Genomic DNA, 55,632 nt, shown 5'->3' on the forward strand with positions numbered 1-55,632 from the left:
TAAGTGGCCGTTACCGCAGCAACGGATATGTACACAACACAACACAACACAACGAAACCCAACCTACTCAATCCCCACCTGATTCCGCCCATTATGCTTGGCAGTGTAAAGCCCCTTATCCGCCGCCAATATCAGCTGCCGACAATCCGTCCCCTGCTGCGGCGTCACCGTAGACAAACCGATACTGATCGTCAGGCTAGCCCCCTCAGCCGGCGCAATATGCGGAATCTTCAACGCCGCCACCGCCATACGCAGCTTCTCCGCCACCAACCGCGCCCCACCCGGCGACGTATTCGGCAACACCAGCGCAAACTCCTCACCCCCATAACGCGCCGGCAAATCCGAAGGCCGGCTACTGGCGTCACGGATAGTCGCCGCCACCTTGCGCAGAGCTTCGTCCCCTTCAACGTGACCAAAGCTATCGTTGTAGGTCTTGAAGAAATCCACATCAATCATCAGCAACGACAACTGCGTCTGATCACGCATGGCCCGGCGCCATTCCAGCTCCAGGTATTCGTCAAAGTGACGACGATTGGACAGCCCGGTAAGCCCATCGGAGTTCATCAGGCGTTGCAGCACCAGGTTAGTGTCCAGCAGCTGCTGCTGACTGACCCGCAGCGCGCGATACGCCGCATCCCGCTGCAACAGCGTCATATAGGAGCGCGAGTGATAGCGAATACGCGCCACCAGTTCGATATTGTCCGGCAGCTTGACCAGGTAATCGTTGGCCCCAGCCGAGAACGCCGCGCTCTTGATCAGCGGGTCCTCTTTGGTGGAAAGCACGATGATCGGGATATTCGCCGTGGCCGGGTGGTTGCGGTATTCGCGCACCAGGGTCAGGCCGTCAAGGCCGGGCATGACCAGGTCTTGCAGGATCACCGTCGGCTTGATGCGGATCGCCTGGGCAATCGCCTGGTGCGGGTCGGCGCAGAAATGGAAGTCGATATTCTCTTCATGGGACAGGCCACGCCGTACGGCTTCGCCGATCATGGCCTGGTCATCGACCAGCAACACCATGGCAGCGTTTTCGTCGGTCTTGATGTCGTCGATCTGTAAATCATTCATGTGCAGTCACCTGAATTACTACCTGCAAGCCAGCACCGCCGGGGGTCTTGATCATTTTGCAAAGACCTCCAGCAATCGGGGCGCAATTCTATCCAATGGGCGAATTTCAACAGCAGCATCAATCGCCGCCGCCGCTTTGGGCATGCCATACACCGCGCAGCTCTGCTGATCCTGGGCGATGGTCAAATATCCTTGTTCACGCATGAGCTTGAGCCCCTGGGCGCCGTCGCGCCCCATGCCGGTCAGCAATACACCGACCGCGTCGCCATTCCAGTGGCTGGCGACGCTCTCGAAAAACACGTCGATGGACGGCCGGTAAATCTCGTTCACCGGCTCGGCGGTGTAGGCCAGGGTGCCATTTTTCAGCAGCCGGATATGGTGGTTGGTGCCGGCCAGCAACACCACGCCACTTTGCGGCGGCTCGCCTTCGCGGGCCAGGCGCACCGGCAGGCCAGAGGCGCTGCTCAGCCATTCGGCCATGCCGGCGGCAAACACCTGGTCCACATGCTGCACCAGTACGATGGCGGCGGAAAAGTCCCGGGGCAAGCCCTTGAGCAGGATTTCCAGGGCGGCCGGGCCGCCCGCCGACGAACCGATCGCCACCAGGCTCTCGCGTTTGCCGGTCGCGCGCTGGGGCGCTGCCTCGGCACGCACCCGGCTGCCGCGCTGGCCGATCAGCCAGCCAATATTGAGGATCTTGCGCAGCAACGGCGCCGCCGCGTCCTTGGGGTTGCCCACGCCGAGCGCCGGGGTGTCCACCACATCCAGGGCACCGTGGCCCATGGCTTCGAAGACGCGGCTGACGTTAGCCTGACGGTCTACGGTAACAATCACGATAGCGCACGGCGTCTCAGCCATGATCTGGCGAGTCGCCTCCACGCCGTCCATCACTGGCATGATCAGGTCCATCAGGATCAGGTCCGGGGTCACTTCAGCGCAACGCTGCACCGCTTCCAAGCCATTGCTCGCCACCCACACAACCTGATGGGCCGGCTCGAAACTCAAGGCACGGCGCAGGGCTTCAACAGCCAGGGGCATGTCATTGACGATCGCAATCCTCATCCCCGTGCCCCTCCGATCAGTTCCATCACCGCGTCGAGCAAGGCATCGTCGTGGAAACTGGCCTTGGCTAAATAATAGTCGGCGCCGGCATCGAGGCCACGACGTCGGTCTTCTTCGCGATCCTTGTACGACACCACCATCACCGGCAGCGATTGCAGGCGACTATCACGACGCAACAGTGTGACCAATTCAATACCGTCCATGCGAGGCATATCAATATCAGTGATCAACAGGTCGAAATCCTCGGAGCGCAAGGCATTCCAACCATCCATGCCATCCACTGCCACCGCGACTTCATAGCCACGATTGAGCAGCAATTTGCGTTGCAGTTCACGCACGGTGAGCGAGTCATCCACCACCAGCACGCGTTTGCGCGGCACTTCGGTGGCCTGCTGGCTGCGCCGGGCGATACGCTCCAGGCGGCCGGTGTTGAGCAGCTTGTCCACCGAACGCAGCATGTCTTCGACATCAACGATCAACACCACCGAGCCGTCGTCGAGCAAGGCGCCGGCGGAAATATCCTGGACCTTGCCCAGGCGGTCATCCAGCGGCAACACCACCAACGTGCGCTCGCCGATGAAGCGCTCGACGGCAATCCCGTACACCGCATCGCGCTCGCGGATGACCACCACTTTCAAGGTGTCCGACGGGCTCTGGCCGGCCGGGCGCTGCAACAACTGGCTGGCGGCGACCAGGCCGACATGCCGGCCCTCGTGCCAGAAATGCTGGCGGCCTTCCAGTTGCACGATGTCGTCGGGCGCCAGGTCGCACATGCGTTCGATATGCGCCAGCGGGAATGCATAGGCTTCTTCGCCGACTTCCACCACCAGGCTGCGCACCACCGACAAGGTCAGCGGCACTTCCAGGTGGAAACGACTGCCCTGCCCCGCCGTCTGCTCCAGCACCACCGCACCACGCAGTTGGCGCACCATGTGTTGCACTGCATCCAGGCCGACGCCGCGCCCGGACACCTCGGTGACCTTGTCGCGCAGGCTGAAACCCGGCAGGAACAGGAAGGTCAGCAGCTCTTCTTCGCTCAGGCGCAGGGCAGTTTCCAGCGGCGACAAGTGCCGATCGACGATGGTGCCGCGCAGGCGTTCCAGGTCCACGCCATTGCCGTCATCGCTCAATTCCAGCACCAGCAAACCGGCCTGGTGGGACGCGCGCAGGCGGATCAAACCTTCCGCCGGTTTGCCCGCCAGCAGGCGCTGCTCGGGCATTTCGATGTCGTGATCGACGGCATTGCGCAATAAATGAGTGAGCGGCGCTTCAAGCTTTTCCAGCACGTCGCGGTCAACCTGGGTCTTTTCGCCCTCGATCTCCAGGCGCACCTGCTTGCCCAGGCTGCGGCCAAGGTCGCGGACCATGCGCACTTGCCCGGCCAGTACGTCGGCAAACGGGCGCATGCGACAGGCCAGTGCGGTGTCGTAGAGCACTTGGGCGCGCTGCCCGGCCTGCCAGCCGAACTCGTCCAGCTCGGCGGTTTTTTCCGCCAGCAGGGCCTGAGCTTCGCTGAGCAGGCGGCGGGTATCGGCCAGGGCTTCCTGGGCTTCGAGGTTCAGGTCCAGGGTCTTGAGTTGCCCGTCCAGCGTGTCCAGGGCGCGCGCGCTCTGGCTTTGGATACGCTTGAGACGTTGCATGCTGGACAGGTAAGGCTTGAGCCGCTGGGTTTCCACCAGGGACTTGCTGGACAGATCCAGCAGGCTGTTCAAGCGCTCGGCGGTCACGCGCAAGACGCGCTCGCCGCCTTCGGTCATGCGTCGGTTCTGGCGTGGCGGCTCAGCGGTGACGGGCGGCGCAGGCTCGGACTCCGCTGACAGCTCTTCAACCAGCGGCGCAGGTGCGGGCTCGGGCGCTGGTGGCACTGGCGGTGGCACGGCGTTGACCGGCGCCTGGGACGGATCGAGCAAGCGCTCCATCAACGCCACATAGGCTTCGATATCCGCCGGGCCCACGGTGTTGCCCGGCGTGGCGATGCGCATCAGCAGGTCGGTGCCTTGCAGCAACGCGTCGATATGTTCGGGTTGCAGGTACAGCCGGCTTTCCTGGGCGCTGACCAGGCAATCCTCCATCACGTGGGACACACTGACCCCGGCATCCACCCCGACAATCCGCGCCGCGCCCTTGAGCGAGTGGGCCGCGCGCATACAGGCTTCGAGCTGGTCGGCCTGGGTCGGGTTGCGTTCCAGGGCCAGCAGGCCGGCGCTGAGCACCTGGGTCTGGGCGTCGGCTTCCAGGCTGAACAGTTCCAGCAGCGAGGCGTCGCGCATCTGGTCGGGGGTCATGTGAGGCTCCGGGTCACGGCAGACAACAATTGCGCCTCGTCCAGCCAACGCAGGCTGCGGCCTTTCCACTGCAACACGCCCTGGGTGAAGCGCGCGCTGGCCTGGGTGCCGGAGGCCGACGCAGCCTTCAAGGTGCGCTCGTCGATGGCGTGAATGCCATCCACTTCATCCACCGGCACCACCACCGGGCCATCCTGCGCGGCGATGATCAGCATGCGCGGCATGATCCGCCCGCCGCTGGCGCCATTGCTCGTGGTGTCCAGGCCCAATAGCTCCACCAGCGACAGGCACGCCACCAGCGCGCCGCGCACATTCGCCACGCCGAGCAAGGCACGGGAGCGTTGGTGCGGCAGGGAATGAATCGGCTGCAACGGCGCCACTTCCACCAGGCAACGGGTGGCGATGCCCAGCCATTCCTCGCCGAGACGGAACATCAACAGCGAACGTGTGACCACGTCTTCGTCGATTTCGACGGCGGCTTGCGGGCGCTGGTCGTCCTGCTGCAACGCGTAGCGGTCCAGCAGCCGCGTGGCGGCGGCGGAGTACACCGCGCAGTTGCGGCAATGAATATGGTCCGCCAGCAACGGGCAGGACTTGTCGCCATGGATGCCGATGCGGTTCCAGCAATCGTCGATGGCTTGGGTGTCGGCCAGGGTCAGGTCCAGGCCGGCGGTGTCGAGCGCGTGTGGGCTACTCATCGTTTGGACTCACTGTCAGCTCGCTCGCTACGCGCGGCACGCGCCTGCAAACGGCGCGCCCCCGCACTGTCGCCCTGGGATTCAAGCAACGCGGCCAGGTGCATCAAGGCCTGCGGATGCTGGGGTTCCAGGTACAAGGCTTTGCGGTAAAACCCCTGGGCTTCCAGGGCACTGCCCGCCACATCGCTGAGCAGCCCCAGCCAGTAAAACACCTGGGCGGCCGGCGGGTGGTTGCTCAAATAGCGCTCACACGCGGCACGGGCCTCGGCGCTTTTGCCTTCGTTGGCCAGGGTGGCGATCTGGCTGAGCAGATCCGCCGCGTCGGACGGCGGCGCCTTGATCGGCACCACCTGGGCACTGAACGTGCTGAACGGGCGCGGCTTGACCGGCAACGCCGCCGCACTGCGCGGCGGTGGCGGCGGCGCGGGAATTGGCGCAAACACCGGCTCCGGCTTGACCGGCTCGACATGCCGGCTGAACGCAAACGACTGCGGCACGCCAATCGACTTCATACCGTGGCGCCCCAGCAGACTGCCCTCGGCCGGGCCGATAAACAGCACGCCGTCCTCGTGGGTCAGGCCCTTGAGCACATCAAACACTTGTTTCTGGGTCGGCTGGTCGAAGTAGATCAGCAGGTTGCGACAGAATACAAAGTCATAGCTCGCCTCGTTCGCCAACAGCGTCGGGTCGAGCAGGTTGCCGACTTGCAGGCGCACTTGCTCACGCACACGCTCGCTGATGTGGAAGCCGTCGGCGGACTCGCTGAAATGGCGGTCGCGAAACTCGATGTCGGCGCCGCGAAACGAATTCTTGCCATACACCCCGCGCCGCGCACGCTCCACCGACAGCGGGCTGACATCCAGGCCCAGCACCTTGAACTGGTGCGGCGCCAGGCCGGCATCGAGCAAGGCCATGGCAATCGAATAGGGTTCTTCGCCGGTAGAACACGGCAGGCTGAGGATGCGCAGCGCGCGCATCTGCTTGATCTCGGCCAGGCGTGCCTTGGCCAGGCGGGCCAGCGTGGCAAAGGATTCGGGATAACGGAAAAACCAGGTCTCGGGGACGATCACTGCTTCGATCAGCGCCTGTTGCTCGTCATGGGAGCGTTGCAGTTGCTGCCAGTAATCATCGGCCGTCTGCGCGTGCACGGCCTGGCTGCGCTGGCGCACGGCGCGCTCGATGATCGCCTCGCCGACGGAGGCGACGTCGAGGCCGATGCGCTCCTTGAGGAAGTTGAAGACGCGCGGGTCGCTGCTCATACGCTCAACTCGGCAGAGAACAGCAAGGCGCGCACGTCGTCGGTCAGCAGGTCACTCACACCAATCCATTGCATCAGGCCCCGTGCATCTTCACGCACCGGACCCAGGTATGGCGCCTGGCGGTTGTCCAGGCCGTAGGGCTGGAACTCCGCGGGGTCGCAACGCAGAGTATCGGTAGCCTGTTCGAGGACCAGCCCCAGCCAGCGCGACTCAACCTCGGCGCTTGGCTGGTAATTGACCAGCACCAGCCGCGTGCTGGTGCGCGCCTGGGCCGGGGCGCCAAAGGTCAGCGCGCTGAGGTCGATCACCGGCACCAGCGCGCCGCGATGGGCAAAGATCCCGGCGACCCACGCCGGCGCATGGGCGATGGGTTTGAGCGGCAGGCGCGGCAACACCTCGGCCACTTCCGTGGCCTTGAGGGCGTAGCGCTCGCTGCCGATGTGGAACACCAGAAACAACGCCTTTTTCGCTGCCGGGACGGCGCCGCGTTTAGCCGCGAGGTCGCTCATCAGACTTTGAAACGCGACACGCCGCTGCGCAGACCGACCGCAACCTGGCTCAGTTCATCAATCGCAAAGCTGGCCTGGCGCAGGGACTCGACGGTCTGGCTGCTGGCATCGCCCAACTGCACCAACGCATGGTTGATCTGCTCGGCGCCGGTGGCCTGGGCCTGCATGCCTTCGTTGACCATCAACACCCGCGGCGCCAGGGCCTGTACCTGATGGATGATCTGCGACAGCTGCTCGCCGACTTGTTGTACTTCAAACATGCCACGACGCACTTCTTCGGAAAACTTGTCCATGCCCATCACACCCGCCGACACCGCCGACTGGATCTCACGCACCATTTGTTCGATATCGTAGGTGGCCACGGCGGTCTGGTCGGCGAGGCGGCGCACTTCGGTGGCGACCACGGCAAAACCGCGCCCGTATTCACCGGCCTTCTCGGCCTCGATGGCAGCGTTGAGCGACAACAGGTTGGTCTGGTCGGCGACCTTGACGATGGTCACCACCACTTGGTTGATGTTGCCGGCCTTCTCATTGAGGATCGCCAGCTTGGCGTTCACCAGGTCGGCGGCGCCCATCACCGAGTGCATGGTTTCTTCCATGCGCGCCAGGCCTTGCTGGCCGGAACCGGCAGCTACCGACGCCTGGTCGGCGGCGGTAGAGACTTCGGTCATGGTGCGGACCAAATCCTTGGAAGTGGCGGCGATCTCACGCGATGTAGCGCCGATCTCGGTGGTTGTGGCCGCTGTTTCAGTGGCCGTGGCCTGTTGCTGCTTGGAGGTGGCGGCAATCTCGGTGACCGAGGTGGTCACCTGCACCGACGAGCGCTGGGCCTGGGACACCAGGGCCGTAAGCTCGGTCATCATGTCGTTGAAGCCGGTCTCGACCGCGTTGAATTCGTCCTTGCGCTCCAGGTTCAGGCGCTTGCTCAGGTCGCCGTCGCGCATGGTGCCGAGGATTTCGACGATGCGCTGCATCGGCGCCATGATCGCGCGCATCAGCAGCAGGCCGCACAGGCCAGCGGCCAGGATGGCCACGGCGAGGGACAGGAACATGCTCAGTTTTGCCGCAGAGACGGCATCATCGATGGCGTTGGTCGCACGATCGGCGACGTTCTTGTTTTCGGTGATGATGTCATTGAGCTTCATGCGGCCTGCGGTCCAGGTCGGCGTGAGCTGGGTGTCGAACTCCTTGCGCGCGGCCACAAGGTCGCCGCGTTGCAGGCTGTCGAGCACGCTGGACAGGCTCTTGTTGTAGACCTGGTGCAGCGCTTCGAATCGGTCGAACTCGGAACGGTCATCGCTGCCGGCGATGGTTTGTTCATAGTTGCTCATCTGCTGCTGGATGCGCGCTTCGAAGGATTTGAACTCGGCCTTGTCGGCGTCGCTGAGCTTCTTGTCTTCGCGCAGGCCCAGCAGTTCGAGGGTTTGCAGGTAGCTGTCGACCCAGGCGCTGCGAATCATCGAACTGAGGTAAACCCCCGGCACCGCGTCGTCGCGCACGGCGACTTCACTGTCTTCGATCTTCAATAACCGTGAATAAGAGACCACAACCATTAACAGCATGATGGCGATAATGACCGCAAAACTTGCCAAGATCCGTTGGCGCAGGGTCCAGTTCTTCACAGTAATTCCTCGCAGGGCCATTCAAATGGAGGGGAGTATAGCTGAGCAGAAGCCCTCATTAATCAACGGGTTTTGATGGAATGTTCACATAATCCAAAAACAAACCGGGCAACCATTAACAGCGGGAGCCGCCCTCCCTCGGAACAACGCCTGACGCGGTAAAAAACTGTGGGAGCGGGCTTGCTCGCGAAAGCGGTGTTTCAGTCACTGAATGTGCTGACTGATCCACCGCTTTCGCGAGCAAGCCCGCTCCCACATGTTGATCCCTGTTGTGTCAGTGATTACGAGTTCAGGCGCACCTGGTTTTCCAATTCAGCCTTCAGGCCCGGCTCAAGCTTGAGCTGGCGGGCCAACTCATCGAGGTAGGCCTTTTCCATAAAGTTTTCCTCGTCCACCAGCATCACGCTGGCGATGTACATCTCGGCGGCCATTTCCGGAGTGCCAGCCGCGCGGGCCACATCGGCCGGGTCCAGGGGTTTGTTGAGTTCGGCGTGCAGCCAGCTTTGCAGCTCTCGGTCGTTGTCCAGCTTGGTGAATTCGCCTTCGATCAACGTGCGCTCGCGCTCGTCGACATGGCCGTCAGCCTTGGCGGCGGCGACCAGCGCCTTGAGGATGGCCTGGCTGTGCTGCTCGACCTGGGCCGGTGGCAGGCGGTCGATAGTCTGCGGCTCGCCCTTGGGCGCAGTGGCCTGTTGCGCCTGCCAGTTGCCATAGGCTTTGTAGGCAATCACGCCCAACGCGGCCAGGCCGCCGTAGGTCAGGGCCTTGCCGCCGAACTTGCGCGCCTTTTTATTGCCCAGCAGCAGGCCCATGGCCCCCGCCGCGAGTGCGCCACCGCCCGCGCCGCCGAGCAGGCTGCCCAGGCCGCCGCCGCCGAGCAAGCCGCCCAAGGCGCCTTTATCGTCCTGTTTACGCTGGCCGCCAGCCTTGTTTTGCAGCATGTCCTGGCCAGATTTGAGCAGTTGATCGAGCAATCCACGGGTATTCATTCGTAGCCTCCTGACACTTGGGTTCATAGGACCAATAGGCCCCCAGCGTAAAACTAAGTGCCAAAAAGCCCCGATCTAGAGTGCTTCCAGATGTAACGCGACGACCCTTCGCTAAAACCGATATACACTCGAGCAAATCTATAAAAACACCCCACTGGTAATCCCAGCATGATGACCTTGCGTCAAATCCGGCACTTTATCGCCGTGGCCGAGACCGGCTCGATCTCGGCCGCCGCGCAGACCGCGTTTATTTCCCAATCGACCCTGACCCTGGCGATCCAGCAACTGGAGCAGGAAATCGGCGTCAACCTGTTCAATCGCCACGCCAAGGGCATGACCCTGACCCACCAGGGTCATCAATTCCTGCGCCAGGCCCACCTGATTCTCGCCACCGTCGATAACGCCAAACGCAGCCTGCAACAAAGCACCGACCAAGTGGCCGGGCAGTTGATCATCGGCGTGACCAGCCTGGTGGCTGGCTACTACCTGGCGGATCTGCTCACGCGTTTCCAGCGCGCCTACCCCAATGTGGAAATCCGCGTGATGGAAGACGAGCGCCCATACATCGAGCATTTGCTGGTCAGCGGCGAAATCGACGTAGGCGTGCTGATCCTCTCCAACCTCGAAGACCGCCACGCCCTGCAAACCGAAGTGCTCACCCACTCCCCGCACCGCCTGTGGCTGCCGGCGCAACACCCGCTGCTGGAGCACGACAGCATCAACCTCGCCGACGTGGCGCGCGAGCCGCTGATCCAACTGAACGTTGATGAAATGGGCCACAACGCCCAGCGCCTGTGGGCCGGCGCCGGCCTACAGCCACGCGTAACCTTACGCACAGCTTCCACCGAAGCCGTCCGAAGCCTGGTGGCGGCAGGCCTGGGTGTGTCGATCCAGCCGGACATGACCTACCGCCCCTGGTCGCTGGAGGGCGACATTATTGAAGCGCGGCCGATTGCCGACCTCAGCCAGACCCTGGACGTCGGCCTGGCCTGGCGCCGTGGCACCGCGCGGCCGGCGTTGGTCGACCCATTCCTGACGGTCGCTCGTGAACAGCCGCACCCGCGCAAGCCATCTATTTAATCGAATGCTGCATTCAGTATTTAGTATTTGTTGACCTCGCGCCTGACCTCTAGTCTCTGTGCATCCATAAGAGAAAGGTCAGGCCCTCGCAAGAGAACGCCCATGGCCACACAAGAAAAGAGATCGCGAAAAATGTCCGGCGCGCCCACCCCGCTGCTCACTGCGTTGCTGATCGACGGCGAACTGGTCCAGGGCCAGGGTTTTGTCGAGCCGATCCTCAACCCGGCCACCGGTGAAGTGCTCACCCAGATCGCCGAAGCCAGCACCGAGCAAGTCGAAAGCGCGATCCTCGCCGCCCACCGCGCCTTTGCCGGTTGGTCGCGAACCACGCCGCAGCAACGCTCGAACATCTTGCTCGGCATCGCTGACGCCATCGAAAAACAAGCCGATTACCTGGCCCGCCTGGAATCCCTGAACTGCGGAAAGCCGTTGCACCTGGCGCGCCAGGATGACTTGAGCGCCACCATGGATGTGTTCCGCTTCTTCGCCGGTGCGGTGCGTTGCCAGACCGGCCAGCTCAGCGGCGAGTACCTGCCGGGCTACACCAGCATGGTGCGCCGCGACCCTATCGGCGTCGTTGCTTCGATTGCGCCGTGGAACTACCCGCTGATGATGGCCGCGTGGAAAATCGCCCCGGCCCTGGCCGCCGGCAATACCCTGGTGTTCAAACCCTCGGAGCACACGCCGCTGTCGATCCTGGCCCTGGCGCCAGCCCTCAGCCAACTGCTGCCGCGTGGGGTGATCAACATTCTGTGTGGCGGTGGCGAAGGCGTCGGCAGCCATTTGGTCAGCCACGCGAAAGTGCGCATGGTCTCGCTGACCGGCGATATCGTCACCGGGCAGAAAATCCTGCAAGCCGCGTCGAAAACCCTGAAACGCACGCACCTGGAACTCGGCGGCAAAGCCCCGGTGATCGTATGCAACGACGCCGACCTGCAAGCCGTGGTCGAGGGCGTGCGCGCCTATGGCTACTACAACGCCGGCCAGGATTGCACCGCCGCCTGCCGCATCTACGCCCAGGCCGGGATTCACGACAAATTGGTCGCCGAGCTGGGTGCAGCGGTCAGCAGCCTGCGCTTTGCCGGTAAACGCGACGCCGACAACGAACTCGGCCCGCTGATCAGCACGCGCCAGCGCGACCGCGTGGCCAGCTTTGTCGAACGCGCCCTTGGCCAACCGCATATCGAACGCGTGACCGGCGCCGCCGTGCATTCCGGCGCAGGCTTCTATTACCAGCCGACCCTGCTGGCCGGCTGTAAACAAAGTGATGAAATCGTCCAGCGCGAAGTGTTCGGCCCGGTGGTCACCGTGACCCGCTTCGACGAACTGGAACAAGCGGTGGACTGGGCCAACGACTCCGAATACGGCCTGGCTTCCTCGGTATGGACCCAGAATCTGGACAAGGCCATGCAGGTCGCCGCCCGCCTGCAATACGGCTGCACCTGGATCAACAGCCACTTCATGCTGGTCAGCGAAATGCCCCATGGCGGCTTGAAGCGCTCGGGGTATGGCAAGGATCTGTCCAGCGATTCGCTACAGGACTACAGCGTGGTGCGCCACATCATGGCGCGCCACGGCCAGCATCTCTAAAACAACAACTAAGCTCATGCGTCACCGGTTTGCGAAAAACTGCCCCGACCATAATTAAAGAAGAGGGAACCCCCATGTCCGCGCACAAGACCGCACTGCTCAGTGCCCTGGCCACCGCGCTGCTGGCCAGCGCCAGCCTGCAGGCCGCCGAACCGCTCAAGGCCGTTGGCGCTGGTGAAGGCCAGCTGGATATCGTCGCCTGGCCCGGCTATATCGAACGTGGCGAAAGCGACAAGGCCTACGATTGGGTCACAGGTTTCGAGAAGGAGACCGGCTGCAAGGTCAATGTGAAAACCGCCGCCACCTCTGACGAAATGGTCAGCCTGATGGCCAAGGGCGGCTATGACCTGGTCACCGCCTCGGGCGACGCTTCGCTGCGTTTGATCGGTGGCAAGCGCGTGCAGCCGATCAACACGGCGTTGATCCCGAACTGGAAGAACATCGACCCGCGCCTCAAGGATGCGCCGTGGTACGTGGTCGGCCAGCAAACCTACGGCACCCCGTACCAGTGGGGCCCGAACGTGTTGATGTACAACACAAACGTGTTCAAGACCGCGCCCACCAGTTGGAACGTGCTGTTCGAGGCGCAGAACCTGCCGGACGGCAAGCCGAACAAGGGCCGCGTGCAGGCCTATGACGGCCCGATCTACATCGCCGACGCGGCGCTGTACCTCAAGTCGACCCAGCCGGAACTGGGCATCCAGAACCCCTATGAGCTGACCGAAACCCAGTACAAGGCCGTGCTCGACCTGTTGCGCGCCCAGCAACCGTTGATCCACCGCTACTGGCACGACACCACCGTGCAAATGAGTGACTTCAAGAACGAAGGCGTGGTGGCCTCCAGCGCGTGGCCGTATCAGGTCAACGGCTTGGTCAACGAGAAGCAGCCGATTGCGTCGACCATCCCCAAGGAAGGCGCCACCGGCTGGGCCGACACCACCATGTTGCACAGCGACGCCAAGCACCCGAACTGCGCCTACAAGTGGATGGACTGGTCGCTGCAACCGAAGGTGCAGGGCGACGTGGCGGCCTGGTTCGGCTCGCTGCCGGCGGTGCCTGCGGCCTGTAAGGAAAGCGAACTGCTCGGCGCCGAGGGCTGCAAGACCAATGGTTTCGACCAGTTCGACAAGATCGCCTTCTGGAAAACCCCGCAGGCTGAGGGCGGCAAGTTCGTGCCGTATAGCCGCTGGACCCAGGATTACATTGCGATCATGGGCGGCCGCTAAGCCTTCCTGACAACACAGGACCAATGTGGAGCGGGCTTGTGTGGGAGCGGGCTTGCTCGCGAATGCGGTGTGTCAGCCAACACATCCATAACTGACCCACCGTATTCGCGAGCAAGCCCGCTCCCACATTTTTGACCGCGTTCACAGATTCCCAGATTTTTCAGAAGTCCAGGCCGGGCAGCTGCGACGACCCGCGCCTTTTCGGAGCACCGCACCATGACGCTTGCAGTCCAATTCACCCACGTTTCCCGTCAGTTCGGCGAAGTGAAGGCCGTTGACCGGGTTTCCATCGATATCCAGGACGGCGAGTTCTTTTCCATGCTCGGCCCTTCCGGCTCGGGCAAGACCACGTGCCTGCGCCTGATCGCCGGGTTCGAGCAACCGAGCGCAGGCTCGATCCGTATTCACGGTGAGGAAGCCGCGGGCTTGCCGCCGTATCAGCGCGACGTGAACACTGTGTTCCAGGATTACGCGCTGTTCCCCCATATGAATGTGCGCGACAACGTGGCCTATGGCCTCAAGGTCAAGGGCGTCGGCAAGGTCGAGCGCCTGAATCGTGCCGAGGAAGCCCTGGGCATGGTCGCCCTCGGCGGTTACGGCGAGCGCAAGCCGGTGCAACTGTCCGGCGGCCAGCGCCAGCGTGTGGCCCTGGCCCGCGCCCTGGTCAATCGCCCGCGCGTGTTGCTGTTGGATGAGCCGCTGGGCGCCCTCGACCTCAAGCTGCGCGAGCAGATGCAAAGCGAGCTGAAAAAGCTGCAACGCCAGCTCGGCATCACCTTTATCTTCGTGACCCACGACCAGACCGAAGCGCTGTCGATGTCTGACCGGGTGGCGGTGTTCAACAAAGGCCGCATCGAGCAGGTCGATACCCCACGTAACCTGTACATGAAGCCGGCCACTACGTTTGTCGCCGAGTTCGTCGGCACCTCCAACGTGATTCGCGGCGAGCTGGCCCAACGCCTGAGCGGCAACCCCCAGCCGTTTTCGATCCGCCCGGAACACGTGCGTTTTGCCGAAGGCCCACTGGCTGCCGGCGATGTGGAAGTCAGCGGCCTGCTGCACGACATCCAATACCAGGGCAGCGCCACGCGCTATGAACTGAAACTGGAAAACGGCCAGGCCTTGAACATCAGCCAGGCCAACAACCAGTGGCTGGACATCAGCAGCGGCCATCAGGTCGGCCAGTCGATCACCGCCCGCTGGGCCCGTGAAGCCATGACGCCACTGACCGACATCGCAGGCGAGGTGTGACATGAACCTGGCCCTTTCCCAACCGCCGATGCGCAGGTTTTCCAACCTGCTGTACCGCAAGCCCAACCTGTACCTGGCGATGTTGCTGATACCGCCGCTGATCTGGTTCGGCGCGATCTACCTCGGCTCGCTGCTGACCTTGCTCTGGCAAGGGTTCTACACCTTTGACGACTTCACCATGGCGGTCACGCCGGACCTGACCCTGGCCAACTTCGCCGCGCTGTTCCAGCCGTCGAACTTCGACATCATCCTGCGCACCCTGAGCATGGCGATCGTGGTGTCCATCGCCAGCGCCGTGGTGGCCTTTCCCATCGCCTACTACATGGCGCGCTATACCACCGGCAAGACCAAGGCGTTTTTCTACATCGCGGTGATGATGCCGATGTGGGCCAGCTACATCGTCAAGGCCTATGCCTGGACCCTGCTGCTGGCCAAGGTCGGCGTCGCGCAGTGGTTTGTGCAGCACCTGGGCCTGGAGCCGGTGTTGCAGTTCGTACTGGGCATTCCCGGCGTGGGCGGCAGCACCTTGAGCACCTCGCACCTGGGGCGGTTCATGGTGTTTGTCTACATCTGGCTGCCGTTCATGATCCTGCCGATCCAGGCCTCGCTGGAACGTTTGCCGCCGTCGTTGCTGCAAGCCTCGGCCGACCTGGGCGCCAAGCCGCGCCAGACGTTTATGCAGGTGATTCTGCCGCTGTCGATTCCAGGGATTGCCGCCGGTTCGATCTTCACCTTCTCGCTGACCTTGGGCGACTTCATCGTGCCGCAGCTGGTAGGGCCGCCGGGTTACTTCGTTGGCGGCATGGTCTACGCCCAGCAAGGCGCCATCGGCAATATGCCCATGGCGGCAGCGTTCACCCTGGTGCCGATCGTGCTGATCGCGGTTTACCTGTCCATCGTCAAACGCCTGGGGGCCTTCGATGCACTCTGAGAAATCATCAATAGGCTTGAAGATCGCAGCCTGGGGCGGCCTGGTGTTTTTGCACTTCCCGATCCTGATCATCTTCCTGTACGCCTTCAATACCGAAGAAGCCGCGTTCAGCTTTCCACCCCAGGGTTTTACCTTGAAGTGGTTCAGCGTGGCCTTCGCCCGACCAGACGTGCTGGAAGCGATCAAGCTGTCCTTGCAGATCGCTGCCATCGCCACGCTGATCGCCATGGTGCTCGGCACGCTGGCCTCGGCGGCCTTGTATCGCCGCGAGTTCTTCGGCAAGCAGGGCGTGTCGCTGATGCTGATCCTGCCGATTGCGCTGCCGGGGATCATCACCGGTATCGCCTTGCTGGCGACGTTCAAGACCCTGGGCATCGAGCCGGGGATGTTCACCATCATCGTCGGCCACGCGACCTTCTGCGTGGTGATCGTCTACAACAACGTGATCGCCCGTTTGCGCCGCACTTCCCACAGCCTGATCGAAGCCTCGATGGACCTCGGCGCCGACGGCTGGCAGACCTTCCGCTACATCATCATGCCCAACCTCGGCTCGGCGCTGCTGGCCGGCGGCATGCTTGCGTTTGCGCTGTCGTTCGACGAAATCATCGTCACCACCTTCACCGCCGGCCACGAGCGCACCTTGCCGTTGTGGCTGCTCAACCAGTTGAGCCGCCCACGGGATGTGCCGGTGACCAACGTGGTCGCGATGCTGGTGATGCTGGTGACGATGTTCCCGATTCTCGGTGCCTATTACCTGACGCGCGGCGGTGAAAGCGTGGCGGGGAGTGGCGGTAAATAACTGACTGGAGGAATGCGGTCAACAAATGTGGGAGCGGGCTTGCTCGCGAAAGCGGTGTATCAGAAACAGATGTGCTGACTGACCCACCGCTTTCGCGAGCAAGCCCGCTCCCACATTTAGAGCCGGTTCTTTCAGGGAAATATGAATAGTTTTTGGAGGACTGAATCATGCAAACCAAACTCTTGATCAACGGCCACCTGGTCGCCGGCGAAGGCCCGGCCCAAGCCATCTTCAACCCGGCACTCGGCCGTGTGCTGGTAGAAATCAACGAAGCCAGCGAAGCCCAGGTAGACGCCGCCGTGCGCGCCGCCGATGCGGCCTTTGAAGGCTGGTCGCAAACCCCGCCGAAGGACCGTTCCCTGCTGCTGCTGAAACTCGCGGACGCCATCGAAGCCCATGGCGAAGAGCTGGCCAAGCTGGAGTCGGACAACTGCGGCAAACCCTACAGCGCCGCGCTGAACGACGAGATCCCGGCGATTGCCGACGTGTTCCGCTTCTTCGCCGGTGCCAGCCGTTGCATGAGCGGGTCGGCCGGTGGTGAGTACTTGCCCGGCCACACCTCGATGATCCGTCGCGACCCGGTCGGCGTGATTGCCTCCATCGCACCTTGGAACTACCCGCTGATGATGGTCGCCTGGAAAATCGCCCCCGCCCTCGCCGCGGGTAATACGGTGGTGCTCAAGCCGTCGGAACAAACCCCGCTGACCGCGTTGCGCATGGTCGAACTGGCGGCGGACATTTTCCCTGCTGGTGTGCTCAACCTGGTATTCGGCCGTGGGCCAACCGTGGGTAGCCCACTGGTGAACCATCCGAAAGTGCGCATGGTGTCGCTGACGGGCTCCATCGCCACCGGCGCGAACATCATCTCCAGCACCGCCGACAGCGTAAAGCGCATGCACATGGAGCTGGGTGGCAAGGCACCGGTGATCATCTTCAACGACGCGGATATCGACGCCGCCGTGGAAGGCATTCGTACCTTCGGTTTCTACAACGCCGGCCAGGATTGCACGGCCGCCTGCCGGATCTACGCCCAGGCGGATATCTACGATGCCTTTGTCGAGAAGCTCGGCGCGGCAGTCGCCAGCATCAAGCATGGTTTGCAGGATGACCCGGCCACCGAGCTGGGGCCACTGATCACCGCGCAACACCGCGACCGCGTGGCCGGGTTTGTCGAGCGCGCCGTGGCGCAGTCGCATATCCGCCTGATCACCGGTGGCAAGGCCGTGGAAGGCAATGGTTTCTTCTTTGAACCGACCGTGCTGGCCGACGCACAACAGGACGATGAAATCGTGCGCCGTGAGGTGTTCGGCCCGGTGGTGTCGGTGACCAAGTTCAGCGATGAAGCCCAGGTGCTGGGCTGGGCCAACGATTCGGACTACGGCCTGGCGTCATCCGTGTGGACCGCCGACGTAGGCCGCGCCCACCGTTTGGCCGCGCGGTTGCAGTACGGCTGCACCTGGGTGAATACCCACTTCATGTTGGTCAGCGAAATGCCCCATGGCGGTCAGAAACTGTCGGGGTATGGCAAGGACATGTCCATGTACGGGCTGGAGGACTACACCACTGTGCGGCATGTGATGTTCAAGCACTGACGCGTTTTCCCTGTAGACGCAGATCTGTGTGGGAGCAGGCTTTTTGTGGGAGCGGGCTTGCTCGCGAAAGCGCCGGATCAGACAACACATCTGTGACTGATACACCGCATTCGCGAGCAAGCCCGCTCCCACACAAGCCCGCTCCCACATGGGTCCGCCGTCACAGGGTCTCCCCATAACAATAAATAATCGTAGGTTTTCCCCATGGACATCACCCGCCGCGACTTCCTCAACGGCGTCGCCATCACCCTGGCCGCAGGCATGACCCCGCTGCAAATCCTGCAAGCCGCCCCCGACGGTCGCTACTACCCGCCCGCCCTCACCGGCTTGCGCGGCAGCCATGTCGGCTCGTTCGAAGTGGCGCACCAGATGGGCTGGGAAAAGAAGGTGTTCGACACCGAAAAGCTGCCGATCAACGAGACCTATGACCTGGTGGTGGTCGGCGGCGGCTTGAGCGGTTTGTCGGCGGCGTGGTTCTACCGCGAGAAGCATCCCAAGGCCAAGATCCTGATCCTGGAAAACCACGACGACTTCGGCGGCCACGCCAAACGAAACGAGTTCCAGGCCGGTGGCCGCATGATCATCGGTTATGGCGGCAGCGAGGCGTTCCAGTCGCCCAACCACCTCTATAGCAAAGAGGTAAACGGGCTGTTGAAGAAACTCGGGGTGAATATCAAGCGCTTCGAAACTGCCTTCGACCGCCAGTTCTACCCAGGCATGGGCCTGTCGCGCGGGGTGTTCTTCGACAAGGAAAACTTCGGCGAAGACAAACTGGTGACCGGCGACCCGACGCCGATGGTGGCAGACGATGTGGCGCCGGACCAACTGAATGCGCGCGCCATCAGCGACTTCATCAACGATTTCCCGCTGCCCCAGGCGGATCGTCTCGCCTTGATCGAATTGCACACCGCGCCCAAGGATTACCTGCCAGGCAAAACCGCCGAAGAAAAGGCCGACTACCTGGCCGCCACCAGCTACCGCGATTTCCTACTGAAGAACGTAGGTTTATCGGAAGGTGCGGTGAAGTACTTCCAGAGCCGCACCAATGACTTCATGGCGTTGAGCATTGATGCCGTGGCTTCAGCTGACGCCTATAGCGTAGGTTTCCCAGGCTTTGCCGGAATGAACCTGGCGCCGATCAGCGAAGAAGCAGCGGCAGAGATGGAAGAGCCTTACATCTATCACTTCCCCGATGGCAACGCGTCGCTGGCGCGCCTGCTGGTGCGCAGCCTGATCCCGGGCGTGGCGCCGGGGCACACCATGGACGATATCGTGCTGGCGCCGTTTGACTACGCCCGGCTCGACCAGCCGACGTCCGCCGTGCGGCTGCGCCTGAACAGCACGGCGGTCAGCGTGCGCAACGTCGGCGATGGCGTGCATATCGGCTACAGCCGTGGCGGACAACTCGCACAGGTGCGTGGCAAGCGCTGCATCCTGGCCTGCTACAACATGATGATTCCGTACCTGTTGAAAGACCTGCCGGCAACCCAAGCCCATGCCTTGAGCCAGAACGTGAAATACCCGCTGGTGTACACCAAGGTGGTGATCCGCAATTGGCAGTCGTTCCAGAAGCTGGGGGTGCATGAGATCTACGCGGCGACCCAGCCGTACAGCCGGATCAAGCTGGACTACCCGGTAAGCATGGGCGGCTACGACCACCCGCGCGACCCGACGCAGCCAATTGGCCTGCACATGGTCTACGTGCCCACCAGCCCCAACAGCGGCATGAACGCCCGCGACCAGGCGCGTGCCGGGCGCGGCAGGTTGTATGGCCAGACGTTCGAACAACTGGAAGCGCAATTGCGTGACCAGTTGCAACGCATGCTCGGCCCGGGTGGTTTCCAGCATGAAACGGATATCCTGGCGATCACTGTCAACCGCTGGTCACATGGTTATGCGAGCTTCTCCAACAGCTTGTTTGATGATGCCGATGAGAGCGAAGCGTGGATGAAGCTGGCGCGCAAGCCGGTGGGACATGTGAGCATCGCCAATTCGGATGCGGCGTGGAGTGCGTATGCGCATGCGGCGATTGATGAGGCGTATAGGGCAGTGGGTGAAGTGGGCTGAAATGTGACCTAACTGCCAACACAGAACCCAATGTGGGAGCGGGCTTGCTCGCGAATGCGGTGTGTCAGTCGACACATTTGTGTCTGATGCACCGCATTCGCGAGCAAGCCCGCTCCCACATTTGAGCTTCATCATTCTTGAGTGGGGTGATCATCCAAGCCCCCGGAAATGTCTTGTCGCACTTGCAATGCCATCACCCCGCTATCAATCATTTTTCCTACACCATCGAACCGCTTAAGCTATCCGGCGTCTGTTTATTGTCCGTTGCGTTTGGCCGAAGGCATGTCCGAACCGTAATTTCTGATCCAGCACGTGCCAGGAACGGCGCGGGATTTGCTCACGACAGGTTGTCTCTATGCACCGCAGGAATTTGCTCAAAGCGTCCATGGCCATCGCGGCCTACACCGGGTTGTCGGCCAGCGGCCTGCTCGCCGCGCAGGCCTGGGCTGGAAACCGTGCCGCCGACGGCAAGGCTGTGACATTCGATTTTGAAACACTCAAGGCCCAGGCCAAGCAACTCGCCGGCACTGCGTATAAAGACACCAAGCAGGTGCTGCCGCCGACCCTGGCGACCATGAGCCCGCAGAATTTCAACGCCATTGGCTATGACGGCAACCATTCGCTGTGGAAGGACTTGAACGGCCAACTGGACGTGCAGTTCTTCCACGTCGGCATGGGCTTCAAGACGCCGGTGCGCATGCACAGTGTCGATCCCAAGACCCGTGAGGCCCGCGAGGTGCATTTCCGCCCTTCGCTGTTCAACTACGAGAAAACCACGGTCGATACAAAACAACTGAAAGGCGACCTGGGCTTCTCCGGCTTCAAGCTGTTCAAGGCGCCGGAACTGGATCGCCATGACGTGCTGTCGTTCCTCGGCGCCAGCTACTTCCGTGCGGTGGACAACACCGGCCAATACGGACTTTCCGCACGCGGCCTGGCGATTGATACCTACGCGAAAAAGCGCGAAGAATTCCCGGATTTCACACAGTTCTGGTTCGAAACCCCGGACAAGGACGCCACGCGCTTTGTGGTCTACGCCCTGCTCGACTCGCCGAGCGCCACCGGCGCCTATCGTTTCGACATCGACTGCCAGGCCACCCAGGTGGTGATGGCCATCGACGCCCATATCAATGCGCGCACCGCCATCGACCAACTGGGCATTGCGCCGATGACCAGTATGTTCAGCTGCGGCACCCATGAACGCCGCATGTGCGACACCATCCACCCGCAGATCCACGATTCGGACCGCCTGGCGATGTGGCGCGGCAACGGCGAGTGGATCTGCCGCCCGCTGAACAACCCGGCCAAGTTGCAGTTCAATGCGTTCGCCGACAAAGACCCGAAAGGTTTCGGCCTGGTGCAGACCGACCATGAATTCGCCAGCTACCAGGACACCGTGGACTGGTACAGCAAGCGCCCAAGCCTGTGGGTCGAACCCACCACTGCGTGGGGCGAAGGCTCCATCGACCTGCTGGAAATTCCTACCACCGGCGAGACCATGGACAACATCGTGGCCTTCTGGACGCCAAAAAAACCGGTGGCCGCCGGCGACTCGCTCAACTACGACTACAAGCTGTACTGGAGCGCCTTGCCGCCGGTGAGCACGCCGTTGGCACAAGTCGACGCCACCCGCTCAGGCATGGGCGGCTTTACCGAAGGCTGGGCACCGGGCGAGCACTACCCACCGGTGTGGGCCCGTCGTTTTGCCGTGGACTTCAAGGGCGGCGGCCTGGATCGCCTGCCGGCCGGCACCGGGATCGAACCGGTGGTGACCTGCTCCCATGGCGAGGTGAAGGATTTCAGCATCCTGGTGCTCGATAACATCAAGGGCTACCGCATCCTGTTCGACTGGTACCCCACCAGCGACAGCGTGGAGCCGGTAGAGCTGCGCCTGTTTATCCGTACCCAGGACCGCACCTTGAGCGAAACCTGGCTGTACCAGTACTTCCCGCCGGCGCCGGACCAGCGTAAGTACACCTGATGCAAAATGTGGGAGCTGGCTTGCCAGCTCCCACAGGTTTCAACTGTGCTTTTAGAACCGCGACACACTCTTCATCGCCCCAATCAGATACCGCATCGCCACCTGATCGTTCTCGGTCAGGGCGCGGTACTGCGCCAGTAATTCGGCCTCATCCGAACTCAATCTTCGACCCCATAAAGACATTCTGCGGGTCAGAAAAAACGCCACTGCACCCACAACACCATAGGACTTGGCCATGGACTACTACTCCTGAATTCAATCAACTGTTCCTGATGCCCATCAACCGCCTCCCGTGAAGCGCAATGCCTCAGCGGACAAACAGACTGACTCCCCGGGCCAGAAATCAGACTTACCCTAAGCGTAGAAACGATCTTGCCAACCGTGCGATTTTTTTAGAGTAATCACTTAAATAATTGGCATTAAGCAAAAGCCTTGCAGAAGTTTCTTACCTGGCTTTTAATTGAGTGACCACTCAATTAATTAATGAGACGACGATGCGCACCGCTGATCCGCAGCAACGTGAAAGCAAACGCATGGCCCTGCTCGACGCCGCCGCCCGGTGTTTTGCCGAAGCGGGTTTCGTCGCCACCCGCACGGCCGACATCTGCACAGCCGCAGGGATGAGCGCCGGCAACCTGTTCCACTATTTCGCCAGCAAACATGAAGTGTTACTGGCGCTGGTGGCCCGCGAAGGTGAGCAGATCCAACAAGCGATGGCGCCATTGGCCGCTGCCGAAGATCCGATGGCCGCGCTGCTGGCGTTCGTGGACCACACCTGTGAATTGGCGTGTGACCGCCATTACGCGGGCCTGGCATTGGAAACTTCCGCCTTGGGCCACCGTGATGAAGCCGTCGCTTGCCTGATGAAAGCCAACGACCGCTACTTGCGCGAAGGCCTGGAGGCGCTGATCGAGGCTGCCGGCAAGGCCGGGCAATTGCACACGACCTTGACCGTGCCCGAGGCGGCCAATTGGCTGGCCACTCTGATCGACGGCATGTTCGCCCGAGTGGCGGCCGATGCGGACTTCCACCCGAACCAGCAGATTGATGTGCTGCGCGGCCTGGTGACCCACCTGCTGCAAGGCCACTGAACATGACGCCGACACGCCTGGTACATGTAGACGCGCTACGCGGCTTTGCCTTGCTGGGCATTCTGGTGGTGAACATCTGTGCATTCGCCGACCCCTACTACGCGTCCGCCCTCAGCAACCCCGACTACGCCGGCACCGGCGACCACCTGATGCGCCTGGTGATTTCGCTGCTGTTCGAAACCAAGTTCTACCTGCTGTTTTCCTTTCTGTTCGGCTACAGCTTTACCTTGCAGATAGCCGCCGCCGAACGCGCCGATGCGGCGTTTGCACCACGCATGGTTCGTAGGCAATTAGCCTTGCTGATCGTAGGGGTGGTCCATGGCGCCTTGCTGTATTACGGCGAGATACTGTCCACCTACGCCTTGCTCGGCCTGGTGCTGCTGGCAGCGCGCAGCCTGGAACCGGCCAAGGCGTGTCGCTGGGGAGTCGGCCTTGTCGTTGTTGCCTGCTCGGGCTGGATGTTGCTCGGTGTGCTGCAAATCCTCGAGGGCGATACCAGCGGCGCCGCCAGCAGCGAACCTGCGACCAAGCTCGCGGCCTTCAGCGGCAGTGCCCTGGACACGTTGCGCTTTCACAGCGGTCACCTGTGGAACACCGTACAGGCACTTTGGCTGCTGCAAGGGCCGAGCGCCTTGGCGATGTTCTTCTTTGGCTATGCCGCCGGGCGGCGCCAATGGCTGGTGGCGCCGTATCCCTGGGAACCCCACTTGCGTCGCCTGTTGTGCCTCACCCTTCCCATCGGCCTGCTGGGCGCGCTGATCTATGCGTTGAGCGCCGCCTACGCGCCCGGAGGCGGCCTGGAAACCTTCGCTTTTGGTGTCGGGCAACTCACGGCACCGTTGTTGAGCGCGGCGTATGCCCTGTTGATGCTGGCACTGTTCAGCTCTGCCGTCGGGCCCTCGCTGTGTCAGTGGCTGGCGCCCGTGGGCAAGATGGCCCTGAGTAACTACCTGTTGCAATCGGCCCTGTTGGGGCTGCTGTTCAGCGGCTATGGCGCAGGCTTGATCAACCAGCTGGAGCCCTGGCTGATGTTACCGGTAGTACTTGTGATCTTTGTCTTGCAACTGTGGCTGAGCGCGCGCTGGCTGCGCACTCATCCCTATGGGCCGATGGAGTGGCTGCTGCGGGCAGCCACGTTATGGGCGTGGCCAAGCTGGCGGCGCCCCCCATAAAAAACCCACCGTCATCGGTGGGTTCTGCCAAGGCGCGCAGGTCAGTCGCGCAGATCGGACTCGTGGATCGGCTGATCCCGATGGGTCGCCCGCTGGTACTGCGCCGGCCAGATCGCCTTGCGCCCGCCCAGGTCATCGTCGGCATGCAACGGCCAGTACGGATCGCGCAGCAGTTCGCGGGCGAGAAAGATGATATCGGCCTGGCACGTGCGCAGAATGTGCTCGGCCTGGGCCGGCTCGGTGATCATGCCAACGGTGCCGGTGGCGATGCCTGCTTCCTTGCGTACCCGTTCGGCGAAACGCGTCTGGTAACCGGGGCCGATGGGGATCTCGGCGTTGGCGGCGGTACCACCAGAGGACACGTCGATCAGGTCTACGCCGAGCGCCTTGAGGCGCTGCGCCAATTCCACGGTTTCGTCGGGGTTCCAACCGTCTTCCACCCAGTCGGTGGCCGATACCCGCACAAACAACGGCAGCTCCACGGGCCAGACTTGGCGCACGGCCTCTGTCACTTGCAGCACCAGGCGGATGCGGTTTTCAAACGAGCCGCCGTACCGGTCCTGACGCTGGTTACTGATGGGTGAGAGAAACTGGTGCAACAGGTAACCGTGGGCAGCGTGGATTTCCACCACTTCAAACCCGGCAGTCAAGGCGCGCTTGGCAGCGGCGACAAAGTCGCCGATCACTTGCTGGATCTGCCCTTCGTCCAGCTGTTTGGGCTGGGTATGCTGCGGGTCGAAGGCGATCGGCGATGGGCCTACAGGCACCCAGCCACCGTCGTCCGGCTTGACGCTGCCATGCTTGCCGATCCACGGCCGATGGGTGCTGGCCTTGCGCCCGGCGTGGGCCAGTTGAATCCCGGCCACCGCGCCTTGGGCGGCGATAAAACGCGTGATGCGTTGCAGCGGCTCGATCTGTGCGTCGTGCCACAGTCCCAGGTCCTGGGCAGTGATGCGACCGTCGGCGGTCACAGCAGTGGCTTCGGTAAAGATCAGCCCGGCGCCCCCCACGGCGCGGCTGCCGAGGTGCACCAGGTGCCAGTCATTGGCCAGGCCGTCTTCAGCGGAGTATTGGCACATCGGCGACACCGCGATGCGGTTGAGCAGGGTCAATTGACGGAGGGTATAGGGTTCGAGCAGCTGGCTCATGGCGCACCTCTTCTGGGTTCTATGGGCACTGTTCAACAGTGCTTAGAGCCTAGTCGACAACGGTGGATTGCACAGGGTTCAGAAGGAAACCGGGAGCCGATTGCCGGCTCCCGTACTGCAACAGCTTACATTTCGACTTGGGTACCCAGTTCGATCACCCGGTTTACCGGGAGCTTGAAGAAGCGCAGGTTGCCGTTGGCGTTCTTCAACATGAAGGCGAACAGGCTTTCGCGCCAGCGCGCCATGCCTTCGATCTTCGACGCGATGACCGTCTCACGGCTGAGGAAGTAGGTGGTGCGCATCGGGCTGAAATCCAGATCCTCCAGATGGCACAGCTTCAGCGCTTCGGGCACATCCGGCTCATCGGTAAAGCCGAAGTGCAGGATCACACGGAAGAAGCCGTCGCCAAAGGCGTCCACCTCGAAGCGCCGCTCTACCGGCACCCGTGGAATATCTTCGTAGACCACCGTCAGCAGCACCACTTGCTCATGCAACACCTGGTTGTGCAGCAGGTTGTGCAACAAGGCGTGGGGCACGGCGTCGGGGCGCGCGGTGAGGAACACCGCCGTGCCCTGCACGCGATGGGGCGGCTGCACGCGGATGCTGCTGATGAAGATCGGCAGCGGCAGGCCGCCTTCGTCGAGGCGTTCCACCAGCAATTGCTTGCCGCGTTTCCATGTCGTCATCAAAACAAACAACACAATCCCCGCCAGCACCGGGAAGGCGCCGCCCTGGATGATCTTCGGCACGTTGGCGGCGAAGTACAGCCCATCCACCAACAGGCAGCAGACCAGTACCGGCACCGCCAGGATCGGTGGCCACTTCCACAGCAGCAACATCACCGCCGACACCAGGATGGTGGTCATCAGCATGGTGCCGGTCACCGCCACGCCGTAGGCCGAGGCCAACGCGTTGGAGGACTCGAAGCCCAGCACCAGCAGGATCACACCGACCATCAGCGACCAGTTCACCGCGCCGATGTAGATCTGGCCTTGTTCGGCACTGGAGGTGTGCTGGATGTGCATGCGCGGGATGTAACCCAACTGGATCGCCTGACGGGTCAGGGAGAACGCGCCGGAGATCACCGCCTGAGACGCGATCACCGTGGCCAGGGTGGACAACACCACCAGCGGGATCAGCGCCCAGCTCGGCGCCAGCAAGTAGAACGGGTTGCGCGCGGCTTCCGGGTCGCCCAGCAGCATCGCGCCCTGGCCGAAATAGTTGAGCACCAGCGCCGGCAACACCAGGATGAACCAGGCACGGGCGATGGGTTTGCGGCCGAAGTGGCCCATGTCGGCGTACAGCGCTTCGGCGCCGGTCAGTGCCAGCACCACCGCGCCGAGAATCGCCACGCCGATCCCCGGGTGCGCCTCGAAGAAGCGCACGGCCCACATCGGGTTCATCGCACTGAGCACTTCCGGGTGCAGGGTGATGCCATACACACCAAGGCCGCCCAGCACGAGGAACCAGGTCACCATCACCGGGCCGAACAGCTTGCCGATGTGATCGGTACCGTGTTTCTGGATCAGGAACAGCGCCACGAGCACGACCAGAGCGATGGGCACGACCCATTTTTCCAGGCCATCGAACGCCAACTCCAGGCCTTCAACAGCCGACAACACGGAAATCGCCGGGGTGATCATGCTGTCGCCGTAAAACAGCGCCGCGCCACACAGGCCACACACCACCAGGAAACTGCGCAGTTTCTTGCGCTCCCCCGCCGCCCGCCGCGCCAGCGCAGTCAGGGCCATGATGCCGCCTTCGCCTTGGTTATCGGCGCGCAGCACAAACAGCATGTACTTGATCGACACCACCCAGATCAGCGACCAGAAGATCAGCGCCAGGATCCCCAGCACGCCGTCATGGTTGACCTGAACCCCATAACCGCCGTTGAACACCTCTTTAAGGGTGTAGAGCGGGCTGGTCCCGATATCGCCGTAAACCACCCCGACCGCCGCCACCAGCATGCCAATCGGCTTAGTGGTGGAATGCGCGGCGCCTGCCGCCGGACTACTTGCCTGACCCATCAACCACTCCTGCCCTTTGACCTGAGGTCTTTTATAAACAGCGCGTCTCAGCTGACCGTAGCATGCGCTGTTTTACTTCTCGTAACAGACGTTTTATTGACCTTGGCGTTTTACCTGTGGGCAACGGCGCGAAGCATAGCGCAGCGGTTGGGGGATTTCGCGGTTCGCGTGTGCTGGCCTAAAGAGATGAAGGCCATTTGAGTGCTATTTGCCTGCATTGAACGCTCTTATCGACAAGGCTACTTTTGCCTCCCGCTGCGGTTTCCGACGCACGGATTGCTTGAACTCGTATTCAACACAAAAAGCGTTTGATCAAGTTCGTCGGGTGACCCCATACTGAAAACGTAGCCACGATGTAGCTACATTTTTTGTAGAGGAGTCCTGATATGTCCGCATTACTGAAAACCACTGACGTGCGTTGCCGCATAGACGAGGATTTGAAAGAGCGTGCCACTGCTGTGCTCAACGCGTGCGGGCTTAGCCTCAGTGAAGCCTTGCGCCTCTTCCTCCACCAGGTCGTGACAACGCAGGGGCTCCCTTTTGAAGTGCGCGTCCCTTCGGAGAAAACCGCTCGTGCCATGGCGCAAGCGCGTGAGATTCGTCGTCAGTTCGACTCAATCGACGAAATGCTAGGGGGCGCTGATGGCGAAACCGCAGAAGAAGCAAAAACGCGCCGACCTGCCAAAACAATGCGCACAGACGCCTGAATTCAAAAAGTCCTGGGAACGCTACAAGCGGGCCGGGCGCCGAGATATGAATGAAGTACGGACAGTGATGGTGCTGCTGTTCCTGGGCGAGCAGCTTCCCGCCGAATACCGCGACCATGCACTTACCGGCAATTGGGACGGCTTCAGGGAGTGTCATATCGGTGGCGACTTTCTGATGATTTATGAAAACTCGCGGGCCGACCTGATCACCTTTGTGGACTTGGGGAGCCACGCTGAATTGTTCGCGCAGTCATTAGCGAATCCTATAGTGCCGCACTCGTCGCATTTCCCCGCATAAAGCTGGTCAAGCGCGTTGCCCATCGATAGAATTGCGCACTTTTTGACCAGAGGCGCACCAAGCGCCCGTCCGCTGCCTGCCCTTCACGGCGGCGGCGTCATTCAATACCGAGGTTAGACATGTCCACCACCATCGCAAAAGCCAACCCCAAGGTTGGCTTTGTTTCCCTGGGTTGCCCGAAGGCGCTTGTCGATTCCGAGCGCATCCTTACGCAACTGCGTATGGAAGGCTATGACGTCGTGTCCACTTACCAGGACGCCGATGTGGTGGTGGTCAACACCTGCGGTTTCATCGATTCGGCCAAGGCTGAGTCCCTGGAAGTGATCGGCGAAGCGATCAAGGAAAACGGCAAGGTCATCGTGACCGGCTGCATGGGCGTGGAAGAAGGCAATATCCGCAACGTGCACCCAAGCGTGTTGGCGGTGACCGGTCCGCAGCAGTACGAGCAGGTGGTCAACGCCGTGCACGAAGTGGTGCCGCCGCGTCAGGATCACAACCCGCTGATCGACCTGGTGCCACCGCAAGGCATCAAGCTGACCCCGCGTCACTACGCGTACCTGAAAATTTCCGAAGGCTGCAACCACAGTTGCAGCTTCTGCATCATCCCGTCGATGCGCGGCAAGTTGGTCAGCCGTCCGGTCGGTGATGTGCTGGACGAGGCGCAGCGCCTGGTCAAATCCGGCGTGAAAGAGCTGTTGGTGATCTCCCAGGACACCAGCGCCTACGGCGTCGATGTGAAATATCGCACCGGTTTCTGGAACGGCGCGCCGGTGAAAACCCGCATGACCGAACTCTGCGAAGCCTTGAGCAGCCTGGGTGTGTGGGTGCGCCTGCACTACGTTTACCCGTACCCGCACGTCGACGAGCTGATCCCGTTGATGGCCGCCGGCAAGATCCTGCCGTACCTGGACATCCCGTTCCAGCACGCCAGCCCGAAAGTCCTGAAAGCCATGAAACGCCCGGCCTTCGAAGACAAGACCCTGGCGCGCATCAAGAACTGGCGCGAGATCTGCCCGGAGCTGATCATCCGTTCGACCTTCATCGTCGGCTTCCCCGGCGAAACCGAAGAAGACTTCCAGTACCTGCTGGACTGGCTGACCGAAGCGCAGCTGGACCGCGTCGGTTGCTTCCAGTACTCGCCGGTGGAAGGCGCTCCGGCGAACCTGCTGGACCTGGCCGTGGTGCCGGACGACGTCAAGCAAGACCGTTGGGAGCGTTTCATGGCGCATCAACAGGCCATCAGCTCGGCGCGCCTGCAACTGCGCATCGGCAAGGAAATCGAAGTATTGATCGACGAAGTCGATGAGCAAGGCGCCGTAGGCCGCTGCTTCTTCGACGCGCCGGAGATCGACGGTAACGTGTTTATCGACGATGCCAGCGGTTTGAAGCCGGGCGACAAGGTCTGGTGCACCGTGACCGACGCCGACGAATACGACCTGTGGGCGGAAAAGCGCGACTAACGCTGTAAAGATTTGAAAAAGCCCTGCCTCTGGACAAGATGCGGGGCTTTTTTACGTCTATCGTTTTGCCCATCGGCGCCAATCATTTTCGGCAAGGGGCAGCGGGCATGGGTCAGCACTCGGTTATCCATACACCTAAAACCAGCGACTACGCGGAGTTGGCGCGGATTTGGGAGGCGTCGGTGCGGGCCACCCATGACTTTTTGCCAGACAGTTACATCGTGTTGCTCAAGGACCTGGTGCTGACCCGTTACCTGGACGCCGTGATGCTGATCTGCACCAGGGACGTACGCCAACGCATCACCGGGTTTGCCGGCGTGGCGGCGGGCAAGGTGGAGATGCTGTTTATCGACCCGCAGCATCGGGGCCAGGGGCTTGGCCGGCAGTTGCTGGGTTATGCCATCGAGCACATGAATGCTGATGAGCTGGACGTTAACGAACAGAATCCGCAGGCGCTGGGTTTCTACTTCAAGCAGGGGTTCGAGGTGATCGGACGGACGGAGCATGATGGTTTGGGCCAGCCTTATCCGTTGCTGCACCTGCGTTTGCGCCAGCAACAGCAAATAAGTAGCGGCTGACTCAACGCCGAACACCTGTGGGAGCGGGCTTGCTCGCGAAGGCGGTGTGTCAGTCAAATAGGTATCGACTGACACACCGTCTTCGCGAGCAAGCCCGCTCCCACACAAGCCCGCTCCCACATTTAGACCGAGTTGAGCCAAATAAGGCCATTGCCCTGAAATGGGGCCGGGATTAACCGGCGCCAGGCAGGTACAATAGCCGCCCCCTTTTGTTACGGCCCTTGTCATGACTGACCCCATACGCCTCTCCAAACGCCTTATCGAACTGGTCGGTTGCTCCCGTCGGGAGGCTGAGCTGTTTATCGAAGGCGGCTGGGTCTCGGTGGACGGTGAAGTGATCGACGAGCCGCAGTTCAAGGTCACCACCCAAAAGGTCGAGCTCGACCCGGACGCCAAGGCCACCGTGCCAGAGCCGGTGACTATCCTGCTGCACGCGCCAGCGGGTATGGACGCAGAAACGGCGATGGCCTCGATCAGCGCCGACACCCTGTCCGAAGAACACCGCTTCAGCAAGCGCCCGCTCAAGGGCCACTTCCTGCGCCTGACCGCCAGCGCCGACCTGCAAGCCAAGGCCAGCGGCCTGCTGGTGTTTACCCAGGACTGGAAGATTCTGCGCAAGTTGACCGCCGATGCCGCCAAGATCGAGCAGGAATACGTGGTGGAAGTCGAAGGCGACATGGTTGCCCACGGCCTCAACCGCCTGAACCACGGCCTGACCTACAAAGGCAAGGAGCTGCCGGCGGTCAAAGCCAGCTGGCAGAACGAAAACCGCCTGCGTTTTGCGATGAAAAACCCGCAGCCGGGCGTGATCGCGCTGTTTTGCGAAGCGGTTGGCCTCAAGGTCATCGCTATCCGTCGCATCCGCATCGGCGGCGTGTCCATCGGCAAGGTGCCGGTCGGCCAGTGGCGCTACCTGTCGGCCAAAGAGAAGTTCTAAGCCGCTACCCCTTTCTCGACACCGCCGGATTTGGGCGGTGTCCTCAGTTGAATACCAGGATTACCCACCATGATTCACAACGACGTACTGCGTAGCGTGCGCTACATGCTCGATATCAGCGACAACAAGATGGTCGAGATCATCAAGCTCGGCGGCATGGACGTGACCAAGGACGACCTGCTGACCTACCTCAAGAAAGACGAGGAAGAAGGCTTCGTGTTCTGCCCGGACGACGTCATGGCGCACTTCCTCGATGGCCTGGTGATCTTCAAGCGTGGCAAGGATGAAAGCCGTCCGCCGCAGCCGATCGAAACCCCGGTGACCAACAACATCATCCTCAAGAAGCTGCGCGTGGCCTTCGAACTGAAAGAAGACGACATGCACGCCATCCTCAAGGCCGCCGAGTTCCCGGTGTCCAAGCCTGAGCTGAGCGCGCTGTTCCGCAAGTTCGGCCACACCAACTACCGCACCTGCGGCGACCAGTTGCTGCGCAACTTCCTCAAGGGCCTGACCCTGCGGGTGCGTGCGTAAGCCATGAGCTACAACGTCTCGCCCGTCGGCTTCGTGCGCTCCTGTTTCAAGGAGAAGTTCGCCATCCCGCGCCAACCACAACTGGCGCCTGCCGCCCGTGGCGTGCTGGAGCTGGTGGCGCCGTTCGACGGCGGCGAGGCGGTGCAGGGGCTGGAGCAGGTCAGCCATGTGTGGCTGCTGTTTCTGTTCCACCAGGCCCTGGAAGACAAGCCGCGCCTGAAAGTACGCCCACCACGCCTGGGCGGCAACACTTCCATGGGCGTGTTTGCGACCCGTGCGACGCACCGGCCCAATGGCATCGGCCAGTCGGTGGTCAAACTGGACAAGGTGGAGCCGGGCCGGCTGTGGATTTCCGGGATCGACCTGCTCGACGGCACGCCGGTGCTGGATATCAAGCCGTATGTGCCCTATGCGGACATCATCGACACGGCCACCAATGACATGGCCAGCGGCGCGCCCACGTTGATTCCTGTGCAGTGGCTGAAGACCGCGCTGCACCAGGCACAAAACCACGCCCAGCGGCTGGATGAGCCGTTGGTGGCGTTGATTGAGCAGTGTTTGGCGCAAGATCCGCGGCCGGCGTATCAGACGCCTGGGCCTGAGCGCGAGTATGGTGTGCAGTTCTGGGATGTGGATGTGCGGTGGCACTATCCCGAAGCGGGCGTCATCTGTGTGCTGGAAGTGCTGCCAGCTAGTTGAATACACCGAAAACCAAATGTGGGAGCGGGCTTGCTCGCGAATGCGGTGTATCAGTCAATAACTCTGTCGACTGACACTCCGCTTTCGCGAGCAAGCCCGCTCCCACATTTTTTGGATCTATGGTGTTACTGACTCAGTATTACTTCTCGACGAACGCACGCTCGATCAAGTAATCACCCGGCTCACGCATGCGTGGCGAAACTTTCAGGCCGAAGCTGTTCAACACTTCGCTGGTCTCGTCCAACATGCTTGGGCTGCCGCACAGCATGGCGCGGTCGTCCTCGGGGTTGATCGGCGGCAGGCCGATGTCGGTGAACAGCTTGCCGCTGCGCATCAGGTCGGTCAGGCGGCCTTCGTTTTCGAACGGCTCGCGGGTCACGGTTGGGTAGTAGATCAACTTCTCACGCAGGGCCTCGCCGAAGAATTCGTTCTGCGGCAGGTGCTCGGTGATGAACTCGCGGTAAGCGACTTCGTTGACGTAACGCACGCCGTGGCACAGGATCACTTTTTCGAAACGCTCGTAGGTTTCCGGGTCCTGGATCACGCTCATGAATGGAGCGAGGCCAGTGCCGGTGCTGAGCAGGTACAGGTGTTTGCCCGGCTTCAAATCGTCAAGCACCAGGGTGCCTGTCGGTTTTTTGCTGATGATGATCTCGTCGCCTTCCTTCAAGTGCTGCAATTGGGAAGTCAGCGGGCCATCCGGCACCTTGATGCTGAAGAACTCCAGATGCTCTTCCCAGTTCGGGCTGGCAATGGAGTAAGCGCGCATGAGCGGGCGGCCGTTGGGTTGTTGCAGGCCGATCATCACGAACTGACCGTTCTCGAAGCGCAGGCCCGGGTCGCGGGTGCACTTGAAGCTGAACAGAGTGTCGTTCCAGTGATGAACACTGAGGACACGCTCGTGGTTCATGTTGCTCATGTACGGGGAACTCCTGGAAATAGGTCTGCGCCAAAGAGATAGATGCGCAATTGCACAGCATTCTAATGGCGGCGACAATATCTGTTAACTGGATTATTAAGATAAGGGTTATCGGTTATATCGATATGCGATTTACTCTCCGTCAACTGCAAGTCTTCGTCGCCGTCGCCCAGCAGGAAAGCGTCTCCCGCGCTGCTGGCCTTCTGGCCTTATCTCAATCCGCCGCCAGCACCTCGATCACCGAGCTGGAGCGCCAATCCAGCTGCCAATTATTCGACCGCGCGGGCAAGCGGCTGAGCTTGAACGCCCTAGGTCATCAGCTATTGCCCCAGGCCGTGGCGCTGCTGGACCAGGCCAAGGAGATCGAGGACCTGCTCAACGGCAAGTCCGGCTTCGGCTCCCTGGCGGTCGGCGCCACGCTGACCATCGGCAATTACCTGGCCACTTTGCTGATCGGCAGCTTTATGCAGCAACATCCAGAGAGCCAGGTGAAGCTGCATGTGCAGAACACTGCGCATATCGTGCACCAGGTCGCGCACTACGAAATTGACCTGGGTCTAATCGAAGGCGACTGCAGCCACCCGGATATCGAGGTGCAAACCTGGGTTGAGGATGAGCTGGTGGTGTTTTGCGCGCCCCAGCATCACCTGGCCAAGCGTGGGGTGGCGAGCATGGATGAGTTGACCCGTGAGGCGTGGATCTTGCGGGAGCAAGGTTCGGGCACGCGCCTGACGTTTGATCAGGCCATGCGCCATCACCGCAGCGCACTAAACATCCGCTTGGAGCTGGAGCATACCGAGGCGATCAAGCGCGCCGTGGAGTCGGGGTTGGGTATTGGCTGCATCTCCCGGCTGGCGCTTCGCGATGCATTCCGCCGTGGCAGCCTGGTGCCGGTGGAAACCCCGGACCTGGACCTGGCCCGGCAGTTCTACTTCATCTGGCATAAACAGAAGTACCAGACCTCGGCCATGCGCGAGTTCCTGGAGCTGTGCCGCGCCTTCACCGCCGGGGTTCAGCGCAGCGACGAAATCGTGCTGCCGAGCATTGCCTGAGCGTTAGATCAGGATCACGGCCCACACCAGGGTGATCATGGTCAGCGCGACGAATTGCGCGGCGCTGCCCATGTCCTTGGCGTTTTTCGACAAGGGATGACGGTCCAGGGAGATCCGGTCGATCGCCGCTTCCACCGCCGAGTTGAGCAACTCGACGATCAAGGCCAGCAGGCACACGGCGATGAGCAAGGCGCGCTCGACCCGGCTGACGTGCAGGAAGAAGCTCAACGGGATCAGGATCACGTTGAGCAACACCAACTGACGGAAAGCCGCCTCGCCGGTGAAAGCCGCACGCAGGCCATCCAGGGAGTAGCCCCCTGCATTGAAGATACGTTTGATACCGGTTTGACCCTTGAAAGGCGACATAGACGTAGGCAACTGAACCAAAGAAGTGGGGAAACTAGATCACGCCAAGTCAAAAAAGCGTGAATCGGTGACAGCTTAATGCTGCGAAATTGACTCAAGTTGTTGCAAGAGCAACGCCGCCTGGGTCCGCGTACGCACCCCCAGCTTGCGGAAGATCGCCGTGACATGGGCCTTGATGGTCGCTTCCGACACGCTCAGCTCGTAGGCAATCTGCTTGTTGAGCAACCCTTCGCAGACCATGGTCAGCACACGGAACTGCTGGGGCGTCAGGCTGGCCAGGCCATCACGGGCGGCCTTGGCTTCGTCGGACACATTGATTTCTTCAAACGCTTGCGGCGGCCAGGACACGTCGCCATCCAGCACACTGCGCACGGCGTTCTGAATGTCTTCCATGGCGCTGGATTTTGGAATGAAGCCGCTGGCGCCAAACTCCTTGGAGCGCACCACAACATCGGCTTCTTCTTGCGCCGAGACCATCACCACGGGGATCTGCGGGTATTGCCCACGCAACAGCACCAACCCCGAGAACCCGTAGGCGCCCGGCATGTTCAGGTCGAGCAGCACCAGGTCCCAGTCGGATTTTTCGGTGAGGCGGGCTTCCAGTTCGGCAATGCTGGCCACTTCGACCAGGCGTACATCCGGGCCAAGGCCCAGGGTCACTGCTTGGTGCAGGGCGCTGCGAAACAGCGGATGGTCATCGGCTATCAGGATTTCGTATGTGGCCATTGATTAAATGATCCTGTTTTTTATGGGAGCCCTGATGGGTTCAGGGTTCGCCAATACACTAGGCGACGGCCAGGCAGCCATCGCCACAGGGCAAGTTCGACGTCAAAAGCACGTGGAACGACGTCGAAAATTCACGGTTGCGCCCCAATCGGCGCTCAGCATGCCCAGCGTAGCCTGGGGGGTCAAGCACTACGCCCTTGGGCATTTTAGCGGCGGCGGGTTTACGGTGCCATCATGCAAACGTCGTCTGGCTATACCGCTGGGATATAGGGTGCAAGACGAGTATGGACGATGTCGGTGGGGTCCAGGGGTAACTGGAATTTTGCCGCCAGGTAATGGGTACTGAATACGTCGAGGTAGGCGTCCAGCACTTCACTGGCGGCGCCGTCGTCGGCCAGTTCCAGGCACAGCGCCGCGACCTCGGCAGTGCAGAAATGATCATCGCGCTTGGAACGACGCAGCTTGTAGCGCGACAGTTGCTCAGGCGCCAGGCTCAGTACCGGCAAATGCTCCAGGTACGGGCTTTTGCGAAACATCTTGCGCGCTTCGCTCCAGGTGCCGTCCAGCAGGATAAACAATGGGCGCTTGCCCTCTTCCACCTGCACTTGGCTGACAACCCGCTCGGGCACCACGAACTCACCGGGGAATACGATATACGGCTGCCACTGCGGGTCGGCCAGCAAGGTCAGCAAGTCGGGGTCAACTTCGGTGCGCGACCAGGCAAACGCGGTGGTGTCGTCGATCACATCGGCGATCAGCCAGCCGGTGTTGCTGGGTTTCATCGGTTCAACGTCATGCATCAGCAGGCACATGGCGGACGTGGCCGCGACTTTAGGCCGCCAGGCGCACAGGCAGTACTCGGGAATGACCCGGCAGCCGGGGCAACGCTCGGCGCGGGAACCACGATTCAGGAATGGCCTGACGGCGCGGGCCAGACGCTGGGTGCGCAGGCGGGAGACGGCGTGGCTCATCGGATGCGCCGTTGGGACGGGTAAATCGACACGGTGAAAACTCGTGGAGGGCTATAAGTGCCGGCAGTTTACCAGCGATACGCCTGGCTGTAGTGGCAACGGCTCACCTATAATTGCGCGCCACTGAACGCACAGCGCAGTGGCTGGTCTATGCACCAGTACCCGAATCAGGAGAGTTTCATGTTGCGTTCCATGCTGCGCCTTGCCGCCCCATCCATCGCCCTCGCGCTGGTATTGCCTGTGGGCGCCCAGGCGGCCTCGCTGCTGGAGGCACAAATGAACCGCAAGCTGCAAAGCGTCGCAGCTGAAAGCAACAAGGACCTGCCCCGGGAAATCGACGAAAAAACCCTGGAAGTGGCCTACACCGTTGAAGGCATGCAACTGATCGATCACCTCAGTGTACTGCCCGACCGTGCCGAACAGATGCGCGCCAACCCCAAGGCGGTGTATTTCCAGCTCGGCCAGAGCGTGTGCCTGAACAAGGGCTACCGCGAGCTGATGGCCAAGGGGGCGGTAATGCGCTATGAAATCACTGAGAACAAGACCAACCGCCCCGTGGCGTCGGTAAAGTTTGCCGAAGCAGATTGCCCTGCCCCGGCAAAGAAGAAAAAGTAACGACATGACCTTCGCGCACCGCCGTCCGGTGGTGCGCACTCCCCCGCTTCAAGTCCTTTCGGGCAGCTAGACTCTCTCTAGCAACCAATAAGTGGTTGCCAGCCAAGGGTTTTCCGGCTCATGATCAAGCCATCCCTACCCTTCAATCACAGCATTTCCCCTGCTGTTCTGTAACATTTTCAGGGCAAAAGAAGGTTGCCCCCAGCGGCAAGCAGCGACACATGCAGTGTCGTCGCCTCCGGCGAATGGCTCGTCGGCCACCCGGGCCCTGCAAGAAGGAGAAGTTGAATGCCTTACGAACCGAATGACCGCCTGCTCCGCCATTTTGAACAAAATGGAGCCGACCTCACGCAACAGGTCGAAGCGCAACTCCAGCTGATTGCCCCCAACAGCCCGAACATCCCTCTTTATCGCGACATGATCCTCACCGTGCTGCGCATGGCCCAGGACAACGGCGACCGCTGGAACGCGAAAATCACCTTGCAAGCCATCCGCGAGTTGGACAACGCATTCCGCGTACTGGAACAGTTCAAGGGGCGCCGCAAGGTCACGGTGTTTGGCTCGGCACGTACGCCCGTCGAAAGCCCTTTGTATGCCTTGGCCCGTGAAGTCGGTGCAATGCTCGCAAAATCGGACCTCATGGTGATCACCGGCGGCGGCGGCGGCATCATGGCCGCCGCCCATGAAGGCGCCGGCCTGGAACATAGCCTGGGTTTCAACATCACCCTGCCGTTTGAACAGCACGCCAACCCGACCATCGACGGCACCGAAAACCTGCTGTCGTTTCACTTCTTCTTCACCCGCAAGCTGTTCTTCGTCAAGGAAGCCGATGCACTGGTGTTGTGCCCAGGCGGTTTTGGCACACTGGACGAGGCGCTGGAAGTGCTGACGCTGATCCAGACCGGCAAAAGCCCATTGGTGCCCGTCGTGTTGCTGGACGCTCCCGGTGGCGGTTTCTGGCAAGGCGCGCTGGACTTTATCCGCAGCCAGCTGGAAGCCAATCGCTATATCCTGCCCACCGACCTCAAGCTGGTACGCCTGGTGTACAGCGCAGAGGAGGCGGTGGCGGAGATCAATCAGTTCTACGCCAACTTCCACTCCACACGCTGGTTGAAGCGCGAATTCGTGATGCGCATGCATCACCCTCTCAGCGATCGGGCACTGGCCCATTTGCAAAACGAATTTGCCAGCCTGCGGTTGAGCGGGGAATTCCAGCAACTCGCTTATACCGGCGAAGAACATGATGAGCCGAGGTTCAGCCATCTGACGCGACTGGTGTTCAACTTTAATGGTCGCGACCAGGGCCGCTTGCGCGAGTTGGTGGATTTCATCAACTTGCCGGAGAACTGGGCGCAGGCTCAGGGCAAAGTGCAGCAGCGGGTGGCGCCGGAGCCGGCGTGATTTTTTGAGCAAAAAAAGGCCCACTATTTTCATAGTGGGCCTTTTTGCAAGATAACAACTCAGTCGTCCATGTCTCGGCCGCTGAGTAGGCGGCTGATCATTTCCATCGAAAACCCGCGATAACTCAGGAAGCGGCCCTGTTTCGCACGCTCCCTGGCATCAATAGGCAGATGACCAGAAAACTTGCGTCGCCAGGTCTCTTCCAACTGCGACTGCCAGCTGATTCCGCACTCACGCAGGGCAAGGTCGATATCAGCACGTTGCAGGCCCCGCTGGCTCAGCTCTTCACGAATCCGCGCCGGGCCGTAGCCAGAGCGGGCTCGATAGGACACAAAACTTTCGAGGTAACGGGCTTCCGACAGCAGCCCTTCTTCCGTCAAACGGTCGAGAGCAGTGTCGATCATCTCGGGCTCCGCGCCGCGCTGACGCAACTTACGCGTCAGCTCGACTCGACCATGCTCGCGGCGAGCGAGCAGGTCCATCGCAGTGCGCCGAACGGCAACGAGTGTATCCAGTACAACTGTCATCGTTTGCTTCAGATATCAGTGTCGGCTTCTTCTACTTCTGCAACCGGCTCGCGGTTGGCGGCAGCCTTCACGTCTGGCGCGGCGGTCAGCAGCTTGTCGCGGATCTGCTTCTCAAGCGTGGCAGCGATATCCGGGTTTTCTGCAAGGAACTTGGCCGAGTTGGCCTTGCCCTGGCCGATCTTGCTGCCGTTGTAGGCATACCAGGCGCCGGACTTCTCAACAAAACCGTGCAGTACGCCCAGGTCAATCATCTCGCCGTTCAGGTAGATACCCTTGCCGTAGAGAATCTGGAACTCCGCCTGACGGAAAGGTGGGGCCACTTTGTTCTTCACGACTTTGACGCGGGTTTCGCTACCAACAACTTCGTCGCCTTCTTTCACCGCGCCAGTACGGCGGATGTCCAGACGGACCGAAGCGTAGAACTTCAGCGCGTTACCACCGGTGGTGGTTTCCGGGCTGCCGAACATCACGCCGATCTTCATGCGGATCTGGTTGATGAAGATCACCAGGCAGTTGGCGTTCTTGATGTTACCGGTGATTTTACGCAGCGCCTGGGACATCAGACGGGCTTGCAGGCCCACGTGCATGTCGCCCATTTCGCCTTCGATTTCAGCCTTGGGTACCAGGGCGGCCACGGAGTCGACCACGATCACGTCGATAGCGTTGGAACGCACCAGCATGTCGGTGATTTCCAGGGCTTGCTCACCGGTATCCGGTTGGGAAACCAGCAGGTCGTCAACGTTGACGCCCAGCTTGCCAGCGTATTCAGGGTCGAGGGCGTGCTCAGCGTCAACGAACGCGCAGGTGGCGCCCATTTTTTGTGCCTGGGCAATCACCGACAGGGTCAGGGTAGTTTTACCGGAAGATTCAGGACCGTAGATTTCAACGATACGGCCTTTTGGCAACCCGCCAATGCCGAGCGCGATGTCCAGACCCAGAGAGCCAGTGGAAATAGCCGGGATCGCCTGACGGTCGTGATCGCCCATACGCATTACGGCACCCTTGCCGAATTGACGTTCGATCTGACCCAGGGCCGCAGCCAAGGCTTTCTTCTTGTTGTCGTCCATTAAAGTCCTCACGTAATCAATAAGGCCGGGGCGGCCAACACCTGTATAAGTAGACAGTATTGTTCCACAAAGATCGGAGATCGCCTACCCCTGATTTTCTATTTCTGCTGCAGCTCGTCGCAACAAGCCCTCTAGCGCGGCCTTTACCGTTTGTCGGCGGACCTCATCGCGGTTGCCGGTGAAGTGTTCAAGCTCAGACGTGACGTCTTCACCGACACCAAAGGCAAGCCATACAGTGCCCACCGGTTTGTCCGGCGAACCGCCATCCGGCCCGGCGACACCGCTGACCGCCACGGCAAAGCGCGCCAGGCTTTTTTCCTGCGCGCCACGGACCATCGCCTCCACCACTTCCTGGCTGACGGCGCCAACTTTCGGAAACAAGGTTTCCGGCACATTCAGTTGCCGAGTCTTCTGGCGATTGGAATAGGTGACATAACCCGCCTCGAACCAGGCCGAACTCCCCGGAATCCGCGTGATCGCCTCGGCAATACCGCCGCCGGTGCAGGACTCGGCGGTGGTGACGTGGGCGTTGAGCACCTGTAAACGGCGACCCAGTTCAGCAGCCAGTTGAGTGATTTCCTTCACGGTCGTCTCCAGTCTTGAGCGGGGGTTCGCCTACCCTACAGGAGCCAATCGCACGTGCAAGTGACAGGCTGACACGCGCACATCCGCCGTCACCTAAAAAACGCACAGCACTGCCTTCGCCCGCGTCCACAACCGCAAGCGGTCCTCCAGCCCATTGAGCCCGCCATTGATACGTCGCGTAATGGTGGTGAACTGATCCTTGTCGGCCAGTTCATTCAGGCCATTGCTCTGCCAGAACCAGGCAGCCGACGCGACGGCCCAGTGCGGTTGCTCCAGCAACGCAGGTTCGCGCAACAAACGTTCATCGCCGAACAGGGCCTGACTACAGGCCAGATAATTGCGCCGGCCGGTAATCTGGATCAGGCCACGGCCCCGGTACTGCTGGCCATCGCCGTCCTTTTCCGGCGTGTTGCCCAGGCGTGCGGCCAATAACCCCGTGTCGTACTTGCTCAGATACTGCTCGCTCCCGAGCTCACGTACGTAGCGCAATTCGCCGGACTCATGGCCGATTTGCGCGATAAACGCAGCGACGCGTCGGGCACTGTCGATCCCATACCGGGCAAACGCGGCATTGAACCCAGGCAAAAAAACGCCCGCACCAAGACGGGCTCCCGGCAGGATTTGCATCAGTTGCGCCAGTGTAATCTGCATCAATCGCTCCCTGAAAAGTGCCTATTCCGACAAACCGCCGGCGGTGATCGAGCTGCGATACCCCGCCACCGGGTCGCTCGAATTCACCACCTGGGTGATCGACCACCGCCCCTGCATGTAAGCCGGCCACGTCTCATCGAGCCGCAACAGCCCTTCGGCGGCCAGTAACGGATTGCCAGGGCAATCGATCAGCAACTCCAACCCCTCGCGCCCAGCCCTGCGCAGTTCGGCTTCAGCGACGGCACGGGCTTCCGCCGCGTTTTGACAGCGCTGGCGCAGGGCCTTGAACGGCGCAATGCCCACTTCAACCACATGCTGCTTGCCCCCCGCCGCATCCCACCAGGTGACACGGCTGCCCTGGTATTTCGCGCGCGTCTTGTCGTTGAGCGTGGCGGTGATAAAGGCCGGATCACCGGGGCGATTGTCCTGGGTCACGGACAACTTCACCTCCGGCAACTGTTGCAGGGTCAATGTCCGGGTTTTGCCGGCTTCGGCGAGGACATAGAGTTCGTTGAACGGCTTGGTGATCGCGCAGTAACGCTTGGCCAGCCGGGTAATGAACGCCATGTCGCTTTCATTGGACTGGTCGATATGCGGCACCGGAACGTTTTCCAGCGACGGCGCCACACGCGGCGAAAACCCATGCCGACTGACCAGTTGGCGAAACAGCACGCCCAGCGTGGTGGGCCCATAGCTGGCGGATCGACGCTGGCGATAGCCGCTCGCGTCCTGTTCGCTGAAGGGCGCCGCTGTCGCGACAATCAGCAAGCGCATGGGAAACAGCACGGGGGTGCGCTGGCTGATCAGAAACTGGCCTTTTTCCACCAGCCCCGTCTCTTTGTATCCCACGCGCAAGCCAATCTTGCCGCTCATGCTCGGCAGACCTTCCAGCCCCTCGATATTGAGGGTCAGTTCCAGCCGGTCGGACTGGATGCCGACCCCATCGGTATGGCTCCAGCGCATGACGCGTTGGTTGAGCAAGGCCGCGTTGGCGCCGTAAAACTCCACGATAGGTGTAAATCCCTGTGTCATGCAGCCTCCTTAATCCCACGCCAGAACAGGGCGCAGCGCCGCCGGCCGCGTTTGCATTTCCGGCACGATCACCCACACACCCGCCGGCAAAACAGGGCCGTACTCGGCAAGCGTGGGGTTCATGCGCCACAGGGTTTCTTCGGCCGCATCATCGCAACGCCCCAGCTCGCGGTAGAGCAGCAGGTTGACCGAGTCACCGGCGATACTTCGTACTCTACGCATTGACGAATTCCTCCAGCTCAAGGGTCCAGGTCATCAGCATCGCCGTACCGTCATCGATCACGTTGCTCTGGGTTTCCTTAACCGAATTGATGCGCCACAGGCCCCAGTTGCGGCCGATGCCATCCACCAGCGGCAACGGTGTGCGCAAGCCTTGCAAGGCACGCAGCTCATCCAGGCGTTGCATACCAACGCCGTACATGGCCTTGCCGCTGAACGTGAGTTTTTCCAGCTTCTGGCCGCTCTGTCGCGACTGCGGCTTGCTGGCAATAATCGCCAGGTCGCTCCAGCCGCCGTCGCTGTTGCGGACCAGCGAGGCATAGGCAAAGCCTCGGGACAAACCAAAAATGAAATCGCCCAAAACCATCTGTTGTCGCATCAATCACCTCCTGAGTCGGCGAGCGCCGCATTGCGGCGAACCCCCAGCGCGTCCGTGACCATCGGCATGCATTGAAATTGCAGGGCGTGGATCACCTGGCTGACCACCTGTTGGGCATCGGCAGGGTTCACACCGGTGATCTGGATACTTGGCGCAATGGACACCTGCACGTTATCCGCGCGGGCGCTGTTGAGCTCTTTGCTCACGGCATCGGGCGCCGGCAGGCGATCACTGGGGCCGAACAGTTTGTCGCCCAGCCAGGCGCCCGCTTCGCTGCCCAGCAAACCACCGATGGCGCCGCCGACAGCTGTCCCTATACCGGGAAACACCAGGGTACCGATGGCTGCCCCCGCAGAGGCGCCCGCCCACGCGCCACCCGCCGTGCTCAGGCCGGAGCCGACGGCGCTGGCGTCGCCGTTGCGTACGCCCTGGATCACATCCACGGCAGCTGCGGCGGTTCTCAATGGCCCAAGCCGGCGAATGCCGACGGATTGCAGTGTGCCGACAGCATCGGCCAAGGCACCTGCGCTTAGGTTGGGTGCGCTAGCTGCAACGCTGGCCCCGGCAAAGGACTGAAAACGTTGCGAGCCCGCCCCCGGTTGAAAGCCGTTTGACAAGCCCCCCAAGGCCTGGCGGGCTCGCTCGTACAGAGCGCGCCACCCTGCGCTGTGCCCACCGTTTTTTTTGAGCTCTTTGACTTGATTGACGGCCGCGTCCATGACCAGATCAACCGCTTTTTCTATGACCTTGTCTTTGATCGTGTCCAACAAGCCAGCGCCGGCAGCCTCGGGCTGATCCTGCGGCGAGCTCGCGGCCACATCGGCAGCCTTGGGCACCAGCGCATCGCCGTTGATGAACAGCGTGCTGTTGAGCGTCTCCAACGTCTCGCGCAGCCGCACTTGCTCCTGGGTCAAGGCGTTGATGTCCACACTGAGCGTGACCAGCGCAGAGCGCAGTTCCAACTGCGGCTGCGCGGCCCCATCCAGGCTTACGGGGGCCGCCGCACTGGCGGAAAACGGCGCCAGCACATTGCCAAGGTCGGCATCGCCGATCATCCAGCGCAAGTCCTCCTGGGCGAGCCTCATCCCATATTTAGTGTCTTGCATCCCGCTCTACTCCTGTTTGACGCCAAGGCGAACGATCGCGATGTCGTAGCGGCGCATGGCTTTGGCGGCGTCCCATTCCAGGATCTCCGCTTCATTGACCGAGTAAACCAGCGGCACCACATCGAGGATTACGTCAATGTCCCGTTGCGAAAGAAGGCCGCCGGTTGATTTAAAAAATCGTCAATGCGCTCCTGCAACCCCGTCCAGTCGGGCACGGTCAGGCCGGCGAGATCGGGGATCATCAGCCCGGTGCAATGGGCGGTAATGAATTCGGCGCGGTCCTTGGCGGTGGCGAGTTTTTTCATCACCTTGGTCGCGCGCAGGGCGGGCATTTCCAGGTCGAGTGCGGTGTGGGTGCGACCGGCGGCATCCACCGGCAGCAGCAGTTGCACCGGTTGTTCGTGGCTCGATGACACCGGCTCGCCGAGGAAGAACGACGCAGGACGAGTCGACATCTCATGCACGAATTGGGCGATGGTCACGTAGTCCGGGCGCTTGAGTTGGTCGAGCTCTTTTTCCGACAGGCCGGTGGCGAGTTTCGCCAGTTCGAAGAACTGATCGTCCTCATCATCACCGGCCCGGGCCAGCGCGTCTTTTTGCGCGGCGTAATACAGCGGTTTGAGTTGTACCTGCTCGATCGACGCGCCGGTGTCGGCGGTGATCGGCGAAAGCAGGCGGTGCAGCGGTGGCATCCAGGCCATGGGGCAAACTCCTTGGGTAACGTTGTAAAAAAGGGCGAGCGCCGATCCCTGTGGGAGCTGGCTTGCCTGCGATGCAGGTGACTCGGTCATTCAGCTAGACCGAGGTGATGCTATCGCGGGCAAGCCCGGCTCCCACAGGGAACTCGATCGGCCTTAAGGCATCAGCACGGCGCGGCGTGCATCGCCGAGGATATCGACGCCGTTGAGCACGAACTTCTGGGTGCGTACGTCGATGTCGATCACCGGGATGCCGTTTTCCAGGCGGTTGTAGGTGCGGCAGGACAGCTCCAGGGTGGTGGTGGCCTTGTCGCCCATTTTCAGCTTGGCTTCCGCCAGGGATTTGAGCTTGCCGCCGACCGTGTGGTAGGTGAAATAGGTCTTGCCGTCCTGGTCCTGGCCGGCTTCGCGCACGTTCAGCAGGATGTCGTCACCCAGGCGCACACCCAGGGCCAGCATGATTTCCGGGCCGGCGCCTTGCAGGATCAACGTGGCATTGAGCACCTTGCCGCTCTTGGCCATTTCCTCGGCGATAAAGCGCCCGCCGGACATGGGCTCCATCTCGAACTCGATCGTCGGCGGGGTGAATTCCTCCACCGTCGCGGACAACGGCAGGCCTTGAAGGGTGGCCGCAATGGCCTGTCTGACTCGGTTGGTAAACATTAGAGAACGTCCTCCAGGAACTGCTCGATGATTTCATCGCGGGCATTGAGTTGATAAATCATGTGTTCGTTCGGCGCGTAGCGGCCGTAGTCGATGACGATGAACCAGGTGCCGTTCTTGTACTTCTCGACACTGTTCAGTTCCGGGTGCAGGTACACGCTGCCGCCGGGGATGGTTTCGTCGGCGACCAGGGTTTGCAGCCAGTCGTTGATGCGCTTGACCTCCTGGTCCATGAAGGACTTGGTGAGGTTCTTGGCCATGGCTTTCTGGCCGGCTTTGACCAGCTTGCGGCTGATGGCATCTTCCAGGCCGACATAGCTGATGAACTTGCCGGTGATGGAGCGGTTACCCAGCAGCGAAAAACCGCCAAGGATGGTGCGCGCGTAGTAGCTCACGCCGTAGCGGTTGAGCAGGTCGCCTTCGGTGGAGGTGTCGAGGATGTTGTACTCGACCACGCGGGAAACATCCTCGGCGAACGTCACTTGATTGCCCGGGCTTTCCCACTGCTTGACCTTGGCCAATGCGGCAATCGCCAGGGACGACGGCGCGAGGAACACATTCTTCTTCGCTGCCTTGGAGTACACCGACGGCATGTTGTGCACCAGCAGGCAACGGTCGAAGCCAAGGTCGGCACCGCCCAGTTCGCCGCTGTAGGTCACTTGGCCGGCGACCGCCACGTCCTTGCCATCCAGCACCACACGGGCCTTGATACGCTTGCCGAAGGCCGCGAACTCACCGGCCACCGCCTTGACGCCGGTGAAGCCTGGGGCACCGATGATGGTCAGGTCTTCCGGCACGCTGGCCAATGCCGCCAGGCCCAGCTTGCGACCGGTGACCGGCTCGTCGCCGCCGATCACATTGTTCTGGGTATCGGCCGGGGTGGCGCCCTCCTCCACAATCACCACGTAGACCGGCACCTTCACCACCTTGAGGATCTGGTACACCGCATGAAACAAGGTGCCCGACTCGCTGCCGGTAGGATCCAGCAACGCCTGGGTGGTGAAACTGTTGATACGGAACGGCGAATTTTTCGGGATCGACGCGTGGGCTTTCGGCGCGGTGCCGACCAGGCCGATCACGTTATCGCCCAGGCCACCCATGGCCTCGGGGGATTCAGTCGCGTTGACGGTGATGCCGTTGTGCTCGAAGTTCAAAACCTCAGCCATGATTAGTCAGCCTTCTGGGTGGTGGCCTTTGGGGCCGGGGTGGCGTTGAGGACGCTGGTCAGTTCCAGACGGCCAGCGGTGCGCAGGGCGGTTGCTTCGACGTCCAGCAGGTCCAGTTCCTCGCCGACGACAGACCAATGGCCGGCGTGGGTGGGGAATGGGATGAGGACGGTGTAGGTTTGGCGGGTGGGCATATGCACTCCATGCACAAAAAAGCCGCTCAAGGCGGCGGGGTTTAGATCAGGAAAGAAAACGCCCCGTCAGTGCGGGGCGTTATTCGGTTTGGTTGGCGATCCACGATGGTGTAACAGGCCGATGTTCACTGTTCGGAAAGTCGGATGACTGAGGCCAGTCACGCAACGCCTGCATATAAACCAGCAGTTCTTTGAACTGCGCCTCGGAGAGCGTGGGATCAACTTCAATTTCAAGCTGATCGCGATGACGTTCGCGCAGCCATTTCACTGACGACAACTCATAACCGCGCCAGGCTCGTTCCCGAGCGACAACATCTTCAACGGTTGGAGAAACACCAGGATCCGAAATTGCGAAACCCCGTTCGCTGAGATCCGCATATTCCTTTTCCGACATTTCAATCACATCGGCCGGCATGTTTTTGCCATGCAGCGACAACGAGTAAAGCCCGTGGGTGGACGGTGAATAAAACATGGAACCTCCTCAATAACCGATTGCAATGACCAGCGGAAAGACAAGCCCTTGGTTCGCGGTACCGAACCACTGAGGAAATAGTTTGACGGTCTCTTTGTTCCAGCTACTTACTTGGAACATCTGGTCAGAAAACACCGTGTCATTACCCATGGTCGAGACAGAAGAGATCAGACATGCATTGGGAAATGCGAGAGGAAAACTGACCGCGGGATAAGCGACTGATTCAAGACCGCTGACGGGCCCTTTGAACCACTGGATAACCAACCCGCCCAACCAAGAGGGAAATGCGATATGCCCAGGCAGGCCGAGTGAAATGGAAAACCCGGCGCGCAGCTTTTTGGGGGTCACAACGACTGCATCATCCGCCCCGGCACTCACTTGTGCCTGAGTTGCAACTTTCGCAGTGCCTTGATTGATTTCCGTCGCCTGAACGGCCAAAGGCAGCAACGCCGAAACATCAATATTTCCCTGATTGATCGGCGCGCTCCAGGTCTTGATGCACCACATCACCGCCAGGTTGCGCGGACGGGTTTCATTGCCGCCCGTATACCCGACGTCCTGAAGGACATCAAAAATGGTACCACCGAGAGCTTTAGCACCAGCAGGGCCGGACGCAGAGTTGATACCGGTCTGATAGGGCGGTGTATGGGTGTGGCTCTTGAACGCATCAGCCTGGAAACTGGCAATCACACGCCCAGCATCCACGCCCCGCCCATGATCCCAACCCCGAAAAAACTCCCCTCGCGACTCCGGCAATCGCGTATACCCCACCGCATCGCCAGCAACGTTGAACTTCTTCGCCAGATACGCCGCCAAGTCCGGATAAACAGAATCCCTGAACAGGCTGTTATCCACCTCCAGATACCCCGACGGCACGATTCCAAGCGGAAACGGCACCATCGCCCCGACCGGCAACGCCGACGCCTTGGCGATCAACGCCTCGACCTCTGCCTTGGTATACGACCCCTTCGCCAACTGCTGCGCGAGGTAATCCACTACCCACGCCCGAGTCGCCTTCACCACCGTGTCATCAATCAACAACGTCACATTGGCAGCATTGGTCGTCTCGAAAATCGAGCGAATGTAGAACTCTTTGCCCGCCCCCGACGTCGTCAACACCGGTTTATACGACTCCGGGTATTTGACGATGGCATACAAGATCCCGCTGTCCGTCCACAGCCCGGCTTCCCGCACATACCAGCCGCCGACATTTGACGGGATGGTGACTTCAGCCATCAGCCAGTTGGCGTTTTTTTCATCTTGAAACAGCGCGTTCAACGGCCCACGCCAGACTTCGCGTTTCAGCGCTTTTGCGCTGGCATCGGGGTTGTAGACAGCGCCGTTACCGTCGCCGACGGAGATCTGCGCCAGTTTGATCGGTACGCCAGCAGCCTTGCAGGCGGTTTCGTAGGCGAGCCCCGCGTTGGTGGGCAGGGTGTAATAGTCAGCCATTTAGTGCTCCTGTGGATAAAGGGTGGTGGTTTCGACGGTGTAGAGCCCGGCCGCCAAGCAGGCGCGGCCCGTGGCTTCAACGCCTGCCAACATGGTTGGGTAGATCGTGGTGAGTTCGCCGCACAGCGTGGCACCGCCGATGCTGTGGCGGCCCGACGCGCTCAGGCCGATGGAGACCGAGAAGATGTCGCGCTCACTTTTGGCATCGGCCAGGCGTCGATCGAGTCGCAGGTCAGTGGCTTCGCTGTAGGGCAATTCGGTCCAGACCCGGACGGCAAAGCTGTAGGGCACACCTCGCGGTTTCTGCTCGTACCAGGCACGCACTTCGGGCCGTAGTCGCAGGCCTTTGACGGCGTTTTCCAGGGCTTGGCGAGTGCCGGCCTGTCGCGCGGTGGGCCAGGCGAGTTTGACGGTCAGGCGCTTCTCGGCCTCGGGGGCGGTGGTGCTCCATTCGTTCACCGCGCGGTCAGCTGCCAGGTAGGGCAAAAACGCTGCCGGCGTACGATCCGGGTCCATCAGTTGGGGGAATGGCGGCGTGACCCGTTCCAGCAAGTAGCCGAAGCCCAGATCAAGGGCCTTTTCCAGGGGTGAACTGTTGGCGGGCAACAGGCTCGTCTTGGGCTCACTCATAGCGTGCGCACCTCCACCTCGACGCCCGTGCAGTACGGCGCCTGAAACGCCGAGCTGATGATCGGTGCCAGCGGCTCAAGGATCTGCAGTTGCGCAGCGCCGGCACTGTGGATGGCGTAGTCGATCCAGCTCGGGTCGACCCGACCTTCCAGGCGATGACAGGAATCGGCGTAGGTTTGCAGCAACTGTTGCGCGGCAACCTGGGTCAATCCCGAATCGGGGCCCGCGTTGATCTTGGCGACCACACGGATCTTGTAGCGTTGGATCTGCGCGCCCTGGACCGTGACCAGATCGGTTTCCGGTCGTACATCGGGCCGTGCGAAATGTCGCCGCACGCCGTCAAGCAAATCGGCAGAGGCGCTGCCATCGCCGTCCCGGGAGAGCACGGTGACCATCACCTCGCCAGGCGCCGTACGCCGACCATTGCCATCCTTGATCCGCGCGGCATAGCCGTCCGGGTTGAAGGTGTAGCTGACCGTCACCACGCCCGACGCGGCGCTTTGCACCTTGACCGCTGGCCGCTCGCCCAAGGTGAACACTTCACGGCGATATTGCATGCGCGAGCCTGCCGCCGGGGCGTGGGGTGCCAGGTAATAGCGCAGGCGAGCATCATCATCGCTTTCCAGCGTCGGCGGCACAGGCGGGAAAGCAGCGGGGTCACCGGGGTCAAGGACCTGGCGCTCCAGGCCCATGTCCGCGAGGCGCGCATCCAGATTGCTGCCGGTGGCCCACCACGCCAGCATCTGCTTGATGCGTGCGTTGTATTGGCGTTCGTGGGTTTGCAGGCGCACGCAAAACGCTTCCAGGGCCAGGGTCAGCAGCTCGCTTTCATTGTCGAGGCTGAGCTTGAGCTTGGCCGCACTTTGCGGCGCACGAGTGGCCACGTAGTCGACGACGAACGCCTTGAATTGCGCCAATAGCGGCTCGAAGGCGTCGACCGCGATAATCGCCGGTTCCGCCAGTTGGTTCTGGCCAGGGATCAGCATGCTCATGTGACGACCTCAAAGGATTGTTGGCGGTTTTTCCAGGTGCCGGCAAAACGCAGTAACAAGCCAGCGCCCTGACGGGTCGCGACGATGACCTGGGGTTGAAAGTCGGTGATGCCGTTCTGCGCGTTGTAGAACGCGTCGGCGGCATGGCTCTGGGCGAGGATCAACAGGTCGTCGCCGAGGTTCTGGCCGAGCAGTTGCGGGATCTTCGAGCCGTAAAACGGGCGCTTCTGGCGAGTGCCCACGGGGGTGGTCAGCGCTCGGGTGGCGCGCTGTACGAATTGCAGCCAGTCATCGACCGCTGCCCCGCTGTTCCTATCGATTCCGATCATGGCAAATCCTTATGCGCTGCTGATCACGCGGCCGTGGTGGTCCACCACTGGGCCGCTCAAATGCACGCCGGCGGCATCCAGCAGCAAGCCGCTGGCGCCGAGTTGCAGGGTGATGCTGTGCTCAGTCAGCGCCAGCGTGGCGGCGCCAACGGTCACGTTCACTTGTTCGCGGGAACCGCTGACGGTGGTCGGCCCGTTGCTCCAGTTGAACGTATGGCTGGCATCGTCGTAGTCGCTTTGGGTGCCGTCCTGATAACGGCGCCGGTTCAGCGAGGCCACGCCGGACACTGGCGGAAACAGACTACTGTTGAGGCCGAACAAGGCCACGGACTGTGCTCCGCCTTCGCCGCCGCCGTAGTTGAGCAACAGGCATTGTTCACCCACCGAGGGAATGCGAGTTTCAGTCTGCGAACCGGCGCTGGGGTTGAAAAAACGGATGGCCGGGCTGAGCAAATCCCCATGACTGACCTTGCAGGTGTTGCTGGCGGCGTCGACCTCCTGGCACACGCCAATCCGGCAGAAACTTTCTGCACGGCGATACAGGTCTTCGACCTGGGTTTCCATGTCCACCAGGCGCTCGACGATCGGCCCGAGTTGCATGCGCAGCAATGCATCGAACATGGATTACTCCTGGAGTGGGCGATATTGATCCGGGTCGTTGATGTCGGAGACTTCCCAGGTGCGGGCAAATAGTGGTTTGCCTGTGGGATCTTCGAGGAGGCGCGGGCCGAGGTAGAGGGTTTGGCTGAAGGACACGATCCAGGTGTCGTAGTCCGTTTCCACGCCGTTCAGCGCAGAAGGTGCTGCGACGATGGCCGTGGGCAAATCGCACTGATCCGGCGGCAGGCCCCAGCGGTTGTCCAGGGCCAGGTCCATCAGTTGGCTGGCCAGGTCGCACGCATCAAACGCTGCGGCCCCGCTGGCGACAGTGACCTTGAGGGAAACCGACAACACATGTGCCTTGCGCCCCTCAAGGGAACGCACGCCGGGGCCATTGCGCTCCATGCTGACAAGCACGCCGGTCTTATCGCCGGTGCCGGTGAAGTCCTGATGATTACCTACGCGCAATTGTGGGAACGCGCTCTTCAGCGCGTCCTCAATCGCCATGGGCAGTTGGGAGGTTCTTTCGATAGAGGTCATCTTGTTGCGTCCTTGCAGCGGTTACTGCTGATCCGGGCGGTTGACGCCAATACGCTTGGCCGCCCAACGTTCATAAAGGCCGATGGCCACGTCTGCGCCGGCCATGGCGGTCAGGCACCCCAGTGCGGCGGCGGTCCAGACCGACAGGCCGGCGGCGTACAACAGCATCACGGCCGAGACCCCGCAAACCATGCACGCCCCAGACCGCAAGGCCAGACGACGTACCAGCGACCAGCCCCGGGCGCCTTCCTTGTCGGCGCGCCACATTTCACCGCTGACCCCGCCGATCAGGGCCAGTACGATCACCAGCCAGATCGGCATTTCCGCTAACGCTTGCTGCTCGTTTGTCATGTCACGCCTCCTGGCTGAGCAATGCCGGCACAGTGCCGGGGTTTGGATACTTCCGTGTGTCGGTGGGCATTCCAAAAAGCCCGGCTGCCCAGGCTTTTCAGTAATGCGTCCCGCGAACTGTCGGCGCTACTGGCGCGGTACGGTTCTTCCCTCGATGTTTTTCCGACCACGATCCCTGTCTGCCGGATAACTGCTTCTGGTGCTTTACGCTGCACACCCGGGTCAGTTGCCAACCCTCTGAACCGTTGAGGCCGGTTCATCGCTGCCTGTTCTTGTCGTACGGTGTAACTAAAGAGCGTCGGCATCCTTGCCGGTGTTTCCTGGCGTCCTTGCCATCGCTGTGATGGCGTCCATGCCGATGCTGCGTGCCTTCCTTGTCTTCCTTGGCAGCATCCTTGCTGCCTCCACCTAGCCTTCTTGGCTGGCTTGAGATGGAGAATATGCATGTATGCATATACAGTCAATGCGTGAATGCATTTATTTCACCAGTGAATTGCACCAGCGCATTGAAAGCCTTGTGGGCATTGGGGATGCCGGCTTTTGACAAGCGAAAAAAAACCCGCGCATTGGCGGGTTTTGTCTTACATAAGGTTGTTAGCGAGCGTACATGCCCCACCAGAACACATGGCCGAGAATGCTGATCTGCTCATCCTGGATGTCCTGGAAGCTATAGTCTTCGTCCGGGTGCTCATCGCGATTGAAACTGCGCAGGCGAATCCCGGAAGGCAGGCGATAGAGCTGTTTCACCCGCAGTTGGCCGTTGTGATTGATGGCGTACAAATCACCATCGACGATATCGCCAATCCCGCTCTTGCCCGCATTCACCCCAACCGTCGCCCCATCACGCAGCACGGGCAGCATGCTGTTGCCACGTACGGTCACGCACTTGGCCTGGTCAAACTGCACGCCGTTATGCCGCAGGCTACGCTTGCCGAACCGCAGGCTGGCCTTTTCGCTTTCCTCGATGACGAATCTTCCTGATCCAGCAGCCAATTCAACCTCGCGCAGAAAAGGGATCGACACCTCGTCATCATTCACGGGGGTGTCGTCGTCCCACAAGCTTATGTCCTTGAGCTCCGAATGGGTTGGGTCACGCAGGTCTTCGCGCAAGGCACCAATCGCTACGCGTCCGCGCAGTTGGTCGGTGCTAACGCGAAAGTAATCGGCGATACGCGAGATGTGCTTGTCCGAGGGGTCAACGATCTTGCCGCTGAGGATCCGGGACAGCGTGGATTGAGGCACGCCAGTGCGCCGGTGAAGCTCCATGGGGGAGATCCGGTCGCGGTCCAGCAGTTCTCGTAAGACGATAGAAACGTTGCGTTTTTGCATAGCGCGGATAGTGACGGGAGTTTTTTGGGTTGGCAAATGCTAATTTGCATATTGCAGGCCTGTTCGCTGAATGTGTAACTGGCCACGACGACGCCGCGGCACGGGGCGCAAACGCTGGAAAGCGCGTCAGAATATTATTCTCCAGACGCTTCTTGCCGACAGCCGCAGCCAGTAATATCCACCCACGCAAATCCCCTCTTATCGAACCACTGAACATGCACGCGATCCAGTCGTTTCCACCCAACACAATTGGTCGAGATTTTGTAGTCGGCGACATCCACGGTCATTTCAAACTGTTCGAGTCTCTTTTGAAGAAGACCGCGTTTGATAAAGCGCTTGATCGAGTTTTTTCCGTGGGCGACCTCATTGACAGAGGCCCCGACTCCATCGACGTACTGGACTGGTTGCAACAACCGTGGTTTCACGCGGTGAGAGGTAACCACGAACAGATGCTCATCGATTGTATTTCTGGCAACGGAGACACTGCCCGGCACTCTCGCAATGGGGGCGCATGGATTTATGAGCTACCTGGCGCACTTCAACAGAACATTTCGAACGCACTGCAAACGCTTCCTCTAATAATGGAAATTGAATTACTGGACGGTCGAAAAATCGGGATTGTGCATGCGGAAACCCCTCTCATTGATGACACCCCCACTTGGCAAAATGCCAAAAACGCCATTACTGGCCGTCTTGGAGAGATACATCAACAATCAGCGTTAACAAAAGCCTTATATGCCAGAAACAAAATCGAGCATCAGGACGAAATCATCATTCAAGGCATAGATCATATTTATGTCGGGCACTCGACAGTGGCGTCTGTTACCCGCTTGGGCAATACAACCTACCTCGACACGGGCTGCTCCTTTGATGACGGCGCACTAACGCTAATTGAACTAAGCACTCAGACAGCCGTTAACGTTGCCATGCACACCCGCTAAGTAGCCTTTGCTTGAAGGGGGGCGAACGCTCCACCTCGCGTGTTAACCTTGCTGCCATCGCAAAATCAGCAGGGCCAAGCGCCCCCTTTGCCCCACTCCTTTCAACGAATTTGCCTACTATCCAATGAGTAAAAACACTTCCGACCTGTCCTCCCACACCCCGATGATGCAGCAGTACTGGCGCCTGAAAAACCAGCACCCTGATCAGTTGATGTTCTATCGCATGGGCGACTTCTACGAGATCTTCTACGAAGACGCGAAGAAGGCCGCCAAGCTGCTGGACATCACCCTGACCGCCCGTGGGCAATCGGCTGGGCAGTCGATTCCGATGTGTGGGATTCCTTACCATTCGTTGGAAGGTTATCTGGTCAAGCTGGTGAAGCTGGGCGAGTCGGTGGTGATCTGTGAGCAGATCGGCGACCCGGCTACCAGCAAAGGGCCGGTGGAACGTCAGGTGGTGCGCATTATTACGCCGGGGACGGTGAGTGATGAGGCGTTGCTGGATGAGCGTCGCGATAACCTGATTGCCGCGGTGTTGGGCGATGAGCGTTTGTTCGGTCTTTCGGTGCTGGACATCACCAGCGGCAATTTCAGCGTGCTGGAGATCAAGGGTTGGGAAAACCTGCTGGCCGAGCTGGAACGTATCAATCCAGTGGAGTTGTTGATCCCGGATGATTGGCCAAAGGACCTGCCTGCGGAAAAGCGTCGTGGGGCCAAGCGCCGTGCGCCGTGGGACTTTGAGCGTGACTCGGCGCTGAAAAGCCTTTGCCAACAATTCTCCGTGCAGGACTTGAAGGGCTTTGGTTGCGAAACCCTGACCCTGGCCATCGGCGCCGCGGGTTGCCTGCTCGGTTACGCCAAGGAAACCCAGCGCACGGCCCTGCCGCATTTGCGCGCCCTGCGTCATGAACGCCTGGACGATACCGTGGTGCTGGATGGCGCCAGCCGGCGCAACCTGGAGCTCGATACCAACCTGTCCGGCGGGCGCGACAACACCCTGCAATC

Annotated in this window: 59 protein-coding genes and 1 pseudogene (1 of these 60 running past the window's edge); 23 read left to right on the forward strand and 37 right to left on the reverse strand. The window is 61.1% G+C overall.

The genetic code is table 11. The annotated features are described in order from the left end of the window. Positions 1-63 precede the first annotated feature (63 nt). From DBR46_RS10105 to DBR46_RS10140, 8 genes are all read right to left on the reverse strand, one after another. Positions 64-1,065: a diguanylate cyclase gene (locus tag DBR46_RS10105; RefSeq protein WP_017738220.1), complete on the reverse strand. Its 1,002-nt coding sequence runs from the start codon at positions 1,063-1,065 to the stop codon at positions 64-66. 51 nt (positions 1,066-1,116) lie between these two features. After that, positions 1,117-2,127, reverse strand: a complete 1,011-nt coding sequence (locus DBR46_RS10110; RefSeq protein WP_124526063.1) for a chemotaxis response regulator protein-glutamate methylesterase — start codon at positions 2,125-2,127, stop codon at positions 1,117-1,119. Next, a complete protein-coding gene (locus DBR46_RS10115) occupies positions 2,124-4,412 on the reverse strand; it encodes a hybrid sensor histidine kinase/response regulator (RefSeq protein ID WP_124526064.1) in 2,289 nt (762 codons plus the stop codon). Before DBR46_RS10115 ends, DBR46_RS10110 begins: the two co-directional genes overlap by 4 nt. Then, the gene (locus tag DBR46_RS10120) at positions 4,409-5,110 is read right to left on the reverse strand and encodes a chemotaxis protein CheW (protein ID WP_124526065.1); all 702 of its coding nucleotides are present in this window, start codon (positions 5,108-5,110) and stop codon (positions 4,409-4,411) included. The genes DBR46_RS10115 and DBR46_RS10120 overlap by 4 nt, the downstream gene beginning before the upstream one ends. Further along, entirely contained in the window at positions 5,107-6,369 is a 1,263-nt protein-coding gene (locus DBR46_RS10125; protein ID WP_124526066.1) for a protein-glutamate O-methyltransferase CheR, read from the reverse strand. Before DBR46_RS10125 ends, DBR46_RS10120 begins: the two co-directional genes overlap by 4 nt. Beyond that, positions 6,366-6,878 (reverse strand): chemotaxis protein CheW, encoded by a 513-nt coding sequence (locus tag DBR46_RS10130; protein ID WP_124526067.1) that lies wholly within the window; start codon positions 6,876-6,878, stop codon positions 6,366-6,368. The genes DBR46_RS10125 and DBR46_RS10130 overlap by 4 nt, the downstream gene beginning before the upstream one ends. Further along, positions 6,878-8,500, reverse strand: a complete 1,623-nt coding sequence (locus tag DBR46_RS10135) for a methyl-accepting chemotaxis protein (RefSeq protein ID WP_124526068.1) — start codon at positions 8,498-8,500, stop codon at positions 6,878-6,880. Before DBR46_RS10135 ends, DBR46_RS10130 begins: the two co-directional genes overlap by 1 nt. Positions 8,501-8,781: 281 nt before the next feature. Beyond that, positions 8,782-9,489, reverse strand: a complete 708-nt coding sequence (locus tag DBR46_RS10140) for a tellurite resistance TerB family protein (protein WP_124526069.1) — start codon at positions 9,487-9,489, stop codon at positions 8,782-8,784. Positions 9,490-9,657: 168 nt separating this feature from the next. On the opposite strand from DBR46_RS10140, the gene DBR46_RS10145 reads away from it, so the two are divergent. The 9 genes from DBR46_RS10145 (at position 9,658) to DBR46_RS10185 (ending at position 22,006) form a co-directional block, all read left to right on the forward strand. After that, complete coding sequence (locus tag DBR46_RS10145) at positions 9,658-10,569, forward strand: LysR family transcriptional regulator (RefSeq protein WP_012722545.1); 912 nt, start codon at positions 9,658-9,660, stop codon at positions 10,567-10,569. Positions 10,570-10,701: 132 nt separating this feature from the next. Next, a complete protein-coding gene (locus DBR46_RS10150; RefSeq protein WP_177414030.1) occupies positions 10,702-12,159 on the forward strand; it encodes a gamma-aminobutyraldehyde dehydrogenase in 1,458 nt (485 codons plus the stop codon). A 74-nt stretch (positions 12,160-12,233) separates the two neighbouring features. Further along, complete coding sequence (ydcS, locus tag DBR46_RS10155; RefSeq protein WP_124526071.1) at positions 12,234-13,385, forward strand: putative ABC transporter substrate-binding protein YdcS; 1,152 nt, start codon at positions 12,234-12,236, stop codon at positions 13,383-13,385. 216 nt (positions 13,386-13,601) lie between these two features. Beyond that, positions 13,602-14,636, forward strand: coding sequence for an ABC transporter ATP-binding protein (locus tag DBR46_RS10160; protein WP_124526072.1), 1,035 nt, complete (start codon positions 13,602-13,604; stop codon positions 14,634-14,636). Position 14,637: 1 nt separating this feature from the next. Then, positions 14,638-15,567: an ABC transporter permease gene (locus DBR46_RS10165; RefSeq protein ID WP_124526073.1), complete on the forward strand. Its 930-nt coding sequence runs from the start codon at positions 14,638-14,640 to the stop codon at positions 15,565-15,567. Next, positions 15,557-16,366, forward strand: coding sequence for an ABC transporter permease (locus tag DBR46_RS10170; RefSeq protein WP_016977919.1), 810 nt, complete (start codon positions 15,557-15,559; stop codon positions 16,364-16,366). The genes DBR46_RS10165 and DBR46_RS10170 overlap by 11 nt, the downstream gene beginning before the upstream one ends. Before the next feature lie 167 nt (positions 16,367-16,533). Next, positions 16,534-17,958 carry a gamma-aminobutyraldehyde dehydrogenase gene (locus DBR46_RS10175; protein ID WP_124526074.1) on the forward strand — a complete coding sequence of 475 codons (1,425 nt, stop codon included), beginning with the start codon at positions 16,534-16,536 and terminating at the stop codon, positions 17,956-17,958. A gap of 204 nt (positions 17,959-18,162) precedes the next feature. Next, entirely contained in the window at positions 18,163-20,025 is a 1,863-nt protein-coding gene (locus tag DBR46_RS10180; RefSeq protein WP_124526075.1) for an FAD/NAD(P)-binding protein, read from the forward strand. Between the two features lie 355 nt (positions 20,026-20,380). After that, entirely contained in the window at positions 20,381-22,006 is a 1,626-nt protein-coding gene (locus tag DBR46_RS10185) for a glucan biosynthesis protein D (protein WP_124526076.1), read from the forward strand. 51 nt (positions 22,007-22,057) lie between these two features. Here DBR46_RS10185 and DBR46_RS10190 read toward each other — a convergent pair whose 3' ends face one another. Further along, complete coding sequence (locus DBR46_RS10190) at positions 22,058-22,243, reverse strand: hypothetical protein (RefSeq protein WP_017738236.1); 186 nt, start codon at positions 22,241-22,243, stop codon at positions 22,058-22,060. A gap of 257 nt (positions 22,244-22,500) precedes the next feature. On the opposite strand from DBR46_RS10190, the gene DBR46_RS10195 reads away from it, so the two are divergent. Both DBR46_RS10195 and DBR46_RS10200 read left to right on the forward strand, forming a co-directional pair. After that, entirely contained in the window at positions 22,501-23,097 is a 597-nt protein-coding gene (locus DBR46_RS10195) for a TetR/AcrR family transcriptional regulator (protein ID WP_124526077.1), read from the forward strand. A gap of 2 nt (positions 23,098-23,099) precedes the next feature. Continuing rightward, positions 23,100-24,269: a DUF418 domain-containing protein gene (locus DBR46_RS10200; RefSeq protein ID WP_124526078.1), complete on the forward strand. Its 1,170-nt coding sequence runs from the start codon at positions 23,100-23,102 to the stop codon at positions 24,267-24,269. A 41-nt stretch (positions 24,270-24,310) separates the two neighbouring features. Here DBR46_RS10200 and DBR46_RS10205 read toward each other — a convergent pair whose 3' ends face one another. Together DBR46_RS10205 and DBR46_RS10210 are read right to left on the reverse strand one after the other, a co-directional pair. After that, positions 24,311-25,417 (reverse strand): NADH:flavin oxidoreductase/NADH oxidase, encoded by a 1,107-nt coding sequence (locus tag DBR46_RS10205; RefSeq protein WP_124526079.1) that lies wholly within the window; start codon positions 25,415-25,417, stop codon positions 24,311-24,313. A gap of 125 nt (positions 25,418-25,542) precedes the next feature. Further along, positions 25,543-27,444, reverse strand: coding sequence for a potassium transporter Kup (locus DBR46_RS10210; RefSeq protein ID WP_124526080.1), 1,902 nt, complete (start codon positions 27,442-27,444; stop codon positions 25,543-25,545). A gap of 386 nt (positions 27,445-27,830) precedes the next feature. Between DBR46_RS10210 and DBR46_RS10215 the strand changes: the two genes are divergently transcribed. The 7 genes from DBR46_RS10215 to tsaA all read left to right on the forward strand — a co-directional run bounded on the left by DBR46_RS10215 (position 27,831) and on the right by tsaA (position 32,654). After that, positions 27,831-28,151 (forward strand): type II toxin-antitoxin system RelB/DinJ family antitoxin, encoded by a 321-nt coding sequence (locus DBR46_RS10215; protein ID WP_124526081.1) that lies wholly within the window; start codon positions 27,831-27,833, stop codon positions 28,149-28,151. Continuing rightward, the gene (locus DBR46_RS10220; RefSeq protein WP_124526082.1) at positions 28,087-28,449 is read left to right on the forward strand and encodes a type II toxin-antitoxin system YafQ family toxin; all 363 of its coding nucleotides are present in this window, start codon (positions 28,087-28,089) and stop codon (positions 28,447-28,449) included. The genes DBR46_RS10215 and DBR46_RS10220 overlap by 65 nt, the downstream gene beginning before the upstream one ends. Positions 28,450-28,580: 131 nt before the next feature. Beyond that, entirely contained in the window at positions 28,581-29,909 is a 1,329-nt protein-coding gene (rimO, locus tag DBR46_RS10225) for a 30S ribosomal protein S12 methylthiotransferase RimO (protein ID WP_169855583.1), read from the forward strand. A 107-nt stretch (positions 29,910-30,016) separates the two neighbouring features. Next, the gene (locus tag DBR46_RS10230; RefSeq protein WP_124526083.1) at positions 30,017-30,487 is read left to right on the forward strand and encodes a GNAT family N-acetyltransferase; all 471 of its coding nucleotides are present in this window, start codon (positions 30,017-30,019) and stop codon (positions 30,485-30,487) included. Positions 30,488-30,713: 226 nt separating this feature from the next. Beyond that, positions 30,714-31,424 (forward strand): rRNA pseudouridine synthase, encoded by a 711-nt coding sequence (locus tag DBR46_RS10235; RefSeq protein ID WP_124526084.1) that lies wholly within the window; start codon positions 30,714-30,716, stop codon positions 31,422-31,424. A gap of 69 nt (positions 31,425-31,493) precedes the next feature. Next, positions 31,494-31,955 carry a DUF1456 family protein gene (locus DBR46_RS10240; protein WP_017529765.1) on the forward strand — a complete coding sequence of 154 codons (462 nt, stop codon included), beginning with the start codon at positions 31,494-31,496 and terminating at the stop codon, positions 31,953-31,955. A gap of 3 nt (positions 31,956-31,958) precedes the next feature. Continuing rightward, the gene (gene tsaA / locus DBR46_RS10245) at positions 31,959-32,654 is read left to right on the forward strand and encodes a tRNA (N6-threonylcarbamoyladenosine(37)-N6)-methyltransferase TrmO (RefSeq protein WP_124526085.1); all 696 of its coding nucleotides are present in this window, start codon (positions 31,959-31,961) and stop codon (positions 32,652-32,654) included. 19 nt (positions 32,655-32,673) lie between these two features. On the opposite strand, the pseudogene DBR46_RS30525 reads toward tsaA, so the two are convergent. Beyond that, positions 32,674-32,775, reverse strand: a pseudogene (locus DBR46_RS30525) (metal ABC transporter ATP-binding protein); the annotation flags it as partial. 18 nt (positions 32,776-32,793) lie between these two features. Beyond that, positions 32,794-33,573: a ferredoxin-NADP reductase gene (gene fpr, locus DBR46_RS10255; RefSeq protein WP_124526086.1), complete on the reverse strand. Its 780-nt coding sequence runs from the start codon at positions 33,571-33,573 to the stop codon at positions 32,794-32,796. 125 nt (positions 33,574-33,698) lie between these two features. Here fpr and DBR46_RS10260 point away from each other — a divergent pair, with 125 nt between their 5' ends. Beyond that, the gene (locus tag DBR46_RS10260; protein ID WP_017738246.1) at positions 33,699-34,625 is read left to right on the forward strand and encodes a LysR family transcriptional regulator; all 927 of its coding nucleotides are present in this window, start codon (positions 33,699-33,701) and stop codon (positions 34,623-34,625) included. 3 nt (positions 34,626-34,628) lie between these two features. Here DBR46_RS10260 and DBR46_RS10265 read toward each other — a convergent pair whose 3' ends face one another. From DBR46_RS10265 to DBR46_RS10275, 3 genes are all read right to left on the reverse strand, one after another. Next, positions 34,629-34,991, reverse strand: a complete 363-nt coding sequence (locus tag DBR46_RS10265) for a diacylglycerol kinase (protein ID WP_017137081.1) — start codon at positions 34,989-34,991, stop codon at positions 34,629-34,631. Positions 34,992-35,066: 75 nt separating this feature from the next. Further along, positions 35,067-35,717, reverse strand: a complete 651-nt coding sequence (gene erdR, locus DBR46_RS10270; protein ID WP_017738247.1) for a response regulator transcription factor ErdR — start codon at positions 35,715-35,717, stop codon at positions 35,067-35,069. Positions 35,718-35,968: 251 nt separating this feature from the next. Beyond that, a complete protein-coding gene (locus DBR46_RS10275; RefSeq protein ID WP_124526087.1) occupies positions 35,969-36,688 on the reverse strand; it encodes a tRNA-uridine aminocarboxypropyltransferase in 720 nt (239 codons plus the stop codon). Between the two features lie 180 nt (positions 36,689-36,868). Between DBR46_RS10275 and DBR46_RS10280 the strand changes: the two genes are divergently transcribed. After that, on the forward strand, positions 36,869-37,303 hold the full coding sequence (locus DBR46_RS10280; RefSeq protein ID WP_124526088.1) for a PA3611 family quorum-sensing-regulated virulence factor: 435 nt from the start codon (positions 36,869-36,871) through the stop codon (positions 37,301-37,303). A 288-nt stretch (positions 37,304-37,591) separates the two neighbouring features. After that, on the forward strand, positions 37,592-38,704 hold the full coding sequence (locus DBR46_RS10285; RefSeq protein ID WP_124526089.1) for a TIGR00730 family Rossman fold protein: 1,113 nt from the start codon (positions 37,592-37,594) through the stop codon (positions 38,702-38,704). Positions 38,705-38,763: 59 nt separating this feature from the next. Here the strand turns inward: DBR46_RS10285 and recX are convergent, their stop codons facing one another. From recX to DBR46_RS10390, 21 genes are all read right to left on the reverse strand, one after another. Then, the gene (gene recX, locus DBR46_RS10290; protein ID WP_026136987.1) at positions 38,764-39,231 is read right to left on the reverse strand and encodes a recombination regulator RecX; all 468 of its coding nucleotides are present in this window, start codon (positions 39,229-39,231) and stop codon (positions 38,764-38,766) included. An 8-nt stretch (positions 39,232-39,239) separates the two neighbouring features. Next, positions 39,240-40,298: a recombinase RecA gene (gene recA, locus DBR46_RS10295; protein WP_017738252.1), complete on the reverse strand. Its 1,059-nt coding sequence runs from the start codon at positions 40,296-40,298 to the stop codon at positions 39,240-39,242. 84 nt (positions 40,299-40,382) lie between these two features. Then, positions 40,383-40,883, reverse strand: a complete 501-nt coding sequence (locus DBR46_RS10300) for a CinA family protein (RefSeq protein ID WP_124526090.1) — start codon at positions 40,881-40,883, stop codon at positions 40,383-40,385. Positions 40,884-40,976: 93 nt separating this feature from the next. Next, positions 40,977-41,534, reverse strand: a complete 558-nt coding sequence (locus tag DBR46_RS10305) for a glycoside hydrolase family 19 protein (protein WP_124526091.1) — start codon at positions 41,532-41,534, stop codon at positions 40,977-40,979. Positions 41,535-41,555: 21 nt separating this feature from the next. Next, a complete protein-coding gene (locus DBR46_RS10310) occupies positions 41,556-42,566 on the reverse strand; it encodes a contractile injection system protein, VgrG/Pvc8 family (protein ID WP_124526092.1) in 1,011 nt (336 codons plus the stop codon). A gap of 9 nt (positions 42,567-42,575) precedes the next feature. After that, positions 42,576-42,788: a tail protein X gene (locus tag DBR46_RS10315; RefSeq protein ID WP_124526093.1), complete on the reverse strand. Its 213-nt coding sequence runs from the start codon at positions 42,786-42,788 to the stop codon at positions 42,576-42,578. Continuing rightward, positions 42,781-43,164 (reverse strand): phage tail protein, encoded by a 384-nt coding sequence (locus DBR46_RS10320; RefSeq protein WP_124526094.1) that lies wholly within the window; start codon positions 43,162-43,164, stop codon positions 42,781-42,783. The genes DBR46_RS10315 and DBR46_RS10320 overlap by 8 nt, the downstream gene beginning before the upstream one ends. Further along, positions 43,164-44,270, reverse strand: coding sequence for a hypothetical protein (locus tag DBR46_RS10325; RefSeq protein ID WP_124526095.1), 1,107 nt, complete (start codon positions 44,268-44,270; stop codon positions 43,164-43,166). The genes DBR46_RS10320 and DBR46_RS10325 overlap by 1 nt, the downstream gene beginning before the upstream one ends. Positions 44,271-44,398: 128 nt before the next feature. Continuing rightward, positions 44,399-44,971 carry a phage tail assembly protein gene (locus DBR46_RS10330; protein ID WP_124526096.1) on the reverse strand — a complete coding sequence of 191 codons (573 nt, stop codon included), beginning with the start codon at positions 44,969-44,971 and terminating at the stop codon, positions 44,399-44,401. A 153-nt stretch (positions 44,972-45,124) separates the two neighbouring features. Next, on the reverse strand, positions 45,125-45,631 hold the full coding sequence (locus tag DBR46_RS10335) for a phage major tail tube protein (RefSeq protein ID WP_124526097.1): 507 nt from the start codon (positions 45,629-45,631) through the stop codon (positions 45,125-45,127). Next, positions 45,631-46,797, reverse strand: coding sequence for a phage tail protein (locus tag DBR46_RS10340; RefSeq protein ID WP_124526098.1), 1,167 nt, complete (start codon positions 46,795-46,797; stop codon positions 45,631-45,633). Before DBR46_RS10340 ends, DBR46_RS10335 begins: the two co-directional genes overlap by 1 nt. A gap of 2 nt (positions 46,798-46,799) precedes the next feature. Continuing rightward, positions 46,800-46,991, reverse strand: coding sequence for a hypothetical protein (locus DBR46_RS10345; RefSeq protein ID WP_124526099.1), 192 nt, complete (start codon positions 46,989-46,991; stop codon positions 46,800-46,802). Positions 46,992-47,070: 79 nt separating this feature from the next. Next, positions 47,071-47,463: a phage tail assembly chaperone gene (locus tag DBR46_RS10350; protein ID WP_256659263.1), complete on the reverse strand. Its 393-nt coding sequence runs from the start codon at positions 47,461-47,463 to the stop codon at positions 47,071-47,073. A 9-nt stretch (positions 47,464-47,472) separates the two neighbouring features. Further along, positions 47,473-48,915 (reverse strand): phage tail protein, encoded by a 1,443-nt coding sequence (locus DBR46_RS10355; RefSeq protein ID WP_124526100.1) that lies wholly within the window; start codon positions 48,913-48,915, stop codon positions 47,473-47,475. After that, on the reverse strand, positions 48,916-49,545 hold the full coding sequence (locus DBR46_RS10360) for a phage tail protein I (protein WP_124526101.1): 630 nt from the start codon (positions 49,543-49,545) through the stop codon (positions 48,916-48,918). Beyond that, entirely contained in the window at positions 49,542-50,537 is a 996-nt protein-coding gene (locus DBR46_RS10365) for a baseplate J/gp47 family protein (protein WP_124526102.1), read from the reverse strand. The genes DBR46_RS10360 and DBR46_RS10365 overlap by 4 nt, the downstream gene beginning before the upstream one ends. Continuing rightward, positions 50,534-50,866, reverse strand: coding sequence for a phage baseplate protein (locus tag DBR46_RS10370; RefSeq protein WP_124526103.1), 333 nt, complete (start codon positions 50,864-50,866; stop codon positions 50,534-50,536). The genes DBR46_RS10365 and DBR46_RS10370 overlap by 4 nt, the downstream gene beginning before the upstream one ends. A gap of 9 nt (positions 50,867-50,875) precedes the next feature. Then, entirely contained in the window at positions 50,876-51,487 is a 612-nt protein-coding gene (locus tag DBR46_RS10375) for a phage baseplate assembly protein V (RefSeq protein ID WP_124526104.1), read from the reverse strand. Positions 51,488-51,490: 3 nt separating this feature from the next. Next, complete coding sequence (locus DBR46_RS10380) at positions 51,491-52,006, reverse strand: hypothetical protein (RefSeq protein ID WP_124526105.1); 516 nt, start codon at positions 52,004-52,006, stop codon at positions 51,491-51,493. Positions 52,007-52,027: 21 nt separating this feature from the next. Beyond that, positions 52,028-52,357: a phage holin family protein gene (locus DBR46_RS10385; protein WP_017738272.1), complete on the reverse strand. Its 330-nt coding sequence runs from the start codon at positions 52,355-52,357 to the stop codon at positions 52,028-52,030. A gap of 594 nt (positions 52,358-52,951) precedes the next feature. Continuing rightward, positions 52,952-53,686 (reverse strand): XRE family transcriptional regulator, encoded by a 735-nt coding sequence (locus DBR46_RS10390; RefSeq protein ID WP_124526106.1) that lies wholly within the window; start codon positions 53,684-53,686, stop codon positions 52,952-52,954. A gap of 215 nt (positions 53,687-53,901) precedes the next feature. Here DBR46_RS10390 and DBR46_RS10395 point away from each other — a divergent pair, with 215 nt between their 5' ends. Both DBR46_RS10395 and mutS read left to right on the forward strand, forming a co-directional pair. Then, positions 53,902-54,627 (forward strand): metallophosphoesterase, encoded by a 726-nt coding sequence (locus tag DBR46_RS10395; RefSeq protein ID WP_124526107.1) that lies wholly within the window; start codon positions 53,902-53,904, stop codon positions 54,625-54,627. A gap of 124 nt (positions 54,628-54,751) precedes the next feature. Beyond that, a protein-coding gene (gene mutS / locus DBR46_RS10400; RefSeq protein WP_124526108.1) for a DNA mismatch repair protein MutS crosses the window boundary here: on the forward strand, positions 54,752-55,632 show its start. Its footprint extends 1,711 nt past the window's final position; the window shows 881 of its 2,592 coding nt (coding positions 1-881); its start codon is at positions 54,752-54,754; its stop codon lies off the right edge, out of view.

The organism is Pseudomonas sp. KBW05, from assembly GCF_003852405.1.
In the GTDB taxonomy this organism is placed as follows: domain Bacteria; phylum Pseudomonadota; class Gammaproteobacteria; order Pseudomonadales; family Pseudomonadaceae; genus Aquipseudomonas.

Coding starts and splice junctions, on each gene's coding strand:
- DBR46_RS10105 (WP_017738220.1), bottom strand. CDS start 1,065: ATGAATGATTTACAGATCGACGACATCAAGACCGACGAAAACGCTGCC.
- DBR46_RS10110 (WP_124526063.1), bottom strand. CDS start 2,127: ATGAGGATTGCGATCGTCAATGACATGCCCCTGGCTGTTGAAGCCCTG.
- DBR46_RS10115 (WP_124526064.1), bottom strand. CDS start 4,412: ATGACCCCCGACCAGATGCGCGACGCCTCGCTGCTGGAACTGTTCAGC.
- DBR46_RS10120 (WP_124526065.1), bottom strand. CDS start 5,110: ATGAGTAGCCCACACGCGCTCGACACCGCCGGCCTGGACCTGACCCTG.
- DBR46_RS10125 (WP_124526066.1), bottom strand. CDS start 6,369: ATGAGCAGCGACCCGCGCGTCTTCAACTTCCTCAAGGAGCGCATCGGC.
- DBR46_RS10130 (WP_124526067.1), bottom strand. CDS start 6,878: ATGAGCGACCTCGCGGCTAAACGCGGCGCCGTCCCGGCAGCGAAAAAG.
- DBR46_RS10140 (WP_124526069.1), bottom strand. CDS start 9,489: ATGAATACCCGTGGATTGCTCGATCAACTGCTCAAATCTGGCCAGGAC.
- DBR46_RS10145 (WP_012722545.1), top strand. CDS start 9,658: ATGATGACCTTGCGTCAAATCCGGCACTTTATCGCCGTGGCCGAGACC.
- DBR46_RS10150 (WP_177414030.1), top strand. CDS start 10,702: ATGTCCGGCGCGCCCACCCCGCTGCTCACTGCGTTGCTGATCGACGGC.
- ydcS (WP_124526071.1), top strand. CDS start 12,234: ATGTCCGCGCACAAGACCGCACTGCTCAGTGCCCTGGCCACCGCGCTG.
- DBR46_RS10160 (WP_124526072.1), top strand. CDS start 13,602: ATGACGCTTGCAGTCCAATTCACCCACGTTTCCCGTCAGTTCGGCGAA.
- DBR46_RS10165 (WP_124526073.1), top strand. CDS start 14,638: ATGAACCTGGCCCTTTCCCAACCGCCGATGCGCAGGTTTTCCAACCTG.
- DBR46_RS10170 (WP_016977919.1), top strand. CDS start 15,557: ATGCACTCTGAGAAATCATCAATAGGCTTGAAGATCGCAGCCTGGGGC.
- DBR46_RS10175 (WP_124526074.1), top strand. CDS start 16,534: ATGCAAACCAAACTCTTGATCAACGGCCACCTGGTCGCCGGCGAAGGC.
- DBR46_RS10180 (WP_124526075.1), top strand. CDS start 18,163: ATGGACATCACCCGCCGCGACTTCCTCAACGGCGTCGCCATCACCCTG.
- DBR46_RS10185 (WP_124526076.1), top strand. CDS start 20,381: ATGCACCGCAGGAATTTGCTCAAAGCGTCCATGGCCATCGCGGCCTAC.
- DBR46_RS10190 (WP_017738236.1), bottom strand. CDS start 22,243: ATGGCCAAGTCCTATGGTGTTGTGGGTGCAGTGGCGTTTTTTCTGACC.
- DBR46_RS10195 (WP_124526077.1), top strand. CDS start 22,501: ATGCGCACCGCTGATCCGCAGCAACGTGAAAGCAAACGCATGGCCCTG.
- DBR46_RS10200 (WP_124526078.1), top strand. CDS start 23,100: ATGACGCCGACACGCCTGGTACATGTAGACGCGCTACGCGGCTTTGCC.
- DBR46_RS10205 (WP_124526079.1), bottom strand. CDS start 25,417: ATGAGCCAGCTGCTCGAACCCTATACCCTCCGTCAATTGACCCTGCTC.
- DBR46_RS10210 (WP_124526080.1), bottom strand. CDS start 27,444: ATGGGTCAGGCAAGTAGTCCGGCGGCAGGCGCCGCGCATTCCACCACT.
- DBR46_RS10215 (WP_124526081.1), top strand. CDS start 27,831: ATGTCCGCATTACTGAAAACCACTGACGTGCGTTGCCGCATAGACGAG.
- DBR46_RS10220 (WP_124526082.1), top strand. CDS start 28,087: ATGGCGAAACCGCAGAAGAAGCAAAAACGCGCCGACCTGCCAAAACAA.
- DBR46_RS10230 (WP_124526083.1), top strand. CDS start 30,017: ATGGGTCAGCACTCGGTTATCCATACACCTAAAACCAGCGACTACGCG.
- DBR46_RS10235 (WP_124526084.1), top strand. CDS start 30,714: ATGACTGACCCCATACGCCTCTCCAAACGCCTTATCGAACTGGTCGGT.
- DBR46_RS10240 (WP_017529765.1), top strand. CDS start 31,494: ATGATTCACAACGACGTACTGCGTAGCGTGCGCTACATGCTCGATATC.
- tsaA (WP_124526085.1), top strand. CDS start 31,959: ATGAGCTACAACGTCTCGCCCGTCGGCTTCGTGCGCTCCTGTTTCAAG.
- fpr (WP_124526086.1), bottom strand. CDS start 33,573: ATGAGCAACATGAACCACGAGCGTGTCCTCAGTGTTCATCACTGGAAC.
- DBR46_RS10260 (WP_017738246.1), top strand. CDS start 33,699: ATGCGATTTACTCTCCGTCAACTGCAAGTCTTCGTCGCCGTCGCCCAG.
- DBR46_RS10265 (WP_017137081.1), bottom strand. CDS start 34,991: ATGTCGCCTTTCAAGGGTCAAACCGGTATCAAACGTATCTTCAATGCA.
- erdR (WP_017738247.1), bottom strand. CDS start 35,717: ATGGCCACATACGAAATCCTGATAGCCGATGACCATCCGCTGTTTCGC.
- DBR46_RS10275 (WP_124526087.1), bottom strand. CDS start 36,688: ATGAGCCACGCCGTCTCCCGCCTGCGCACCCAGCGTCTGGCCCGCGCC.
- DBR46_RS10280 (WP_124526088.1), top strand. CDS start 36,869: ATGTTGCGTTCCATGCTGCGCCTTGCCGCCCCATCCATCGCCCTCGCG.
- DBR46_RS10285 (WP_124526089.1), top strand. CDS start 37,592: ATGCCTTACGAACCGAATGACCGCCTGCTCCGCCATTTTGAACAAAAT.
- recX (WP_026136987.1), bottom strand. CDS start 39,231: ATGACAGTTGTACTGGATACACTCGTTGCCGTTCGGCGCACTGCGATG.
- recA (WP_017738252.1), bottom strand. CDS start 40,298: ATGGACGACAACAAGAAGAAAGCCTTGGCTGCGGCCCTGGGTCAGATC.
- DBR46_RS10305 (WP_124526091.1), bottom strand. CDS start 41,534: ATGCAGATTACACTGGCGCAACTGATGCAAATCCTGCCGGGAGCCCGT.
- DBR46_RS10310 (WP_124526092.1), bottom strand. CDS start 42,566: ATGACACAGGGATTTACACCTATCGTGGAGTTTTACGGCGCCAACGCG.
- DBR46_RS10315 (WP_124526093.1), bottom strand. CDS start 42,788: ATGCGTAGAGTACGAAGTATCGCCGGTGACTCGGTCAACCTGCTGCTC.
- DBR46_RS10320 (WP_124526094.1), bottom strand. CDS start 43,164: ATGCGACAACAGATGGTTTTGGGCGATTTCATTTTTGGTTTGTCCCGA.
- DBR46_RS10325 (WP_124526095.1), bottom strand. CDS start 44,270: ATGCAAGACACTAAATATGGGATGAGGCTCGCCCAGGAGGACTTGCGC.
- DBR46_RS10330 (WP_124526096.1), bottom strand. CDS start 44,971: ATGGCCTGGATGCCACCGCTGCACCGCCTGCTTTCGCCGATCACCGCC.
- DBR46_RS10335 (WP_124526097.1), bottom strand. CDS start 45,631: ATGTTTACCAACCGAGTCAGACAGGCCATTGCGGCCACCCTTCAAGGC.
- DBR46_RS10340 (WP_124526098.1), bottom strand. CDS start 46,797: ATGGCTGAGGTTTTGAACTTCGAGCACAACGGCATCACCGTCAACGCG.
- DBR46_RS10345 (WP_124526099.1), bottom strand. CDS start 46,991: ATGCCCACCCGCCAAACCTACACCGTCCTCATCCCATTCCCCACCCAC.
- DBR46_RS10350 (WP_256659263.1), bottom strand. CDS start 47,463: ATGTTTTATTCACCGTCCACCCACGGGCTTTACTCGTTGTCGCTGCAT.
- DBR46_RS10355 (WP_124526100.1), bottom strand. CDS start 48,915: ATGGCTGACTATTACACCCTGCCCACCAACGCGGGGCTCGCCTACGAA.
- DBR46_RS10360 (WP_124526101.1), bottom strand. CDS start 49,545: ATGAGTGAGCCCAAGACGAGCCTGTTGCCCGCCAACAGTTCACCCCTG.
- DBR46_RS10365 (WP_124526102.1), bottom strand. CDS start 50,537: ATGAGCATGCTGATCCCTGGCCAGAACCAACTGGCGGAACCGGCGATT.
- DBR46_RS10370 (WP_124526103.1), bottom strand. CDS start 50,866: ATGATCGGAATCGATAGGAACAGCGGGGCAGCGGTCGATGACTGGCTG.
- DBR46_RS10375 (WP_124526104.1), bottom strand. CDS start 51,487: ATGTTCGATGCATTGCTGCGCATGCAACTCGGGCCGATCGTCGAGCGC.
- DBR46_RS10380 (WP_124526105.1), bottom strand. CDS start 52,006: ATGACCTCTATCGAAAGAACCTCCCAACTGCCCATGGCGATTGAGGAC.
- DBR46_RS10385 (WP_017738272.1), bottom strand. CDS start 52,357: ATGACAAACGAGCAGCAAGCGTTAGCGGAAATGCCGATCTGGCTGGTG.
- DBR46_RS10390 (WP_124526106.1), bottom strand. CDS start 53,686: ATGCAAAAACGCAACGTTTCTATCGTCTTACGAGAACTGCTGGACCGC.
- DBR46_RS10395 (WP_124526107.1), top strand. CDS start 53,902: ATGCACGCGATCCAGTCGTTTCCACCCAACACAATTGGTCGAGATTTT.